This window comes from Methylobacterium nodulans ORS 2060, from assembly GCF_000022085.1.
Lineage (GTDB): Bacteria > Pseudomonadota > Alphaproteobacteria > Rhizobiales > Beijerinckiaceae > Methylobacterium > Methylobacterium nodulans.
The window spans coordinates 609144-664858 of the sequence record NC_011894.1 but is presented as its reverse complement, the minus strand read 5'-3'; the positions used below and the strand labels follow the sequence as shown (position 1 = coordinate 664858).

Genomic DNA, 55715 nt, shown 5'->3' with positions numbered 1-55715 from the left:
TGGTGATGATCTGGATCGTCATCCGGTCCCTCCCTCACTCGTAGATGTCGCGTCGATGGCCGAGGGCGACAACCTCGATCGCGTCATCGGTCTCCTCGAAGATCACCCGGTAGTCTCCGCTGCGCAGGCGCCGGCCCGACCGGCCGGAGAGCGCCTTGACGTCGCCCGCGCCCGTCTCGGCGTAGCGCCGCAGCTTGGCGCGGAGCTGATCCCGCACCGCCTCCGGCAGCTTGGCGAGGCTCTTGCGGGCCGCGGGGGTGTAGGTGATCGCCTTCATGGGGGCATTATCGCCATTTATAGCGATAATGCAAGAGATATCGCAAAACCAAGAGATATTCTTGCGCATCCGATCCGCCTGCGCCGCGGCGGAACCGCGCCCGCCGTCGCGCCCGAATTCGCACGTCGAGAGAGACCGGAGCGTAGGGGGTCATCGGCCCGCCGCGTCCCGTCTCGTCGCCTTCGTTGTCCTGCCGCCGAGTAGAGCCGTGTCCGACGATCCTGCCGAGCGTATCGCTCAGGCCTTCACCACCCCCGCCTTCGGCGAGCCGGAGGCCATCCACGCCCTGCAGGCGCCCTTCGACGAGAGCGATGACGGGGACAGCGAGATTCTGCCCGATGACGACGGCGACGACCCGCCCCAGCCGCGTCTGCTTGGCTTCGACGTCGACGAGATGAACCGCTCTTATGCGCTGGTGCTGATGGGCTCGAAGGCCGTCATCATGCAGCAGCAGGAGGGCGGCCCGATCGAGGATCGGGTCAAGCTCCTCACCCTCGACGCCTTCCGAGCATGGTTTCTCAACCGCCCGACCGAATTCCTCGACAAAGACGGCAAGATCAAGCGCACGACTTGGGCCGCGCGGTGGTTGGTCAGTCGCGAGCGCCGACAGTATCGCGGCATCGAGTTCTTCCCTGATCCGGACAACGCCGCCAACACGCCCGGCTACTTCAACCTCTGGCAGGGCTTCGCGGCCACGCCGCGCGCGAAGCCAAACGGCTACGCTATTTTTCGCGATCATCTCCTCACCAATGTCTGCGGCGGCTCGAAGCCGCTTTTCGACTGGGTGTTCGGGTGGTTTGCCCACATCATGCAGCGCCCGCGCGAGCGCATCGGCACCGCACTCGTGTTCCGCGGCAAGATCGTCGTCGGCGACGTCTTCGGCTCGCTGATCGCGAGCCACTTCTTCCTGGTCGACGACCCCCGCTACCTCGTAGGGCAATTCAACGCCCACATGGCGAGTTGCCTGCTGCTGCAGGCTGACGAAGGCTTCTGGGCCGGCGACAAGGCGGCGGAAGGCCGCCTCAAGGGCCTTGTGACGGCCGAGACGCAGATGATCGAGGCCAAGGGCGTCGATCCGATCCGGCTCAAGAACTACGTGCGCCTCCTCATCACCTCGAACGAGGATTGGGTGATCCCGGCGGGTAAGGATGAGCGGCGCTTCTGCGTCATCGACGTCGGCTCGGCCTGCGCTCAGAACGCCGAGTACTTCGGCGAGATGTACCGCGAGCTGGACGACGGGGGGCGGGAAGCGTTGCTGCATGACCTGCTGCAGGTTGACCTGTCGAAGGTGAACCTGCGTCAGATTCCGCGCACCGAGGCGCTCCTGGAGCAGAAGCTGCGCTCCCTCGACACCGTCGAGTCCTGGTGGTTCGAGCGGCTCGCGGCCGGCGCCCCCACCACGAAGCTGGAATTCTGGAAGCACGACGTCCCTGTCGATGATCTGTTCGACGACTACATCGCCAGCGCCGACAAGATCGGCGTGCGGCGCAAATCCGAGATGACCGCCTTCGGCATCAAGATGCGCCGCCTCATCCCGGACCTGAAGCGCCAGCGCCTGAGCGTCTCCGTGGGCCACATGGAGAGCCGGCGGCTGTGGTGCTACCTGCTCCCGCCCCTGAATGAGTGCCGCGAGGTCTTCGAGCGCGAGATCAACCAGGCCGTGGCCTGGGACCGCGATTCGGAGCCGTGAGAGATCGGGAAGGAAGGGGGCCAACAACCTCGTGTCCTACCTTGAGGTGGGACAGCTGGCGAGGTGGGACAGAGCTAAGCCCTTGAAAACAAAGGGTCTGTCCTACCTGTCCCACCTGTCCTACCTTTTTGCCCCACACGCGCGCACGCGCGCGATCCCCCCTTCCTCCCCGGTCTCCCGCGGATCCGATCCGGTGGCGGACGAAAAATCCGACTCACGGGAGGAGCAGGTAGGACAGGTAGGACAGGTAGGACAGGTAGGACACTGCCAATGAAATCAACGGGTTAGACATGTCCTACTTTTTTTCTGAAGAAGAAGAAGGTAGGACAGGTGGGACAGCCAGCGACGCGTCGCGCCCGAATGGCCGCCGCCACAACGAAAAACCTTTCCGTATCAACCCGTTAAGGCGTCCATGCGAGATTTCGACAGGGGAACGGTCGCACTCCCTGCCTCTCGGATCCTCTCATCGTGAAGGGTTGCGTCATGCGGAAGCGGATCGGGATCGAAGACTTCCTGCGCTGGGCCTATCGGGACGAACTCCCGAAGGTGCAGGCGGAGGGCGCTCTGGAGGGGCCGGCCGGCTACGGCGGACCTTGGGGCGGCGTGCTCCAGGTCGGCACACTCGGCACGCGGGTCGACGCGACCGAGAACCGCTATGGGGTCGTGCCTGACCGCTACGCCCGCGACGATGCCCATCCGGACGCGATCCTGGCGGCGGAGGCCGTCCAGGCGCTCGATGCCTGCACCTTCGACCTGCCGGAGGGCTGGAACCCGATCCGGGATCTCGGCGACCTCGGCGCGCTCGGAACGGCAGCGGTTGGGCAGGGGGTCGCAGCCCTGACCCACATCGATGCGGAGGGCGCCCGCAGGCTGCGCGCCGCTCACACGCCGGCCGCGCTGGTGCGCCGCTATGCGCTCCTCGGCGGCTGCCCGATCTGGGAGGGCGACAAGCCGGTGGTGCGGCTCGTGCTCGGCGCCAACGGCAAGCCGGCGTGGTTTCGGCGGGAAACGATTATGGGGGAGGCCGGGCCGTATGAGATCGAGGTCAACGGCATGGGCAAGCGGGGCTACCCGCTCCCGGACGCCTACCAGAAACCGTACCTCGATCCGTGCCCCGTCGACACCATCGTGGGGCGCGGCCAGTACGAGCTCTGGCGCTCGGCCCTCGACCTGCTGTGCGAGGATCTGCGGGACCACCTGACTGGCTACGCTCTGGAGCCCTGCGACCGGCCCATTCGCCCGTGGGAGACGGGGGATCGGCCCAAGCGCCGCGTTATCCACAGCCGATTGATGGTCGTCGCACCGCTTCGTGCACCGCCGCCGCGTCCGCGCGGGCGGGCGCCAAGGCACAATTCTCCTGTCCATCACGTGACTTATGCCTCCGCCTGAGGGGAGATTGACAGCGCGGCTGGGATTTGGTGATCCTCCGGCTACCCTCAGAAGGGACTAGACGAACCCCGGCGCACCCCGCCGGGGTTTTTCGTTGGGGAATGCGGAGATGTAGCGCCATGAGCCTCACGGTCTCGGTCGGCGCGGGCCTCTCCGGTTTCGCAACGGCCATCGGCACACTCCCGGCCAAGGCGCAGCGGGCGATGGCCGAAGGGCTCAACGAGGGTGGCGACAAGACCCGCACGCCCGTGCGGCGCGACCTGCGCGAGCAGACCAACGTCCTGCGCTACGGCACGATCGTCAGCCGCACCAAGACCCGCCGCGCCTATCCGGGTCACCTCGAATACGCGATCGACGGCACCGGCAAGGGTCTGCCGATCAAGGAGTTTCCGGTGCGCGCGGCGGCGCGCTCACCCGTGACGGCGCAGCCTTGGGGCGTCGCCCACACCTTCGCCCGCTCGTTCAAGACGAGCGCCAAGGGCCTGCTGCGCGCCCGCCTCGGCCCGGAGCGGTTTCCGATCCGCGCTCTCTACGGCCCGGCGATCCCCAAAGAGATCATCAAGGATCGGGTCGCGGCGCACTTCGAAGCGACGGCGCCGGGGCTGGTCGAGGCGGCCGTCCTCAAGCGGCTCGCCCGCCTGCTGCCGTAGGGGCTGCCCTTGGGTCCTTCCCCGGGCGGCGGGTCTCGCGGGCGCCAAGCATCCGGGATTTTTCTAGTAGGTCGGTTCTCAAACCGATGCACAAGACTGCACAGATATGAGCACAGATTGCACAGATCTGGTCTCGATCAGCGAGTTGCATCGGCGATTGACCGCGGATGGCGTCACGATCAACCGGTCGACGCTCTCGCGCTACGTCACGCGCTACGCCGACGCCCTCAATCCGGTGAGCCAGGGGCGCGACACCCTGGTCTCCTACAGCGCCTTCGTCCGGCACCGGGCCGAGAACATCAACCTACCGGCCGGCGCCACTCCGGCGCGGAGTTACGAGGAGCCCCGCCGAAACGCCGCTGCCAAGGCGCGCAAGGAGGAGGCGGATGCGGCCCTGCGGGAGATCGAGCTCGCCAAGGCCCGCAACCAACTCACCTCCACGGCCCAGGTCGCGGAGGCGGCACGCGAGGCCATGACAGCGCTCAGCGCCGCCTTCGACCTCGCCGTCGCCGATTGTGCGGAGCGGCTGGCGGCCCAGCCCAGCCACGACCCGCGCACCATCCGCCCCCATCTGCGCAAGCTGAAGGAGGCGGCACTCGATGCGTTCCGGCGCACACTCACGACGGCCCTGGAGGCTGGGGAGAGTGAGGCCGCGCGCGCCGACGCTGCCTGACACGCCCGATGACCACATCCATCCTGGCCGAGGAGCCCCGCCACGCCACCGGGCGCAGCATCCTGTTCGCGGCACTGGCCGAGGCTTGCGAGCCGGTGGAGGAACTGACCGTTTCGGAGTGGGCCGACCGCTACCGCATCGTCGCCGCGGAATCGGGCTCGCCCTTCCCGGGGCCCTGGCGCACGGACCGGATGCCGCATCTGCGCGAGCCGATGGACTGCCTGCACCCGGATCACCCGGCGGCCACCATCACGCTCAAGTGTTCGGCCCAGGTCGGCAAGTCCGAGATTATCGTCAACTGGTTCGGCTACATCGTCGACCGGGCGCCCGGGCCGATGATGACGATGCTGCCGTCGCTCGACGAGGCGGTGAAGTTCAACCGGGTCAAGCTGCAGCCGACCATCGATGCGAGCCCTCGCATTCGGCACCGGGTGCGGCCGGAGAACTCCCGCGATGAGGCGGCATCGACGACTTCCTTCAAGCGCTTCTCGGGCGGCTTCAACCAGATCGTCACGGCCTCATCGTCGAAGGGGCTGCAGATGGTGTCGATCCGCTACATGGCGCGCGACGAGATCTCGGAGTACCCGTTCGACACCGACGGGCGCGGCGATCCCGTCGAGCAGTCGCGGGCGCGCCTCAAGACCTTCTCGGGGCTCGGCCTCGCCAAGGAGTTGAACTGCTCCACACCGGGGCTTGCCGGCTTCTGCCGCATCTCGGATCTGTTCGAGGCAGGGGACCGTCGCCGCCGCTACGTGCCCTGTCCGCACTGCGGCGACTTCCAGGTGCTGACGCCCGCGAACCTGCAGGCGCCGTCCGAGGCGACCGGGTGGCGAGCGACCTTCGCGTGCCAGTCCTGCGGCCAGCTCATTGACCAGGTCGACCGGGCCGAGATGCTGGCCAGGGCGGAGTGGATCCCGACCTGGGTGCCGGCCGGCGCACGACCGGTTCCGGAGGTCATCCCGGCGGCAGAGCTTGCCCAATGGCTGTGCCCGCCCTGTACCGGTCGAGTTCGGGAGCGGCAGCCGAGCTATGCGATCTGGGCCGCCTACTCGCCGCTCGAATCCTGGACCGACATCTGGCGCCGCGGTGACAAGGCGGCAGCCTCTCCGATCCTGCTCAAGAGCCATGTCCAGCAGGACCTCGGGGAGGCCTACGAGGCGAAATCGGACGCACCCGCCTGGGAGGCGCTGTTCGCGGCCCGCGAGGCATTCGCGCCGCGCGTGGTGCCCTATCCCGCGGCCGTGCTCACGGCCTTCATCGACGTGCAGGGCAACCGCCTCGAATGGGGTGTGTGGGCCTGGGGGCCGCGGCTCGAAGGATGGCTCATCGACCGGGGCGTGATCCCGTACCCCTCCGAGGTGGATGAGGCGTGGGTCGCGGTCGACGAACTTCTGGCGCGCACCTATCCGACACAGGGCGGCGCGGAGATCCCGATCGACGTCGTGGGCATCGACACCGGCTTTCACGGCCCGGACCTGTACCTGCGCATCCGCGGGCGCTCGCATCGCCTGAAGGCCTGCAAGGGGGCCAACAAGTCGGACGCGATCCCGATCACCGCTACGGTGGTGAAGATCCGCGACAAGTTCGGACGCGACATTGGGGCGGTCGAGTTGCACCACATCGGCAATTTCGGCCTGAAAGGTCGGATCTACCAAGGCCTCGCCAACCTCGTTGCGGGCCGTGACGCGAGCGGGCGCTGGCGACCCGAGACGCTGCACCTGTGCGCCGATCTCGTGGATGAGGCGCAGTGCAAGCAGCTCACCGCCGAGATCCTGGTCGACCCGCGCGAGGAGGCCAAGGGCAAGGCCCGCCGCAGCCTGCATCAACGCTCGGGCGACCAGCGGGTGTGGATGAAGAAGGCAGGGCAGGCCAACGAGGCGCTCGACATCGTCGTCGGCGCTCGCGCGCTCGCCTTCGGCCTCGGGGTCGATTCCTACACGCCGGAGCGGTGGGCACAGCTCTGGCGGGAGCGGGCGATCCTGCTGCCGGAGCCCGACCTGTTCACGGATCAGGCAGCGACGCATGCCCAGCCGGAGGCGCCGGCCGGTCCAGCCACCGCGAGGGCCACACCGCGCCTGTTCGGACTCGCGAAGCCCTCAACTGCCGACCCGTCGTCACCACCGCCCGCGAAACGCGGCATCGCCGCTCTCGCCGCCCTCAACCGAAGGTGATCCCATGGTCACGCAGGCGATGCTCGACGAAGCCCGCGCGGCCTATCACCAGATCGTCACCGGCCAGGGCGTGCAGGAGGCGCGGCAGGACGGGAATGGCACCGTGCGCTGGCACGCCGCCAGCCTCGCGGAGCTGCGCCGCTACATCAACCAGCTGGAGACCGCGCTCGGTCTGCCGGCGACGGACTGGAGCGGCGGGACGCGCACGCCCGCCCGCCGGGTGCTGTTCTGATGCCAGGACTGCCGCAGATCCTCGGCCCGGACGGCACGCCGGCCCAGCGGGTCGTCGCCTCCGACACCGCCTATGAGGGGGCCTCTCGCCGCCACACGGACCTCGCCCGCTTCGCGCCCTTCAACTTCTCGGCCCAGAGCGCGATCTCCTACGACCGCGATCTGCTGTCGGCGCGCATCCACGACATGGCGCGCAACGATGGCTGGGCCTCGGGAGGGGTGTCGCGCCTCGTCGATGCCATCATCGGCTCGGGCTGGCGTCTTTCGTCGACCCCAAACGCGCGCACGCTTGGCCTTGAGTCGGACGAAGCCGCAACGCTCGGCGAGACCTTCGAGGCGTACTGGCAAGACTACGCCACCGATCCGGACTGCTGGTGCGATGCGGGGCGTCGCTTCACGGTCGGCGGACTGCTCGCCCTCGCGTTCCGCCACTTCGTCTGGGACGGCGAAGCGCTCGGCACCCTGCTCTGGCTGGAGCGCGGCGGTCCGACCGCGACGGCACTGCGCCTGATCGACCCCGACCGCCTGTCCTCGCCGCCGAGCCGCATGGACAGCGAGACGCTGCAGGACGGGGTCGAGCTCGGCGCCTACGGCGAGCCGATCGCCTACCACATCCGCACCCGTCACCCGGGCGACCTCAAGGCGACGACCTCGGTGCTCGCCTGGGAGCGGATCGAGCGCGAGACCCCGTGGGGGCGCCGCAAGGTGCTGCATCACTTCGAGCCAGAGCGGGCCGATCAGTACCGGGGCGTCTCGAAGTTCGCGCAGATCGTGAAGAAGCTGCGCATGCTCGGACGCTACGACGAGGCCGAGGTGCAGGCCGCAGTGCTCAATGCGCTGCTCGCGGCCTTCGTCGAGAGCCCGTTTGACCACCAGGCGCTCGCTGATGCCATGAACGGCGGGGGCGACGATCTCGACAAGTACAACGCGGCGCGTCTGAACTACTGGGATGCAGCCCCGGTCCAGCTGCCGGGGGTGAAGCTCAACTTCCTGTTTCCAGGCGAGAAGGTCACGTTCTCTCAGGCCCAGCGGCCGAATCCGGGCTTCGAGATGTTCGAGCGGGTGGCCCTGCGCAACATCGCGACCGCGCTGGGGACGACCTATGAGCAGCTGAGTTCCGACTGGAGCCAGGTGAACTATTCGAGCGCCCGGGCCGCGCTGATCGAGGTATGGCGGGGCTTCACGGCACGCCAAGGCTTCTTCGGCAGCGGTTTCCTCTTTCCCTGGTACGCCGCAGTGCTGGAGGAGGGGATCGAAACCGGGCGTCTGCGGCTGCCGTCCAAGCTCAAGAGCAAGCCGTTCCGCCACTTCAAGGCCGCCTATTGCGCCGGGCGCTGGATCGGCCCCGGTCGCGGCTGGGTCGATCCGCTGAAGGAGGCGCAGGCCGCGAGCCTTCGCATTGCCAACAGCTTCTCGACGCTCGAGCGCGAATGCGCCGACCAGGGCACCGACTGGCAGGAGGTGCTTCAGCAGCGGGCGCGCGAGCGCAAATATGCCGCGGAGCTCGGCCTGCCCGACGTGCATGCGCCGGAAGTCAAGGCCGCCGACTCCGGTGAGGGCGATCAACGCCCGCGAAAGACCGCCGACGCCCGAGACTGAGGCTCCGCCCCACCCGCCGAGACCCCGCCATGTCGAACCCTCTTCTCGCACGCTTCGCGGGCGAGCCCGCCCTCGTCGCACCGCATGCGCGCGACCGCTTCGAAGCCTGCCTCGCCGCCGTCATGGCCGCCGAGCACGGCCCGGAGATGGTGCGAGAGGGGGCGGCGGCCGAGGATGGGTTCTGGCCGGAGCCCGGGTCGTGGCGGGCGGCCTATCGGCCCTACGTGGTGACCGGCGGCGTGCTGCAGATTCCCGTCAAGGGCGTGCTGCTGCACGACTTCTCCTTTGCGGTCGGCTCGCTCGTCACGGGCTACGTCTACATCCGGCGCGCCTTCGAGCGCGGCATGGCCGACCCGGAGGTCCGGGGCATTGCTCTGATCTGCGACAGTCCCGGCGGGGAGGTGGCAGGCAACTTCGACCTCGTGGACGTGCTGTATGCCGCCCGTGGGGCGAAGCCGGTGCGCGCCTTCGCCCACGAAGGTGCATACTCGGCAGCCTACTCCATCGCGAGCGCGGCGGACCGGATTATCGTCTCGCGCACCGGCGGGGTCGGGTCGATCGGCGTCGTCACGGCCCATATCGATGCGTCGGGCGCGCTCGCCCAGGCCGGGCTCAAGGTCACCTTCATTTTCGCAGGTGAGCACAAGGTCGACGGCAACTCGGCCGAGCCGCTCCCGCCCGAGGTCAAGGATCGGATCCAGGCCCGGATCGACGGACTCTACGACATCTTCGTGGCGGCGGTCGCCCGCAACCGCAGCCTGAAGGAGACGGCGGTCCGCGCCACGAAGGCGCTGACCTACGCGGCCGACGAAGCCATCCGCACTGGGCTCGCCGATGCCGTCGGCGCGCTCGACGACGCCGTGGCCGCCTTCGCGGCCGAACTCACCCCCACCGCAGAGGACCCCAGCATGATCACTCCGGAGGCCCACGAGGCCGCCGTCGCCGCCGCGCGCGCCGACGGGGAAGCGGCCGGCCGCACGGCTGGCGAGGCGGTCGGTGCCACCGCCGCCAAAGTCCGCATCAAGGCCATCCTCGGCTCCGACGAGGCCAAGGGCCGCCAGGATCTCGCGGAACACCTCGCCTTCGACACCGACATGGCGGCCGAGGCCGCGGTGGCGGTGCTGGCAAAGGCGCCGAAGATGGCACCGGCAGCGGCGGAGGGCGCCGATTTCCTGGCCGCCATGCGTGCCCAGCCCAATCCCGACCTCGGGACGGGCCGCTCCCATGGCGCCGACCAGGGGCCGAGCCTCGCGGACCGCATGCGCGCCCGCTTCGACCTGCCCGCCGCCTGAACCTGCCTGACTGCCAGGAGTAACTGCCGATGCCTCCCGCCTCGTATCTCGCTCGTGAGCCCAAGCGGCTCTCCGACGTCCTGCGCTACCACCAGCCGACCTACAGCCTCGACCAGGGCACGCTCGCGGCCAATGCGGCGGCCCTGGAGTTTGCCACGCCACTGGCGCTCGCCGCCGATGGCTCCGGCCAGTTCGTGCCCTGGGTGCCCGGCGCGAACGACTCCACGGGCGTGGTGGTCGGGCTCTCGGCCAGCCAGACGCAGGTCAAGGCTGCAACCCAGCCCATCGCCGTCATCGCGCGCCACGCCACGGTGGTGCGCAACGCCATCGAGTTCCCGGCCGGCGCCACAGCGGCCCAGATCTCCGCCGCACTCGCCGCGCTCGCGAGCCACGGCATCATCGCTCGCCAGGGGGCCTGATCCGCCATGCCGACCATCCTCGACGTCTTCCAGAGCCCGCACTTTTCGGCGCGGGCGCTCACGGATGGGGTCAACGCCGTCCCGAACCGCTATCACCGCCTTGAGCAGCTCAACGTCTTCCCGATCCGTCCGGTCCCGACCACCTACGTCACGATCGAGTACCGTAACGGCATCCTCAACCTGCTGCCGACGCGCGAGCGCGGGACTGCGGGCAGCCAGGGTCTGCGCGGGCGCCGGGACAAGCGCACGTTCGAGATCCCGCACATCCCGCACGATGACGCGCTGATGGCGACGGATCTCCAGAACCGGATCACCTTCGGCACCAACGACGTACTGACGCCGATGATGGACGCGATGACCGAGAAGCTCGCGGACATGACGGCCAAGCACTTCATCACGCTGGAACATCTGCGGGTCGGCGCGATCAAGGGGCAGATCCTTGATGCCGATGGCTCGCTGATCTACGACCTCTTTCAGGAGTTCGGGATCACCGCGAAGGTGTTCGCTTTCACCTTCTCCGACCCGAACTTCGATGTTGGCGCAAAGGCTCGTGAGCTCAAGGGTTATCTGGAGGACAACCTCCAGGGCGAAGTGATGACGAGCGTGCGCGCCCTTTGCTCGCAGGAGTTCTTCGCGAGCTTCGTCGGCCACCCGAGCGTCCAGAAGGCCTACCAGTTCTACACCTCTGCCCAGGAGCCGCTGCGCAACGACGTGCGCAAGGGCTTCGAATTCAAGGGCATCTCCTGGGAGGAGTACCGCGGCTCGGCAACCTATCTCGAAGCCGACAACTCGCAGACCCGCACCCGGTTCATCGACCAGGGCACGGCGCAGTTCTACCCGGAAGGGACGCAACAGACCTTCGCCACCTACATCGCGCCGCCGGACTCGGTCGACGAGGCCAACATGGCGCCGAAGCCGGGCCAGCTGATCTACGCCAAGCAAGAGCGGATGAAATTCGACAAGGGCATCGAGATCCACACCGAGTCGAACCCGCTGCCGCTGTGCAAGCGCCCGGCTCTGCTCGTCAAGGGCACTTCGAACTGACGCAGGAGGAAGCGCCCGATGCTGATCCGGATGCTGGCTGACTTCACCTATCCGCTCGACTTGTCGGGGCGCGAACGCACCCTGCCGCGTGGGCGGGTTTTCGACGAGCCGGAGGCGATCGCCGCGCAGGCGCTGGCGGCCGGGTGCGCTGTCTTCCTCGGGGGGTGGCGGGTCCGTCCGCTCAGGCCATCGAAGGGGAGGGGGCGGGTGACGCGCCCGACGAAGCGGTCGGTCCAGCGCCCGCAGATGCGGCAGAGCCGTCGATTGCGCAAGCCGCGGCCGGGCAGGCGGCGTTATCGCTCGATGCCGCCGAACCGCGCCCCGCGCCGGAATCGCCAGCGCCGACGGCGGCCGGGCGGTCGCGCCAGTCAGCCCGGATCTGAGCCATGCCATCGCCCTTCGCCCTGGCGATGCAGAAGGCCCACACCGTGCGCACCGCGACCTTCGGCGAGGCCATCCGGATCACGCCGATGGCGGGCGAGGGCGAGATGGCAGCTCGCACGCCCGATCCCGCCCGGCCCGAGCGGGAGGTGCGGGGCGTGTTCACCCTGCGGCCGGGCGAGGACACGCTGCAGGGCGTCCGCCGCGGCACCGAACTCAACGGGATGACGCGGGTCGCGGTCGCCCCAGCGCAGGTGTGGTTCGAGGCGAGCGTGCTGGCGGGCCTCGGTTACGCACTCAAGCCCGACGACCGGATCACGCTGACCGAGCGGCCAGGCCAGCCTGTCTACACGATCGTCAAGCGCGGCCCGACCGATCTCGACGACGCCACTGTCCCCCTCGTGCGAGCGACCTGATGAGCCTCACCGGCTTTGCCATCCGCACCTGCCTCAAGCGGGCGCTGCGGGGTGCCACGCTCGCAGAGGACCGGGTCAAGGACAGCCTGATCACGCCGCTCGACCTCCTCGCCGCGGACACGCCCCAGCCGCTCCTCATCGTCTCGACCGACGACGATCTGCGGCAGGCCGAGGTGCGCACTCCGCGCGACCGCAGGCGGGAGCTCGACGTCGTGATCGAGATGGCGCTCGCGACCGCGGTCGCCATCGACGATGGGACGGTCCGCCTGGAGATGCCCCATACGGATGCGGGCATGGAGGCCACCCTCGACATCATGGCCTGGCAGGTGCGGGCGGCGCTGAAGGATCCGACGAATCCCTGGGCGGAGCTCTACCGGACCTTCCGGGGCGAGGTGCGCAAGATCCTCACCCGCCGCGGCGCCAGCACCGAGGACGGGGTTCGCTTCGCCGCGCGCCAGATCATCATCACGGTCGATCCGCTGCAGGAGCCCGAGCGGGGGCGTGACGCGATCCCGACGCCCTGGGATGGGCTCGTGGCGCAGATGCGGGCGGACGCGGAGCTGGAGCCCTATGGCGACCTCCTCGCGACGCTCCTCACCGGCTCGACCCTGCCGCCCTGGCAGGCGGTGCAGGCGCAGCTTGGGCAGACCCGCGCCGTGATGGACGCGGTCGGCCTGAGTGCCCTGCACGGCGCCGAGGCCGAGCCGCCGGTCTCGCAGGTCACGATCACCACGGATCGAGGGGACATCGTCGAGACCCTGGAGCCGGTGCCGTGAGCGACTTCTCCGACCTCCTGGACGCGGTCCTGGAGCTGCGCCGCGAGCACGAGGCCCTGAAGACCCGCGTCGCGAATCTGATCCGCCCCGGCAAGGTCACAGACCGCGACCACGAGAAGGGCGTGCGCATCGACCTCGGCGGGGGCACTGACGAGGAGCCGAACAAGTCGACCTGGGTCAAGTCCTCCGACCACTCGGGCGTGATGAGCTATCTGCCCCGCGAGGGCGAGCAGGGCTGGCTCCTCTCTCCCAACGGCGACCAGGAGCAGGGCGCGTTCTGGCCGCTGACCCATTCCGATCAGAAGCGGGATCCGGCACCCGACGCGGACACGACGGTCCTGTTCAACCGGGATGATGTGACGATATCGATCAAGGACGGAACTGTCCACATCAAGACAAAAAAGAAAATCACCTGGGAAGTCGATGGTAAGTCGTACACCTTCGACGGTAAGGAACACGTCTTCCAAGGCGACAAGATCAAGCACGACGGCAAGAACATCGGCAAGGATCACGTTCACGGGGGCGTCCAGACGGGCAACCTCAAGACGGACGTGCCGGACGCCTAACCCCCGCGAGGCCCCCATGACGAAAGCTCTCTACCGCGTCACCGAGGCGGCGCCCCCGCGCGTGCACGGCCGCCGGGTCGCCCCCGGCGACCTGCTGTCTCTGAGCGAGGCTGAGGCACGCTACGAGCGCGACCTCGGGCACATTGTGCCGACGACGGTCGAAGGGGAGGCGCAGCCGCTCGTTGGCCTCACCGAGGCCGAGCGGGCGGCGCTGCCGCCTCTGGAGCTGCTCGGCGACGGACCAGTCGAATATGCGGTCGGCGAGGGGCGCTGGAGCGAGGGCACAGGAGTTCCGCTAACGGGAATCGATCTGCCGGCCGATGGGGTGGAGCGGGAGGTCACCCTCGCCAGCACCGCAATTCCGGCCGAGCCCGACGCCTGAGCCATGGCCTCCTGCGGCCTGGATCGCGACACGGGCGAGCCGCTGTTCGATCTCGCCCACGTCGCCCAGGCCGTTCAGACGATCTTCACGACGCGCCTGGGCGAGCGGGTCATGCTGCGCTGGTTCGGCGGCGGGCTCGCCGAACTGCTCGGCCGGCGCATCACGCCGGCCCTCCTGCGCAGCTACCGGATGCTGCTCGCGCTCGCCATTGCGACCTGGGAGCCCCGCCTCCAGGTCGTGAAGATCGACGGCACCGGCAACTCCACGGACGCTATTGCGCTGGGCCATCTCAAGTTCACGGCGATCTGTTACTACCGCCCGCGCGGCCATCTCGGAGATTATACAGTCGAGGGCGGCCCCCGCGCCCTCAATATCTTCTCTCCGGATGGCAAGACGCTCCGCGTCCAGCTTGCGCGCGTCGCTTGATCCTGGCCTCTCGCCACTTTGGAGCCTCGCATGGTCCCCTCGAAGAGGTTTGCGGACATCGACCTGTCGCGCCTGCCGCCGCTGCCCGCGGTGCCGGGCTTCGACACGATCTATGCGGCGCGCATGGCCGACGTTGCCGCGCGGCTCAACAAGGCCGGCATCCCTTACAACGTCACCAACCTCAAGGCCGACACCGTTGCGATCATCCAGGGGGCCGGCGCCTACCGCGAGGAGCTGGTCTATACGGCTCATGACGATGCCTCCCGGGCCGTCCTGCTGGCGACGAGCTGGGGCCCGTACCTCGACCATCTCGGCGCGACGCAGACCCCGCCCGTGGCGCGCCTGCCGCTGGTCGACCGCCCGCGCCCCTACGTGTTCGGGACGGACAGCGTCAGCGATTGGGAGGAGGACGATGATTTCCGGGCCCGCATCCAGCTCGCGCCCGAGGAGTTGAGCGGCGCTGGCCCGGAGGGCGCCTACCTGTCGTTCGCGCTCGGCGTTGCGGGGATCAGGGCCGCGAGCTGCTACGGCCCGATGAGCTTTGGGGGCACGCCGGACAACCCGTTCACGCCGCTCGGCCATGTCCACGTTCCGATCGTCGGTACCGACGGCGACGGCACCGCCTCGGACGCCCTGGTCGCCGCGGTCCAGGCCGCGTTGCGGCCGGATGATCGCCGGCCGATCGCGGATTTCGTCACTGCCTCGGCGGCCACGATCATCCCCTACCGGATCGAGGCGGTGCTCTACGTCGGCGGCGGCGCGGACCGGGCGATCGTCAAAGCGGCGGCCGAGAAGCGGTTTGCGGCCCAGGCCAGGCTCTAGAGCGGGGTCCGAGCGGGTTGAAACCGTGGTGATGGCAACGCGTTGGCCGGTCCCCGGGGGGGCGGCTCAACGGAGGTGGCCCATGCCCTCAGCTTTGTCTGTCGACCTGCGCCAGCGCGTCGTCTCGGCCGTTGCAGAAGGCGCCTCCTGCCATCAGGCCGCCGCGCGCTTCGGGGTCAGCGTGGCCAGCGTCAGCCGCTGGTCCAGGCAGCAGGAGGGCCAGGGAGATGTCACGCCCAAGCCCATGGGCGGCGACCAGCGCTCGCAGCGCATCGAGGCTCATGCCGAGCTCATCCTGCAGACCTACCAAGCCCACCCGCAGAGCTTCCTGCATGAGCTCTGCGAGACGCTCCAGGAGCAAGGCGTTCCGGTCAGCCGCAGTAGCCTGTCGCGCTTCTTCGCCCGGCACCGCATCACGCGGAAAAAAGGGCGACGTACGCAGCTGAGCAGGAGCGGGAGGATGTAAAGGCGGCTCGTGAGGCGTGGTTTGCCGGCCAGCTTGAGCTGGATCCGGAGCGACTGGTGTTCCTGGATGAGACCGCCGCCACCACCAGCATGGTCCGCCGCTACGGCTGGGCCCCGCGCGGCGAGCGTTGCCGCCTCGCGGCACCCGCAGGGCACTGGAAAACCACCACTGTGATTGCCGGGCTGCGCACGAGCGGGCCTGACGCGATCGCTCTGCTGGACGGCCCTGTGACGGGCGAACGCTTCCGCGCCTACGTGACCGACACCCTGGTCCCCACCCTGAGACCCGGCGACACCGTGATCCTGGACAATCTGGGCGCTCACAAGGTGGCCGGCGTGCGCGAGGCGATCGCGGCAACCGGGGCCCGGCTGCTTTATCTTCCTCCGTACTCACCTGAGTTCAACCCGATTGAGCAGGCCTTCGCCAAGCTGAAAGCGCTGTTGCGCAGGGCGGCGGCCCGCAGTGTCAGTGAACTCTGGGCGGCGATCCACCAAGCCTTCAAATGCTTCTCGCCGGCTGAGTGCCGCAACTACTTCACAGCTGCTGGATACGAGGATGATGCTTACGCTTCAACCTGATCGGGAGCGGCTCTAGCACAGACCGGGCGCCGCGCAAAAGCGCCAGATGCTCGCAGGCGCCGCCTGCGTGCCCGGGAGCGATGGCGCGATCGTCGTGAGCGACTTCGACCTGATCAGCCCGGCGTCCGACGTCAATGGCGGCGTGATCAGCCCGGACAATCCCGGCCCCGCCTACTGTGCGCCGTACTGCACCGAGATCGTCGTGACCGTCGAGGTCGGCGATGGCTGACCCGGTCAAGCGCGTCAACCTGCTCCCGCAGGGCGCCACGGCAAGAGAGAAGGCGCACGCGGATACGGACGGGCGGCTCGATGACCGCCTCGCAGAGGCCAGGGCGATCACGGCGCGGAAGGACCCGACCACCTGCCCGGTCGACCTGCTGCCGTATCTCGCCTGGGAGCGCTCGGTCGACGTCTGGGACCCGGCGTGGCCGGAGGCAGTCAAGCGGGCGGTCATCACGGCGGCGCCGACCGTCCACGCCTACAAGGGCACTGCCTACGCCGTCAAAACCGCGCTCGCGGCCCTCCAGGTCCAGGCGGATGTCACCGAGTGGTGGCAGGCAAACCCGCAGGGGCAGCCCTATACCTTCTCGCAGCCCTATACCTTCTCGGTCGTCGCGCATGCCCGTTCTCCGATCTACGGGCACGTCCTTCTCGACGCCCGCCTGATCAAGGTCGTGTTTGCGACCGTGATGCGGACCAAGCCGCTCTCGCGCGCATTTGACCTGACGGTCGCCGCAAACATGCCCGGCGCCCTCGGCGCGGCCGGCATCGGTGTCGCCCGCTCGACGGTCCGCGTCCCGGTCTACGCGGACAACAGCGAAGCCTTTGCCTCAACCCTCGGTGCCGCGGGCGTGGCCGTCGCCCGCTCGATGGTCCGCGTCGCAATGGTGAGCCCGCCCGATGTCTGACCCTCTCGTCATCACCCTGACGCGCCCCGGCCTCGCGGCCTGCGTGCGCGCCCAAGGCGACGGCCTCCAGGCCGTGGTCGATCGCGTCGCGGTCGGGCGCGGGCTCAACACGGCCGGCACGTATGGCGGCTACACACCAAGCAAGGACGCGACGTCGCTCCAGAACGAGGTGATCCGCGTCCCGCTGATCTCGGGCTCCAAGCTCGGTGCTCCGGGCGAGGCCCGCTTCCGGGTCCTGGCCGAGGTCCCCAAGACCTCATCGCCCGCCGAGTATGCGATCCGCGAGGTCGGGTTCTTCCTCACGGACGGCACCCTGCTTGCGCTGTGGTCGGACCCGACCCCGGGCTTTGTCTTGGCGTCCAAGACGGCGCTCTCGGACGTCGCGCTCTCGTTAGACTTGGTGCTCGATCAGATCCCGACCGGCTCTCTCACGCTCACGGTGCTGGACCCGGAGATCCCCGAGTGGGCAGCGACGATCGCCGAACTGCTCGCGACCGCAGCCCGCACCTTCTCCGCCGACCTCGCTCAAGAGCAGCGCATGTGCGCCCACGGCATTTATTGAGGATCCCCACCAATGACGACAGTCGTTGAAGGTCTCGAAAACGCCACGACGGCGCTTGAGCAAGCCGTCGCGGATGTGCTTGGTCTGAAATCGCAACTGCTCGCGCCCTATAATCAGAACGTGACGCAAACGACGAACATCGTCAATCAATTCATCAACCGCTCCGCTTACGAGGTCGTCTGGATCGACGAGATCGACGGCTCGGACACCAACGACGGCAAGACAGCCGACACGCCCAAGCGCTCGCTCGACGCGGCCATCGCCGCCATGGGGATGAGCGCGACCGAGTTCCGTCTTCTCTCCGACGTCACGCTGAAGCAGAAGACCAACTTATACGCCAACGTGATTTTCAGCGGCGTGCAGAAATCAGCGGCGGCGCCGGGCTATATCCCGTTCAACAGACGCATGTCATTCCTCGGCACGGCCGAGAATTCGCCGCAGCCCGGGGTTGGAACGTTCTGTGCGGGGCTGTTTGTCTATACGGCAAATGTTCAGTTCGGCTTTATCGACTTCGCGTTGCCGGACGTTCCAGCCGGGATTGGCTATCCGTATGCCTTCTCAGCCCAGGCGCAGGCGAGCTTCGTCGTCTACAACACGACCCTCACGGTCGGGTCGCCTGCGGCCGGCTCGCTGTTCGGTAGTATCTTGGGCCGCGTCACCGCAAGCCTCTCCCTCGTGCTCGGCACGGGGGCGGCCGGGCATGTCTTCGACGGGGTCGCTGCAGGCGGAAATCCCAACTTGGCCTGGAAGTACGACACCAACATCACCTCGGCCTGATGACGTCGGCTCGACCCTGGAGATCATGACATGACGCAACCCGTCCTTTCGGGCGTGGCGATCGACCTGACGCATGCTGGCCTCTCCTACCGCGGCCACGACGTGCCGGCCCTGCGCCGCGCCGGCGTGCCCGAGCCGGTGATCCTCGCAGCCGTCAAGGACCTCCTGCAGGCCGGCATCGACGCCGACGCCGAGGCTCTGCGCGCCCGCCTCGCCTCGCCCGGCGCCGGGCAGGCGATGGAGTACCAGGAGGCCGCCGCCCAGGCTGCGGCGGCGCTCACCGCGCCCGGCAGTGCCACCGCGGACGCCTACCCGATGCTCGCGGCTACGGTCGGCATCGACATCGACCCGGAGACCGGCGCGCCGGCGGTCGACGTGCTCGGCGTCGCCCGCGCCGTCGCCGCGGCCTCCGCGCGCTGGCTCACGGCCGGCGCGGCGATCCGCAAGGCCCGGCTCACCGGCAAGGCGGCTGTCGCCGCCGCCGCGACGCCCGAAGCCGCCCAGGCCGCCCGCGTGGAGATCATCTGGCCGACATTCTGATCGCCCGGCTCCGGCCGACCCTCACCCCTCCTGCTGCGCGCCGCCTCCGGGCGGCTTTTTCATTGGAGCCTCCTGATGACCGCGCCCACCTTCGGCTACATCAACACGCGCCCCAAAGATGATCCGGTCGTTGTCGCCGGCGCGGATTTCTCCAAGGTCGGTATGTGCTCGACCTCCGAGGACGCCGACGCCACGGTGTTCCCGCCCGATGAGCCGGTGCGGTTCACCTCGACGGATCCGGCCTACCTGTCGAAGCTCGGCTCTGGATACCTCTACGACGCCGTCGTGAACATCAACGCCCAACTCGAAGGCAAGGGCGCCGACGTGACCGTCGTGCGCGTGCCGGAGGGCACAAGCACCGATCCGACCACCAAGCTCGAGCAGACCTTCGCCAACATCATCGGCACGGCCGGGGCGCAGACCGGGCTCCACGCCCTTCGGGCCGCGACCGATCACGTCAAGGCGACCTCGCGGCTCGTCGGCGTGCCCGGCTACCTCGCACAGCAGCTCGACGGCCCGACCGTGGCCAACCCGATCGTCGCGGCCCTGCCCGAGCACCTGGATGCCCTGCGCGCCGTGTGCGTCGTCGACGTTGCGCCCGGCACCAGGGAAGCGGCAATTGCGGCGCGTGAGACCATGTCCTCGATGCGCCTGATCCCGCTCGGGGTCGGGGTACGCGCTTACAAGACGATCAACAGCACCGCGACGCTGACGACCATGCCGGGCTCGCCCTGCGTCCTGGGCCTGTTTGTGCGCCAGGACAATAACAACGGCGGCAAGCCCTTCGACACGATCGCCAACCTGCCGCTCTATGGCATCGCGGACCTCTCGCGCCCGATCGCCTTCTCGCTGACCGACGGCTCGGTGGAGGGGCAGACGCTGCTCGCGGCGGACGTTTCGATAATCGTGCGCGGCGAGTCCGCGAACGTCGACAGCATCGCGGACGGCGGGTTCGTGTTCATTGGCACCGAGTCGGCCGAGATCTCGGCCGCCTGGACGCAGTTCCATCAGGTCCGCGGCCAGGACTACATCGATGTCGAATACCAGAAGATCACCCGCCAGTACCTCGGCCGGCGCCTGTATCCGCGCCTTGTCGAGAGCTGGCTGGGCTCGATCAACAACATGCTACGCAATCACGTCAACAATGATCCGCCGGACATTCTCGGCTACAACCTTGTCTTCCCGAAGGGGCTCAACTCGGACGACGAGCTGACCCTCGGCCACCTGCACATCCAGAGCTATATCCAGCAGGCCCCGGCTTTCACGGTCGCCCAGAACGACGTGCGCCAGTACCGGCCTGCCCTGGCAGCCCTGGTCGCCGCCGTCCAGGCCGGCACCGGGCCGATGACCGCCACGGTCTGAGGTCAGCCAGCCCGTGCCGAGAGGCGGCGCGGGCGCCCTCCCGTCCCACCCCCTCGTCTCGCCTACGAAAGGGCCCCCAGCCGTGGCTCAGGATATTCTCATCATCGAAGAGGTCGACGTGCGTCGCGAGGACGACGCCGAAGACACGCGCGTGTTCACGATCAACAAGATGGGCTTGCCGGCGCTCAAGCGGAAGACGAGCGAGCACACCCCCGGCGGCGGCATCGGCACCGTGAACTATGCCCTGCCGATGATCGATGCGCTCGAACCCACGTTCGCGGTCAAGGGCGTCGACCTCGACGTTCTGCGGAAGTACGGGTTTACGAGCGGCACAAACGACAAGTGGATTTTCGCAGCCAGCCTGCGCAACAAGAAGACGAACGTGCTCTTGCCGGTCCGCGCGACGATTCAGGGGATCATCTGCGAGTGGTCACCCGGCGAACATACGCCCGGCGAGCTGCTCGACTGCGATCACACGATGCAAGAGGTCAAGTATTACAAGCTCGTCGTTAACAATGAGCGGATCTTCGAGTGGGACTTCTACGGCCGCAAGTGGTTCAACGGCGACACGGACGTCTTCGCCGAGTACCGCGCCACCCTGGGCGCCTGAGACCAGCGGGCTGCGGCCTGAAAGCCGCAGCTCTCACCAATCCGGGACCGGGAACCCCATGCTCAGCTTCAGTCAGCTCGTGACCAACTTCGAGCCGGCCGGCAAGGCCGCGCCGGAAGCCCCACAGGCCGCTCCGGCGCCCGCCGGGGCCAAAACCCCGCGCCGCCGCAAATCTCCGCCGACGGCAGCCCCAAGTGCAGCCCAGGCCGCCCCTGCGCCCGAGGCGCCCCCGCCGCCCGAACCTCCGGTCTTCGTCGGTGGCAAACCGCGATCGGCGGCGTTCCCGCTCGATTTCCCGGTCCAGTTCCAGGGGCGCGTCTACGACACGGTCGTGATGCGCCGCCCGACCGCCCGCGAGGTTGCCGAATTCTACGACGCACTCGCGGAGACGGGGTTCAAGGGCTTCCCTATCTTCTACACGCCCGAAGGGGACCGCATCCCCTTCGAGGTGATCGAGAATCTGGACCCCGACGACGACGACCGGATCATGGAGCGGCTGATGGATTTTTTGCCGCGCCGGATGCTGCCGCACACGGAGACCCCCAACAGCGTGTCGACCCCCGCCAGTGGCGAGACTACCGCGCCGACATCTTGAGAGTGATCGGGGGCACCCGAGCAGAACTCGACGCGCTGCCGTGGGACGATTTCATTCGCGAGTGGCGGTGCGCGCAGCGGTTGGCGACCGGATGACGACGAGAAAACCCCAGCTACTAGCGAGGGCTATGGAGTTCGATCATGGCGCAATGCGGACCTGATGTCGGAATCTCCGACGTCAGGTCGTTCGCTAACGGCCTAAGTTCAACTTAGGGCGTCGGTTTTCAATTCGTACCCTTATGCGCCCCGCCCATCGCCGGACCGGCGTTCAGTGCCTGCTCGACGAGCCGCCGGATAGCTTCGGAGCGGGATGGCCTGTCCGGCTGCAGCTCTCGCCATGCATCAATTGTCGCGAGAAGGGACGGGGGCGCGCGAAAGCCTACGAGCGGATCGCGGCCAGTCGCCGGCCTGCCACGCCTTTTCGGTTCAACCGGAATTGACATCAGCATGCTTTAAGGTTTAACCTAAAATCAGGCCGGGCGGAAGCGGCTACTTCCGACCCGGCCCTAACCCGCAGACGAGGGATAGCTCGATGCCACAGGCTTCCGGGGACGATAGCACGCGCCCAACCGCCATGCATCCGCGCCGCCGCTTGGCGCGTCGCCGTCTGATCGAGGACACGATTGAGACCCTGATCGCCTATCTGGACGAGGCCGACGGCGACCCCGACCTGGAGGACGAGGGCGACGACGAGCCCTCCCTCGGCTCCCCGGAGCGCACGGCGGAGTTCGGGGTGACCGTCATCGACGGCGACCGCTACCACATCCTCAGCACGTCGCAGATCCACTGGGGGGATGGCGGCACGATGGACCGCGAGGTGGAGGACGAGCACGACGAGCCGGACGGCGACGAGTTCGACGACGACGGCTTGGACGAACGCTGAAGCCAGTCGCAGCTCCTCGACATCTCCAGCTGCGGCCACCCCCCTTCTGACAGTTCCGCCGCGACCTTGGCGGAGGGCGCGACATCCGAGCTTCACGGGCTCCGGTGTCGCTTCATGCGACCCCTGATGCGCTCCGGGCTTGGTCGGCCGGAGCCCGTGGAGACCAGTTCATGAACGCGTTGCAGACCTTTGATTTCGAGAGCCAAGCGGTCCGCTCCTTCGAGCGGGACGGGCAGGTCTGGTTCGTGGCGGCGGACGTGTGTCGGGCGCTCGGCTTGACGAACTCGCGAATGGCGCTTCAGGCGCTCGATGACGACGAGAAGGGTGTAAGTTCAATTTACACCCCCGGCGGCAGACAGGAGATGGCCATCATCTCGGAACCCGGCCTCTACACCATCATCCTCCGCTGCCGCGAGGCGACAAAGCCCGGCTCCCTCCCGCACCGATTCCGCAAGTGGGTCACGGGTGAGGTCCTGCCGGCGCTGCGCAAGACAGGGCGATACAGCATGCGGGCCGGGGAGGGAGAGGCGTCCACCTTCGACTATGAGCGCATCGGCGCTATGGCCCGGCTGGTGAGTGAGGCGCGCCACGTCTACGGCCGCGAAGCGGCGCGCGCCCTGTGGGAGCGCCTGCCGCTGCCGCAGGTGCCGAACCCCGCGGCGCGGATGATGTACGAAGGACGCGAGAACGATGGGCCTGGCTGCCTCGCCCATCTGATGTGCCGCGCCGCCGGGAACGGACAGAGCCTTCGGACCGTGATCGAGGCGGCGTGGCGGGATGGCCCGAAGCGCTCCTGGTTGTTCGAGCGCGGAATCAAGGTAGTGCTCGATGCGCGGGATCGGCGCGGCGACCACATCGCGATCGCCGACAGACACCCCTTCCTGCAGCAGGTCTTCGCCGAGACCTGCTGGGCCGACGATTGGTTCCTGCCGCTCCTCAGCGTCGAGGGTGCCAAGGCGAGCCGGCGGCCGATGGAGTTCGGGCACGGCGTCGAGGAGAAGTCGCTCGGGCGGGTCCGGGCGGTGCTGATTCCGAAGCTTCAGGTGCAGTTGGGGTAGGGGGCGCTCAACGCTCCCGCCCTCGCGGCCGATACATCTCGATCAGCGGTGAGTAGACCGTAAGAAGCGGCATCGATCCTGAAGGCGTATCAAGCATATCCTTTACGACGCTGGTGGGCTCGATCTCCACATCGACCACGCATGCCGCATTGCTGATGTTCGCGGTACCTTTGTAATCTCCGGTTAGCCGCTCAGCGATACTAAGTGGAGTCTTCGCCCCCAGTGCACTCCCCTCAAGTCGGATAATTTGTCCGCCGATGGGAACAATACAGATGAGGCGCCCCCTTGGCACATCAATGCAGTGAATATTTTGGACTAAAGTCTTCTGATGCAGATATGATCTTGGATTGTCTATCAATTTTCTAGGAGTTACAATTTGTACCGTTGGCGCGCCAGTGCCGATCTCGGCAAGCGCCAGCAGGACAAGCCCAGAGAGCATGTGTTTGTCCTCCTCCAGCCTGGATGGCTGCAGGAGTCTTGTCGTCTCATCTGCTGTATCGCAAGCGGGAATCTCGTCTCCGCGCCTCTTGTCCTAAAGGTATGAATATTGATGGTGAGCAAGACAGCCTCTCTCATCATCCGCCTGACCGACGACGTTAGCGGACCGGCCGGGAAGGCGGCGCAGGCGCTCAAAGGGCTCAGCACGGCCGGCGACGGACTCTCGCGCTTGAAGAACGCGGCGTCCGGGCTCGATCAACTCGGCGCCAAGATGCGGCAGGCCAAGATCGAGGTGGAGCGGGCGGGGAAGGAACTTGCGGCGGCCGAGAAGCGCGTCGCGTTCTTCCGGGCGAGCAGGGAGCGGGGCTCGCACAACTATCCGGCCTTCGAGGCCTCGGGCCTCGTCGCAGAGGCCGAGGCGCGCCTGAAGGCAGCCAAGCGCGCGCATGCGGCGGCCGAACGCCAGATGGCGGCGACGCGCGCGATCTTCGTCGATCAGAAGCGGACGGTGGCGAGCCTGACCGCCAGCTTGTCGGCAGCGAGCGGCGGGCTCAAGGACCTGCGCTCGGCCGAGACGAACGTCGCGGGCGCGGCCGCACAGACGACCGGCGCACTCTCACGCCAGACGGGCGTCCTCTCGTCCGTTGCCGGCGGCGCGCGCACGGCTGCCCGCGCCTACCGCGACCTCGCCGCCGGCATGAGCGAGGCGGGGCGCAAGGCGCTCGCCACCGTCGAGGCGAATCGGCGCCTCGTTGAGGGTATGAGCGCCCCGGCGCGCGCTGCCGCGGCTGCGGCCGAGGCCCATCGCAAGGCGGCCATGCAGGGTCGCGCCGACCGGGCCGCGTCCCGACGCGAGGCGCTGGAGACCATCGGCGCGGGCGCAGGCTTGATCGCGGCACACCGGGGGAAGGCCATCGGTCTCCAGGCCGTGCAGTCGGCCGCGTCGATGGACTATGCGACGCGCTACCAGCACGTCGCCACCGACGTGAGCGAGGAGGATCAGCGCCGCCTGCTCATCCCGCAGGCCAAGCGGATCGGCCAGGAGACCAAGTTCTCGAACGAGGACATCGTCCACGCCCAGACCGCCACCATGCAGGGCCTGCCCTTCAAGGACCCTGCGCTCAAGGCGCGAGTGGGCGAGGCACTGGTGGATCAGGCGCGGCACTACGCCGTGATCATGCAGTCCGACATGACGCGCGCGTCGGAGGGCATCCGGTCGTTCCTCCAGAACACGAACAAGGACATCTCGACGCCCGAGAAATCCCTCGCGGAGGCGCAGCGGGGCACGAATCTGATCGTCAAGATGGCGAAGCTCGGCGGCATGTCCGACGAGGATGCCCAGCAGTTCATCAAGTTCGGCTTCCCGACCGGCACTCAGGCCGGGCTCTCGGACGTCACGCTCGCCGCCCTCGGCGCGAGCGGACGCCGCGCCGGCCTGCGCGGCGATGAGCTTGGCGTCTTCGCTCGGGCGATGGCCTCAAAGCTGGTCGCGCCGACCTCGAAGGGGCTCGATGCCCTGACGGCCGCGGGCATCCACTACAACCGGTACACGACCATGCCGGGCGGTCTGAACGTCGACAATCTGGAGGCGTTCAGCAAGCGGCGGTTCGGAAAGGGGTTCACCGAAGACCAGCGCACGCGCCTCGCCGACCTGCTGGAAAACTCCGAGGTCGTCGGCGAGCGCGATGAGTTCACCAAGCAGGTCTCGGCCATCGTCGCGGAGGGGTTCGGCAAGGGCAAGAGTGGCAAGACCAAAGCGCAGGACGTGCAGAAGATCGCCAAGATGGTCGGCGACTTCCATAAACTGTCCGTGGAGAGCGTCGATACGGAAGGATTGCTGCGCGCGATCTTCAGCAATCCGAAGATGACGGCCGCTCTGCTCAACGCCTTCTTTACGGACAAGCATGGCGGCAAGGCCGGCATGATTGCGCCGAAGATGGCGCAGTTCAATCAGGACGTCGAGGAGCTGAAGAAGATCGGCGAGGATCCGCTGTTCGCAGAGAGGAAGTCGAAATACATGACGCAGGGCCTCGGCGGCTCGATCGACAACCTGAAGGGGTCGTTCGAGACGATGGTCCTCAGCATCGGACAGGCGAATGAGGGCCTGATCCGCTTCGCGGCGGACGGCCTGGCGAAGGGCACGGACCTGTTCTCGAACCTGTCGCAGACGCAGCAGCAGATCCTCTCGCTGGTGGGCGGCGGCGCGGCGGTGGCGGGCGGCGTCTGGGGTACGGCGACGCTGATGAAGAACCTGCTCGGCTTTGGCGCCAGCGCGCAGGCGCTCACCGGGTCCGCGGGTCTGCTCTCGAAATCCGCCCTTGAGCTGAGCGCGGCCGCGGCGACGCTCGGCGGCAAGGGCGTCCTGCCGGAGGTCGCCAAGACTGCCGCCCCGGTTGCGGCGGGCGCGGCTGGCGTCACGGCCGGCGCGATTGCAGGAGCCGTGGCGGCCGGCGTCGGAACCGCCGCGCTGGTCTATGCGGCCGGCGGCCGGTATCAGCCGGAAGAAGTCGTGCGGATGCGCGACGAGCTGTCCGAGCTGAACAAGCGGCTCGAGCGGCAGAACGAGAGCGTCTACCGCCAGCAGTCTCAGGGCGATGACGCGACGGCCGAGATCGCGCGCCGCGACGCCACCCTGGCCCGCATCAAGGAGCTGACCGCCGCCCTGGAAAAGGCGGCGACGGCGCAGGGGACAGAGACCAAGGGCGAGGAGGGTCCGCGCGCCGGGCTCAAGCTGAGCGAGGCGGCCCGCGAGGCGCTCGATGCGCGCAAGGCGGGCGCCGCGGTCCAAGCGCCTCCAGAGACCGTGTCGGCACCGGCCCCGTCGGTCCGCCCGCCGGAGGTCTCCGGAGTGACGGACGCAGCTACCAAGGCCGGCGGCGAGGCCCCCAAGCCCGCCGAGGGCGCGTCGCAGGCGGCTCCGGCCGCCGCGCCCGTGATGGCGCCGACTGTGCGTGCGCCAGCTCCCCCTGCGCGTCCGCCCGAACTTGGCCAAGCCCCCGCACCGCTCCCGCCCGCGCGCTCGCCGGAGATGGGCTTGCCGCCGGACCACGCCGCGGCAATCCAGGCCGCCACGTCCGCGCTCGCGACCTACCGCGCGGAGCTCGCCGGGATCGAGCGCCAGCTCGCCGGCCTGCAGGCCTCGGGCGAGGCGGCGTTCTCGCCCGACCTGTCGGGCCTGGAGGCGCGGAAGGCCGAGGTCGAGGCGACCATCCGCGGCCTGGAGGCCAAGCTCCAGGCGATCAAGCCGGCGTCGACCGATATGGCGCCGCCGGACTTCGCCGCCGCGATCAAGGCCGCCGAGAAGGCCGGGGCGGACGCGGGCGAGGGGATCACCGACGGCATCCGCGCGCAGATCCCCGCGGCCGGCCGGGCCGGCACGGAAGCCGGGCAGAACGCGGGCCAGGGTGTCGCGAAGGGGATCGAGCAGGAAGGCCCCAAGGCCGTCGACAAGGCCAAGACCCTGTGGGAGCGGATCAAGGATGTGTTCGCCGAGGGGGTGAACATCCCGATCAACTTCGAGGGCGGCAGCGGCGCGGCGGCGATCACCAAGGCGAGCTATGTCTCGCTGCCGGGCGGGGCGGGGGCGGACTTGGGCCGCCCCCGCAGCCGCCTCGGCAGCATCGCGCACCGCGGGGGAGCATCTGCGGGCGCTCCCGGACCCGCGGTCTCGCCGCAGGCGGAGTTCGGGCCGGGGGTCGACGCCGCGCGCCTGCCGGCCGGCATGCGCAACAACAACCCGGGCAACATCAAGTTCACCCGGGTCGGCGCATTCGGCACGGTGATCGGCCCCTCGCGCAACACCGATCAGGGTGACCCTCAGGCGGTGTTTGCCAACGCCGAAGACGGCATGCGGGCGCTGGTCGATCTCGCCCGGCGCAAGTGGGAGGGCGGGCGCCAGACGGTCGCCGATCTCATCGCGCGCCGTGGCGGCTGGACGCCGGGCAACCATCAGGCGGCGGCGAACATCGCCCGGGGCGCCGGGGTTGGGCTGCATGAGCGCATCGACCTGTCGGACGATGCCGTGATGCAGCGGTTCGTGCGCGCCCTCATCACGCAGGAGCACGGGCCGGCGGGCCGGCTCTATTCCGACGAGTTGATCCGCAAAGCGCTCAGGCCGCGCGAGGCGCCGGCGGCGCAAGCGGCGGCGAAGGCCCCGGAGCGCCCCGCGATCCCCGGCATGATGCCGGGGGCCGAGCGGGTCAATCCGGGTTACGGCAAGCCGCTGCACCAGGGCGGGACCGGCCTCTCGCGCTACTCCGACGAGGATCTGCGGCGGATGCGCGAGCGCCAGGATGCGTTGGATCGGATCAAGGCGACCGGCGAGGGCATCACGCCCGAGCAGGCCGAGGCCGCCCGGCGTCGGATCCAGGAGCGCTATACCCCACGCCCGGCCTCGCCGGAGGCCACCCCAGGTCTCACCCGGCCCGCGCCCGGCGTCACGCCGTCCGGCGTGCCGGCGATCACGCCCAAGGCCGATCCCAATGGCCTCGACGCGCTCGGGACCAAGGCGGACGGCGCCAAGGACAAGCTGGCGGCGCTAAGCGGCGTCAGCATCAGCCCGCAGGTCTCGACGGGCAACCTGGATGCCCTGATCGCGAAGGCGAACCAAGCCCTGGCGGCGCTCCAGCGCATCCCGGGGGCGGTCGCCTCCGCGAACGCCTCGATCGCGAGCGTCAGCCCCGCCGGGGCCGGCGGCGGCTCGACCGGCAAGGTGCGCGACGCGCTCAGTGACAACTTCGCATAACGAGAGCGGGAGGGCTCGGTGCAGTATTCCGTGGGCGTACTGACTTTCGACACCTTCCCGTTCTCGGTTACGGGGGCCGAGCGCGAGGATGGCGAGGACTACGCCAAGCACGACCTGCTCAACCGCCGCCGGGGGTATGAGCACGAGGGACCCGCCGACGACGTGCTCACGCTGTCGGGCGAGTTCCTGCCCTTTCACATCGGCGGCATGTCCGAGCTGGAACTGGCGCGAGATCTCAAGAACAGCGGCTCGCCGCAGTATGTCATGCGAGGCGACGGCTATGCCCTCGGTTGGTACGTCATCACGTCCATCAAGGACAGCCATGCCGACGCGATTGCCCCGGACGGCGTCGCCTACAAGGTCAAGTACGAGATCAAGCTGGAGCGCGTGGACGACCCGGGCGAGGACGCGGGCGCTGGCCTGATCGCCTCCCTCGTCGCATCCCTGTTCGGGTGAGCCGATGCCCCTAACCGTCATCGTGCAGGACCGGTATGCCGTGCTGGACCTGCTGCTCTGGCGCGCCTACGGCCGCGCCGGCAACACCGCAGCCATGCTCTCGGCAGCCCTCAAGCTCAACCCGGGCCTCGCTGCGCTGGGGCCGGAGATCCCGCTCTTGACCCGCGTGATCCTGCCCGACCTGCCAACAACCAAGCCCACGACCCGCAAGGTCGTCAGCCTGTTCGACTAGCCAGGATCCGTCATGTCGCTCGCAACGTCGTGGCGCGTTCTCGTCAATGGGCTCGACGCTTCCGACCGCATGAACCCGTATATCGAGAGCATCGAGACCACGGACAACGCGGGCGGCAAGTCCGACAGCGCGAGCATCGTCTTCGACGATACGGACGGGCAGGTGAAGCTCCCGACCAAGGGAGACCCGGTCGAGATCGAGTTGGAGGGGGTCTCGGTCTTCAAGGGCGTGGTCGACAGCGCCGAGAGCAGCGCCGCCCGCGGCTCGGGCATGCAGCTCACCGTGAGCTGCAAGAGCGTCGACAAGCGGGGCAAGGTCAAGGAGCGCCTGCACAAGCACAAGGACGACGCGACCCTGGAAGATTTCCTCAAGGACGCCGCGAAGGCGGCGGGCCTGAAGGACGTCAAGGTCGACAAGAGCTTCGCGTCGATCAAGCGCCCGTACTGGTCGACGGACGGCAGGACCTTTCTTCAGCTTGGGCAGGAGCTGGCGGAGGAGCTGGGCGCAACATTCAAAATCCAGGGCGACACGGCCGTGTTCGCGAAGCGCGGGCAGGGCGGCACGCCCGGCGGCGGTACGATGCCGACCGTCCGGGCTATCCGCCGCCAGAACCTCGTCAGCTGGCGGATCACGCCCAAGGAGACGCGCCCGCGCTACGCCAAGGCCAGGGTGCGTTGGTACGACCGCAAGGAAGCCAAGTGGAAGCAGGAAGACGTCGAGATCGGCAACGCGCCCGGCGCGCCCGAGGTGCTCGACCTGCCGGCGGCCCCGCGCGCGACCCAGGACCACGCCAAGGACGCCGGCAAGGGCCGCAAGACGGAATCCGAGCGCGAGGGTGGCTCGGGCGAAGTCACGCTGCTGCTCGCCGTCGAGGCCCGCGCCGAGGGCACCTGCGAGGTCATCGGCACGCGGCCCGGAGTCGACGGCAGCTACCGGATCGAGAGCGTCACCCACAAGGTCAGCCGGTCCGGCGCCGAGACCACGCTGAGCATCAAGCAGCCGCAAGGGTCGGCCGGCAGCGACGACCGCTCGGCCGAATAGTCCCCCGACACACCTGCAGGATCGGACGCATGGCGACCATGCTTTACACCGTGCTCGCCGCGTCGGGCGGCTGGGTCGCCGGCCAGGAGGTCGCGATCGGCTCCCAGATCGCGCTGACCGACGTGGAGGCGCGCTACGAGCTCGACCTCGGCACCATCGCGCCGACCGGCCAGGAGCCGCCGCAGCCGCCCCCGCCGCCGGCCTTGCTCGACGGGGACCTGATCGAGACGCGGCGCGGGTCGCTCGACCGGGCTATCGTGATCGCGGCCCTGGAGGTGTTTCTGACCCGCGTCGGCGGCGGGATCGCGCAGTACGTTGACGCGCGCGACGCCGCGCTCGTGGCCAGCCTCTCGGCCCAAGGCGCCACGCTCGCCGGGCTGCGGGCTGCCCTCGTCGGCACCGCCGACGCACAGCACGACACCCTCGGCAAGCTGCAGACGGCGCTCGCGGGCCTGTCCGCCACCCTGGCGGACAAGGCGGCGGCGAGCGAACTCGCTGCGCTCGACGCGCGCACGAACCATCTCGACAACACCTCGGACGCGACCAAGGCCCAGCCCGGCAATCCGATCGGGGACGCCATCGCGGCGGCCGCCCTCAAGGGGCGATTGCTCGCCAAGACGACAGCGCCGGCGCTCGGCGACCTCGCGGACGGGCAGTGGTCACTCATCTGCGACACCTCGACGACGCCCCCGACCTTCGTACTCGCCGCTCGGGTCGGCGGTGCGCTCTCGACTTTCGTGCTCAACCCGCCCGCTGCCTGAGATCCCCCCATGCGAAACCTCTCCCGTGCGGTCTGGCTCGCGGCCGCGGTGGCCGTCCTCGCGGCGCCTGCTGTGTCCCTCGACCTGCGCCGCTATATCAACTCTGGAGGCGAGCCACCGCTAACGGGCGCTTACGCGCTCGGGCCAGGCGAGTTGGTGATCAACTCGACCGACAAGAAGCTGTTCTTTCGCGCGACCGATAACACGCTCGGCGTCGCGACCCTGCTCAACGCCAGCGTGGCCGGTAAGAAAGCTGTCGAGCAGGGCGATGCAGGCGACCTCGTCGTCACGCCGAGCGGCAGCGGGTCGGCGCAGGCTGTCAAGGATCTGTTCTCGGCCGTGCCGGTCATCAGCGGGGGCGCCGTCTCGCTGCTCAACGGCCCGACGCTCGGGACGTGGCAGGCCGGAAAATTCACTGTCACGCCGGACCGCCTCCAGGCCAGCGCTGCGACCCGCGCCTCGAACCCTTACGCCGGCCCCTATCCGTCGTGGGTGCAGGGGATCGGGCTCGGCAACGGCCCTTACTCCGGCTTTTATGACATCAAGCCGCTGGCAACCGCGACGCTCTACGCGCCGGATGGATCGGTGGCGTTGACCAATCGGCACACCTATGGCTCGCTCAACACCTCGGGCACGCTGACCGTCTCGGCGAATGTCGATAGGCCCGGCTGCGTCGCGGGCTTCACGCACCCCGGGCAGGCGAGCGCATACGACGAGCTTGGTGCCTACGCGCTCTGTACGCAGATCGACAGCGTGCCGCTGATGGCCGCGGTCGCCGGCACGTTCACGGCGACCACCTTCGTTCCCACGACGCCGATCACGCTTAGCGATACCGTTTATCTCGGCGTGGGAATGTGGATCCGCACGAATGACACGCCGGCCCGCTACAACGGGCAGATCGAATCCTGGACGACGAACGGAAATGGACAGGTCACAAGCATCACGGTTAGCCAATGGACGCAGCGCGGCGGCTCGGCCGGAACGCCGGCCGGAACGATGGCGTTCATTAACCCGCAGGATAAACTTTGGAATAGATTAGAGACCACCTTCCTCAACGCAATCAAGGTCACCGGCACGACGGTCTCCGACTCGAAGACGGTCTCGGTCAGCAGCACCGACGGCCTCTATCCGGGCGGTCAGCTTGTGGCCGGGCCTGGTATCCAGCCGAACACTGTCATCACCGACGTCAACTACACCGGCAATACGATCACCCTGGAAAAGGCGGCGACCGCTTCGGGGACCGTGACCCTGGTCATCTCGGCTGGCACCGAGTTCGGCAAGGGCGTCGGCGTCGAAGGTGATATCTTCAATGCCGGCCCTCCCTTTATTCCCACCGAGATCTCCGGCGGCACGGGCAATGTGACCGCGAGCAGCCGCACCATCACGGGCGTCACGAACATCTCGGTATGGCGCTCGGGCATCATGGTCTATGGGGTGGGCATTCCGGCCGGCAACCTCGTGACGGCCGTCGATACGGCCAACTCGACCCTGACGCTCAAGTATCCGGCGACAGCATCGGGAACTGGCGTCGCACTCAAAGCGAAGCATCAGCTCGACGAGGGCGGCACCTTTGCCGACTGCGTCGGGGTCACGAACAACATCAATACTTGCTACCTCAATCGTGGATCGGTCTCTTACGGCTTCGTGTCGATGGGGGCGGGCGAGGCGTCGTTCTTGGTGCAGCCGGATCTCTTTGCCGGGATCCCGAAGTACGGCTACCAGGTCAACGGCACGTACAACGGCATGCCTTCGATTGCCGCCTTTGCCGTGACCAGCGACGGCACGACCCTTTGGAAGGTCGACGGCGCCGGTAATGAGACCGTTCAGAGCGTGACCGCGCAGAGCGTGACGGCGGCCGGGGCGGTCTCGGGCGCCAGCCTCGCGGCGACCGGCGCGGTGTCGGGGGCGAGCGCCAGCATTGCCGGGGCGGTCTCAGCCGGGAGCGTCAGTGCTACGGGCGCGCTCTCCGGCGCCAGCGCCGACGTGACCGGCACCTACAAGGTCGGCGGCACGACGGTCCTCGATAATGCGGCCTGGACGGCGTATGTGCCCACCGTGTCCTGCGTAACGACCGGCTCCCTGACCGTGGGCACGGTGACGGCCCGCTACAAGCGCATCGGCAAGACGGTGTCCGTGACCGTCAAGGCGCAGTTGACCGCCAATACCTGCGCGGACGGCATCAACGTCACCGTGCCGGTCCCCGTCGCGGCCGACGCGCCCTTGTACGGGCGCGACATCGGCACGGGCGTCCTGCTGGCCGGACTGGCTGCGGCCGGCGGCGGTGTGGCGTTCGTGCATCGCTACGACGGCGGCGCGCCTTCGGCCGGCGGCGTCTTATTCAGCCTGACTTACGAAACGCCCTGACCCCGACACGCCTGCCGCGGCCTGTCCGATGCCGGACGGGCTGCGCCTTCTCCGACGCCGCCTCCGGGCGGCTTTTTGCTGCCCGGAGGCTCGCATGCCCATGCTGCTCCTGACCGTCGTCCTGGTCTGCCCGGTCGAGCTGGCGATCCAGGACTGCACCCGCAATACGGCGCTCGATGTCATCCCGCGCCCGTGCAGCTCGGCGATCCCCTCGGCCTGCTTGGCCGAGGGCGAGGCGCTGGTCGCTTCCGGCGCGATGCGCGACTTCCTGCCCGCCGGGACCCGCCCGCGCTTCCTGGCCGAGCGGCGCCGGGACTGATCGCGCCGTCCCGTGGCCCCTGTCCGCCGTGATGGCCGCCGCGCTGCTGTGCGGCGGTCCGCAGCCTCACGCCTGCGCGGGGGCGCTCTCCTTTCGATTGGCCCGGCCTCACGCGCCGGGCGTCCCGGATCCCGATTCCTTTTTCCCGCACCGTGAGGGTCATCATGGACCGCTCCATCTCCCCGGGCGCCGCGATCGTGCTCGACTTCATCGGGCAGACCGAGGCGCCCAACGGCTACGGCACGATCTACGCCAACGGCCAGGCGAAGCTCGGCATCGACATCACCACGTGGACGCTCGATCAGGTCGAGGCCGAGCAGCCTGCCTGGACCAGGCGCTTCGGATCGAGCGCCTGCGGCCGCTACCAGTTCATGCGCGACACCCTCGACAAGCCCGGCACGATCCAGGACATCGAGGGCGAGATGGGGTTGACCGGCCGCGAACTGTTCTCCCCCGACCTCCAGGACCGGATGGCGATGCACCTGCTGCGTCGCCGCGGCTGGGACAGCTTCATCGCCGGCCGGCTGACAATGGCCGGCTTCGCGCTCAGCCTCGCCAAGGAATGGGCGAGCCTGCCGGTCCTCGCGACCACCAAGGGCCGGAAGCGCACGGTCATGCGCGGCCAGAGCTACTATGCGGGCGACGGGCGCAACAGGGCGCTCGTCTCGGCCGACACGGTCGAGGCGATGCTGGCCCGAGCCCTCGCGGCCGAGCGATCAAATCCAGGTCAAAACTCGCCCGGCGGTAAGTCATTGCCGGATAAGGCTCCACCGCCTCTGGTGGCCGACGCCGACGTGTCCCCGTCAAAAGTCGCCCAGCCCGCCCCCTCCGGCGGGCTTTCTTCTGGCCCCACGCTGTCGACCGCTCCTGCGCCTACCGTGGCGCCCTGGTGGCGGCGTGCGCTCGCTTGGCTCTCGGCCTGACCCTTCCCGCGCGCCGCCGGGTTCCGCGGCGCATCCTCCGGAGATCTCCGATGACCAAGTTCCTGACCCCGGGCGTCGTCGCCGGCGCCCTGACCTTCGGCGCCGCGGTCGCCATGGCCGCAGGAAAGCCCGCCCTTGCCGCAATCCTGAACGACCCGGCGACGGCGAGCACCGCGACCAACATCCTCATCGGTGCCGGCGCTCTGCTCGCCGGTTATCTGCGGGGCGGGAAGAGGGCGGCCTGACATGGCCCGCCGCCTCGCCCTCGATCGATCGCGCAGTCTGCTCCCGCAGACCTGATCCCGGAGCCCGGGCCGCTTTCGCGCGGCCCGGCGCCTCCACCCGAGACCGCATCAAGTCGGGCCGCGAGCCTGATCGTCAGGGATCTCCTTGTCCATGAGCCCAGGTGCCGATCTGTGACACCCCTCGAACTGGCCGGTCTCCTCAAGGACTATGGTCCCTGGAGCCTTCTTGCGCTCACGCTCCTGGCCATGTCGTACCTGCAGCGACGCTACGATGCCGTGACCGAGAAGTACCAGAGCAACCTGGAGGCCCTGATCGGGAAACTCGCCGTCACGGTCGAGCGGAACAACGGCACGAATGCCGCCGTTACGGCAGCCTTGGAGAGCCGGACCGGCATCTTCGAGCGCCTGCATGAGGCGGTGGAGCAGGCCAAAGCCGAAACGCGCACCCTGATCACCGACCTGAAGAATCACGGGGTCATCAACGACCAGTGGACCAGGGAGAAGCTCGACATGACGGTAGGACGCATCGAGACGATCCTGGAGCACATTGACGAACTCCGGCGGGGGATGGGCCGGTGAACCCGTTCCGCTGGTTCTGGCCACAGCGCTGTGACGACCCCCTGATCGAGCCGTCCCAGGGTGCCCGCCTGCGGCTGGCTCTGGCCGAGCAGCGGCATCGGCGCTTGGCGTGCGATCTCATCCGGGTCGCTCTGGACGAGGTCGATCGCACGGCAGCCGAGCTGGGCACTCCGGTTGCGTTGAATCCAGCATGGCTGCAGCAGGCGGTCGCCGAGCTGAGGCGTCGCTACCAGGGAGCGCACGGCAGGCAGTCCGGGGGTGCCTGACCGTAACCGGCAACATGCCTCCGGCGCCCTCCTAGTCCGCCCTGTCCCGATGCTCTGAGCCCGCCCGGCCCCGCCGCGGCGGGCTTTTCGTCGTTTCTGACGTCGCGCTTGGATCCGGCCGCACCCATAGGTTATTTTTTCGCACTCTAGGCGTGAGTGGTGGCGCTCGCATTTCCTAAACCTCTAAACCTTGAAATCTCTAAATGCCTAATCTTAGATTATCAGCATATCCTAAGGTCATAATTGTACAACTTGCATGTTCGCTCATCGGCCATTCGGCAGCGGTCGGACGTGCGGACGGAGTCTGGAACCTGCTGGGCGCAATCAACCTTTTGATATAAAAAGATAATTTGTTTCTTCCGGGTTGACTGGATCCGGCGCCGGTTTTCCAGTGTTGCTTGCATGGGTTATATCGACACCACCCTATACTGTGCTAACGTTATGTCAGCGGCTCAACGGCAGGTGGTGCAGAGCCGGCCGATACGGCACCCACTGAGGCAACTCCTGCTGCGTCAGCGGGTGCAGAGGTCCGGATCCGCACCGCACCCCCTACTTGCTCTGGCCGTGCCGTTGCCCGTCCGGGTATTCGCACTGAGGTCGCCTTTTATTATGTCGATCGATCGCCGTCTCTTGGCGCGCGCTCGTGCGCCGTTGTCCGTGCAATACCGCTACTGCTGCCGCCGCCTAATTGAAGATGCCATCGAGGCCTTGATCACCTGCCTCGACGAGGCCGACGGCGACCCCGACCTGGAGGACGAGGGCGACGACGAGCCCTCCCTGGGCTCCCCGGAGCGCACGGCGGAGTTCGGGGTGACCGTCATCGACGGCGACCGCTACCACATCCTCAGCACGTCGCAGATCCGCTGGGGGGATGGCGGCACGATGGATTGCGAGGTGGAGGACGAGCACGACGAGGACGGTGGGGATGCCGAGCCGGATGGTGATGAGCACGACGACGGCTCGTCCTGATCCGTCCGGCGCGACCGCAGCAGCGGGCATGCGGGCTGCGCCACTTCGGGCGATGCTGACGAGTGCCCCGGATGGCGCATGTGATGGAGAGCCTCGGCGACCTATGGCCGATCGGGGCCCTCTCTGCGTTTCAGACACTCACTTGGGAGAATTCCTCGACCGCTGGCGAGCGTCAGATCGGCCTGTCTCGATGTTCGTGCCGGAGCCAAAGCCAGCAGTCGAGCCAGAGCCGATTATCGCGTGAGAGCACGGCATTCCCATTGCACTCTCGTTCGGCCTAGACAGCCAAGCTTGGACCCCCGATGGTGAGGGACAATCTGGTGCTCTGAGCCATGCCTGTTCGCTCGCTTAAACTGAAGATCGTCGTTCCTCGGCACCCGTCCGAGCTGGAGAAGGCCCAAGCGCTCTGGAGCACGCATCGTCTCGTCAATGAGGCGGTCAGTTTCTACGAGCAGAAGCTGCTGCTTCTTCGGGGCGAGACCTACAGCACGAGTGACGGCTCTGTGCCTCAAGACGAGGTCCGACGCCAGCTGCTCGAACAAGCCCGTGAGGCGCAGGCCCGGAACGGTGGGTCAGGCGGATCTGACGACGAGATTGTACGATTGTGCCGGTCCTTGTATGAGGCGATCGTTCTCGCCGACGACGCGAATGCCCAACTCGCGAACGCTTTTCTCGGCCCGCTGACGGATCCGAACAGCGCCGGCTTTCTGGAAGCTTTCAACAAGGTCGACAGGCCTGCTCCGAGCTGGCTCGATCAGGTGCCGGCATCGGATCCGATCGATCCTGCCGTTCTCGCGGAAGCGAATGCATGGCTCGACACCGATGCTGGTCGAGCGTGGCTCGTCGACACGGGAGCGCCTCCGCGGTGGCGCAGTCTCGCCGCCAAACAGGATCCGATCTGGCCGCGTGAGTTCGCTCGCAAGTTGGGCGAACTGAGGAAGGAGGCCGCCAGCGGCACCTCGGCGATCATCAAGGCCCTGAAGAGGGACTTCGGTGTTCTCCCGCTCTTTCAGCCGTCGCTCGCACCGCGCATCCTCGGGTCGAGGAGCAGCCTCACACCCTGGGATCGTCTCGCCTTCCGCCTTGCCGTCGGCCATCTCCTGTCCTGGGAGAGTTGGTGCACGCGAGCCCGGGACGAGCACACCGCTCGAGTCCAGCGGCTTGAGCAGTTCAGCTCCGCGCACCTGAAGGGTGATCTCGCGACCAAGGTCAGCACGCTGCGCGAGTATGAGCGCGCCCGCAAAGAGCAGATCGCGCAGCTCGGTCTACCGATGGGCGAGCGCGACTTCCTCATCACCGTCCGCATGACGCGGGGCTGGGACGACCTGCGCGAGAAGTGGCGCCGCAGCGGAGACAAGGGACAAGAGGCACTTCATGCCATCATCGCCACGGAACAGACGCGCAAGCGCGGGCGCTTCGGCGATCCGGATCTCTTCCGCTGGCTTGCTCGCCCTGAGAACCATCACGTCTGGGCGGACGGCCATGCTGATGCGGTCGGGGTTCTTGCGCGCGTCAATGCCATGGAGCGGCTGGTCGAGAGATCCCGCGACACGGCGCTGATGACGCTGCCCGATCCGGTTGCTCACCCCCGTTCAGCGCAGTGGGAAGCCGAAGGTGGGAGCAACCTCCGCAACTACCAACTCGAGGCCGTTGGGGGTGAGCTGCAGATCACTCTTCCGCTCCTGAAGGCTGCCGACGACGGCCGTTGCATCGACACCCCCCTATAAGTTCTCGCTGGCGCCGTCCGATCAGCTGCAGGGTGTCGTGCTCACGAAGCAGGACAAGCAGCAGAAGATCACCTACTGCACCAACATGAATGAGGTGTTCGAAGCCAAGCTTGGGAGCGCTGACCTTCTATTGAACTGGGACCATCTGCGTGGTCGCATTCGTGATCGCGTCGATGCTGGCGATATCGGTTCAGCGTTCCTCAAGCTGGCGCTCGACGTCGCTCACGTCTTACCGGACGGCGTTGACGATCAGCTTGCAAGGGCTGCCTTCCACTTCCAGTCGGCGAAGGGAGCCAAGAGCAAGCACGCTGACAGTGTCCAAGCCGGCCTTCGAGTCCTTTCCATCGACCTCGGAGTTCGCTCGTTCGCGACGTGCTCAGTGTTCGAGTTGAAGGATACGGCCCCAACCACCGGCGTCGCGTTTCCACTCGCCGAGTTCCGGCTGTGGGCGGTACACGAGAGGTCCTTCACGCTCGAGCTGCCGGGTGAGAACGTCGGGGCTGCTGGCCAACAGTGGCGGGCTCAGGCTGACGCCGAACTCCGTCAGCTCCGTGGTGGGCTGAACCGGCACCGCCAACTTCTACGAGCAGCGACCGTCCAGAAGGGGGAGCGAGACGCTTATCTCACCGACCTCCGCGAGGCCTGGTCGGCGAAGGAGCTATGGCCGTTCGAGGCCAGCCTGCTCTCTGAGTTGGAGCGGTGCTCGACCGTCGCTGATCCGCTCTGGCAGGACACCTGTAAACGGGCTGCTCGCCTGTATCGCACCGAGTTCGGCGCCGTCGTCTCCGAGTGGCGCAGCCGGACGCGATCCCGCGAAGACCGCAAGTACGCCGGCAAGTCGATGTGGTCGGTCCAGCACCTGACCGACGTCCGCCGTTTCCTTCAGAGCTGGTCCCTGGCGGGTCGGGCCTCGGGTGACATCCGCCGGCTCGATCGCGAACGAGGGGGTGTCTTCGCCAAGGACCTCCTGGATCACATCGACGCCCTGAAGGACGACAGGCTCAAGACGGGTGCTGACCTGATCGTCCAGGCGGCTCGAGGCTTCCAGCGCAACGAGTTCGGGTACTGGGTGCAGAAGCACGCCCCTTGTCACGTCATCCTGTTCGAGGATCTGAGCCGGTACCGCATGCGGACCGACCGCCCTCGTCGAGAGAACTCCCAGCTCATGCAGTGGGCCCATCGTGGCGTGCCCGACATGGTCGGCATGCAGGGCGAGATCTACGGGATCCAAGATCGACGGGATCCGGACAGCGCTCGCAAGCATGCGCGTCAGCCTCTTGCCGCATTCTGCCTCGATACCCCGGCTGCATTCTCGAGCCGCTATCACGCTTCCACGATGACGCCAGGGATTCGGTGTCATCCCCTGCGCAAGAGGGAATTCGAGGATCAAGGCTTCCTTGAGCTGCTCAAGCGAGAGAACGAGGGCCTCGATCTCAACGGCTACAAGCCGGGCGATCTCGTTCCTCTCCCCGGGGGAGAGGTGTTCGTCTGCCTGAACGCCAATGGCTTGTCCCGCATCCACGCCGACATCAACGCCGCCCAGAACCTGCAGAGGCGTTTCTGGACGCAGCACGGCGACGCGTTCCGCCTCCCATGCGGGAAGTCGGCGGTCCAAGGTCAGATCCGGTGGGCTCCCCTGAGCATGGGCAAGCGCCAAGCGGGCGCTCTCGGCGGGTTTGGGTATCTCGAGCCAACGGGACATGACAGCGGTTCATGTCAGTGGCGCAAAACGACTGAGGCAGAGTGGCGCCGCCTCTCTGGCGCACAGAAGGATCGTGATGAGGCGGCTGCAGCGGAGGATGAAGAGCTGCAGGGCCTTGAGGAGGAACTGCTCGAGCGGAGTGGCGAGCGCGTCGTCTTCTTCCGCGATCCGTCCGGTGTCGTGCTGCCGACCGATCTCTGGTTCCCGTCAGCGGCCTTCTGGTCGATCGTCCGCGCAAAAACGGTGGGGCGCTTGAGATCGCACTTGGACGCTCAGGCCGAAGCAAGCTATGCTGTTGCTGCTGGCCTATAGGGCCTGCGTTCGTCGGTTCGATGTGCCTCGGGGGTGGCCTAAGAGACCAGCTCCACCGGCCGAAACGATTTATCTGGATCTGGCTCTTTGACACTGCGGCTGCGCGAACCTCAAGCGCTCATGCATCTCCTCGAACGTTCGCGCTCGAGTGAGAGTCCGGATTTCGCTTGGGTTTCGGCTCTGGCCCGTTGTGCATCGGTTGGACCTCGCGCTCATTGCAGGGAGGTTCGCACGGACAGGCGGGAAACCGCTTGTCGGCCAGGCATGTGCGTGCCCGCCGTCGCAGTGGGCGCCAGATCCTGAGCGCGTTGGCACAGGATCCGGCGGACCTTGCCCAACTCGGCCTGGACGTCGCAGTGGGCGCCAGATCCTGAGCGCGTTGGCACTTGGCCACGCCCGAGTAGACACGCGTGAAGGTCAGGTCGCAGTGGGCGCCAGATCCTGAGCGCGTTGGCACCAGAACAATCTGGCCTCCAACAGCCAGAACTATGTCGCAGTGGGCGCCAGATCCTGAGCGCGTTGGCACATGGCGGGTCTCCTACCCGGTGCCGGCGGGGCCAAGTCGCAGTGGGCGCCAGATCCTGAGCGCGTTGGCACAGTTGTGTAGCCGTGCAGATCCAGGGTCGCCGGAAGTCGCAGTGGGCGCCAGATCCTGAGCGCGTTGGCACTGGTGCATCGCGGCCGTCGATGTGGACACGGGGGGTCGCAGTGGGCGCCAGATCCTGATCGCGTTGGCACACGATCTGTTCTCGGTCCATCGGACCGCGGGAATGGTCTCAACGGGCGCCAGTTCCTGAGCTCGTTGGCACTGCATGCGCTCCTCGAGGCGGAGGATCCGATCGCGTCGCAACGGATCCCAGATCCTGATCTCGCTGGCAGGTGCCCTGGTAGATGACGACTCGCGCTCGTTGCAGGGAGGCTCGCGCAGACGAGCGGGAAACTGCTTGTCAGGCAATCGCCTGTGCTGGGTCCGCTGGATTCTGTGTTCGTTGGCACGGGGGAGCCGTGGGAATGCCTACTGCCTGGATGGGGTCGCACCAAGTGCTGGTTCCTGAAGACGTGTGCGGCCATCGCAGTAGATGTAGGGAGGTTCGCGCGAACAGGCGGGAAGCCAATTGTCGGCCAGGCATGTGCGTGCACGCGGTCGCAGTAGGCGCCAGATCCTGACGACGTTGGCACGGTTCCCCACGGCTCCGTCGAACTCAGGCCGGCGGGTCGCACTGAGTGCTCGTCAGCCATTCTCATCCGGCCATGGCAGGTCCCGCCCGCCCTCACGGGCTATCCCCGCTCTCCACAACGCCGATGCCGTCACCTTGACCCGGAACCGCCGGCCTGTTTGTTCTCTTTTCGTTCTAACGCGGAGGGCAGCGTGAGTCTCTACCGGGTCGGCGAGCAGGCAGCAGACTGGAGTGGGCTGGTGCGCATCCCGTTCATGCGCACCACCCTCTGCGCCGGCTTCCCGTCCTCGGCCGAGGACTTCACCGAGGGCGCCCTCGAGCTCCCGCGCTGGCTCGCCCCCAACCCCGCCGCGACCTTCATCTGGCGCGTCCGCGGCTGGTGCATGAAGGGCGCCGGCATCCATGACCAGGACCTCGCCGTCGTCGACCGCTCCCTCCACCCCAGCCCCGGCGCTGTCGTCGTTGCGATTGTGAACGGCGAGATGAGCCTCAAGCGCCTCGTGCTCGACGGCAACCGCCTCGCGCTCACCTTCGACAACCCGGAGATGCCCGCCTTCGGCCTGGAGGATCTGGAGGAGTGCCAGATCTGGGGCGTGCTGCTGTTCTCGGTGCGCTGGCACCACGTCCGGCCGAGCCCCCTGCGATGGCCGCGCCATCGCGCTGGTCGACGGCAACAGCTTCTACTGCTCCTGCGCGAGGGTGTTTGACCCGCGCCTCACGGGCGTGCCGGGGATCGTGCTGAGCAACAACGGTGGCTGCGCCATTGCCCGTACCAGCGAGGCCAAGGCGCTCGGGATCAAGATGGGCGCGCCCTACTTCATGATCCGCGACCTCTGCCGACGCGAGAAGGTGCGGGTGTTCTCCTCGAATTACACGCTCTATGGGGACATGAGCGCCCGCGCCAACGTTGCAGGGATCGGATTTCGCTGATTCCCTCGTGGGATGAGCCGCCGCGAGCTTGAGCGCCTGAGCAAGGAGGAGCTGATCGAGCTGGTGCTGCGGCTGCAGCGCCCAGAGAAGACCTCGCGCACCTCCTCCAAGCCGCCCTCCACCGATCGCAAGGAGCGGCGCGAGCAGGCCAGACCCGGCGGCGCCAAGCCCGGCCACGAAGGCCACAGCCGGGTGATCAGCGGGGATCCCGATGCGGTCGTCGAGCATCGTCCGGATCGCTGCTCGTGCTGTGGCGGCGCTCTGCACGGTGATCTTCCCGCCGAGGTCGTCAGCGTCGCCGAGCAGGTCGAGTTGCCCGAGGTGACGCCGATCGTCACCCAGCATCAGCGGCTCGCGGTTCTCTGCCCGTCGTGCGGGGCTCACGTCGTCGCTCCGGTGCCTTCGGCCGCGCGCGGCACTCCGTTCGGCCCGCGGCTGCACGCGGTGGCGACCTACCTCAAGACCTTCCAGGCGCTCTCGTATGAGCGGCTGCAGGCGGCGCTGTCGGATTTGTTCGGGCTCACGCTCAGCCAGGGCGGGCTGATGAACATGCTCCGCCGCGCACAGGGCTACTTCCGTCCTGGCCGCGAGGCGGCCGTGTCGGCGCTGCGCCGGGCCGCGGTCGTCGCCTCCGACGAGACGGGCGTCCGGATCGAGGGCTGCACCGCCTACCATTGGGTGTTCCGCTCAGCCGAGGCGGTGGTCCATCACGCCTCCCCGACGCGCGGCGCCGTCGTGGTGCACGAGATGATGGACGGCCATCGGCCCGTGGTGTGGATCTCTGATCGCTACACCGCCCAACAAGGCCACGCGGCCAAACATCAGACCTGCCTGGCGCATCTGGCCCGTGACGTCGCCTATGCGGTCGAGGTCAGCGACGACCCGGGGCCACTTCGCCTGCAGCTCTGGCTGCAGGCGGTGTTCGCGCTGGCCGAGCGCGTCACCGACTTGGCGGCCTCGACGCTCTCGGCCAAGCGCCGGGCGCTGGAGCGGCGGCTGTCGGAGATCCTGTCCGCCCCGAGCCGCTGCGATCTGACCCGCGATCTGCAGGCCAAGATCGGCCGCGCCCGCGATCAGCTCCTGGTCTTCCTCGATCATCCCGGCACAGTCGAGATTACCAACAACGGCTGCGAGCGCCTGCTGCGCCCGGCTGTCGTGCAGCGCAAGGTCACCAACGGCTACCGTGCGAGGTGGGCGGCCAACGGAGAGGCCGATCTCCGCACCGTCGTCGACACAGCCCGCCTCACCGGCGCCAGGCCGTTCGCCACCATCCTCCAGACCATCGGCGCCTGAATCCGCCATCACAGGCGTGGGTAATTACGTAGTTTACGCTTGATTGCAGTCACAAAGTGTCCCAATCTGCGCGGCGCTAGCTGCGCTAAGGTAAATAGCATTGTATAGTGGCCTGTGTGTATTGGAGAGCAATATGCCGTCTGGCGGACAAAACGATGATGTTTTTGATGGCAATCCAGGAGTATCCGATAATTTCGATGGAAGCGGGGGAAGTGACACTATTAGTTACATAACCTCGCCTCGCGGCGTCTCGATCAACCTGGCGGCTGGGGCAACCTTCGACGGGGTCACATTCGACTTTCTGAGCAGCATCGAGAACGCTGTCGGCTCTGACTTCAATGACACGCTTCAGGGCGACGCCGGCTCCAACCGCTTGGACGGGAGCGGGGGTAACGACACCGTCAGCTATGCGAGTTCGACCCGGGGCGTCTCGATCAACCTGGCGGCTGGGGCAACCTTCGACGGGGTCACGTTCGACTTCCTGAGCAGCATCGAGAACGCTGCCGGCTCTGACTTCAATGACACGCTTCAGGGCGACGCCGGCTCGAACCGCCTGGACGGCGGCGCAGGCGACGACACCGTCAGCTATGCCGCATCAAATCGCGCAGTCACGATCGACCTCGCCGCTCAAGCCACTTACGACGGCGTGGTTGGCGATGTTCTGGCGAGCATCGAAAATGCCATTGGCTCACAGTTCGATGATAGCATCCAAGGTGGATACGGGTCGAACCGGCTAGATGGTGGTGCAGGTAATGACACTGTATTCTACGCCGCTTCAACTCGTGCGATGACGATCAATCTCGCAACACAGATAGCGGATGACGGCATGTTCGTTGATACGCTTGTGTCAATTGAGAACGTGCAGGGCACAAATTTCAATGACGTCATAGTCGGGGACGCAGGAAACAATACGATCGACGGGGGTGCGGGCGGATCTGACACGCTTCAGGGAGGAGGCGGCAGCGATACAGTTAGCTATGGTCATGCGTCTCAGGGCGTCTCGATCAACCTGGCGGCTGGGGCAACCTTCGACGGGGTCACATTCGACCTCCTGAGCAGCATCGAGAACGCTGTCGGCTCTGACTTCAATGACACGCTTCAGGGCGACGCCGGCTCCAACCGCTTGGACGGGAGCGGGGGTAACGACACCGTCAGCTATGCGAGTTCGACCCGGGGCGTCTCGATCAACCTGGCGGCTGGGGCAGCCTTCGACGGGGTCACGTTCGACTTCCTGAGCAGCATCGAGAACGCTGTCGGCTCTGACTTCAATGACACGCTTCAGGGCGGCGTCGGCTCCAACCGCTTGGATGGCGGCGCAGGCGACGACACCGTCAACTATGCCGCATCAAATCACGCAATCACACTCGATCTCGCAAGTGAGTATGCGTACGACGGCAATTCATATGATACGCTTATATCCGTAGAGAACGTTGAAGGTACAGGCTTCAATGATTTGATCTACGGAGATTTCAAAAATAATGTCATTGATGGTGGTGCAGGTGGATCCGACACTATTTATGGGGGTGATGGTACTGATACAATCAGCTACAGTTCCGCCTCTCAAGGAGTTTCAGTCAACTTGGCAGCTGGCGCAACGTATGATGGTGTGACGTTTGACTTCCTCAATAGTATCGAAAATGTGGTGGGCTCCAAGTTTAACGATTCGCTCCAGGGTAATTCCGGGTCAAATTTATTCGACGGGGGTGCCGGTACTGACACTTTAAGCTATACCTCTTCAGCTCGGGAGCTGAATGTATACCTGGGCAGCAATTCGATAAGCGACGGAAATGCTACTGATTATTACAGTAATATCGAGAGTATAGTGGGGTCAGGTTTATATGATCGGTTCGTGGTCTCTGGCAGTGATTTTGGATCTGTTAAAAATATCGACGGTTCGGGCGGCCTAGATACGCTCGATCTCGCAGGTTCTAACATCACAACGATTTTGTATAACGGAATTAATGTCAATCTTGCATCGCATTACGTTTACGCAGATGTCTCCCAACCGAGAGTCCCGCAGCTAGGTTTCTCTATCTACAATGTCGAAAACGTAAATGGCAGCAACCTCTATGATTATATCGTTGGAGATGATGCGGATAATATAATCAACGGTGGAGGAGGAACCCCAATTTTCAGTAGACCAATTGGAAGGAGCGGAGACATTCTTACCGGAAACGGTGGAAATGACACATTCGTATTTGTGATGGGCCAGGCAAATGGTGATACAATAACAGACTTCCAAGGAAACGGACCATCCGCCGGAGATCGGCTTGAATTCCGAGGCTTTGGAACAGCGGAACAGGGCGCTACCCTAACGCAAATAAATGCAACTCAGTATAGCATAAACTCTGCAGATGGAAAAGTTCATGAAGTGATAAACTTAACTAATTCAGCAGTGATAAACTCATCAGACTACACCTTCGTATGATGATAAGTTGCGCGAGCATGAAGAATAAATGACACCGGCTTGCAGCCTCTCCGGCTGTGGGTGAAGCAAACAGAGGTGCTCGCGCCGGCTGGAGGACCGCCTGCGCGAGTATTCGGCGACCCATACCAAAGTTGATCCTGAGGTGAACTGAATTGGCGTAAAGTGCCGCTCTACAGCAAGGCCGGCGTGATCACGACCGACATCTTGCCGCCGGCGGAGAGCCCGCGGGCCCTCTTCGGCGCGCTCGACCGGGAGCGCGGCGGCCCGCTGATGGCGGCGATGGATGCGTGCAACCGGCGCTTCGGGCGCGGCACCGTGGTACCGGCGCGGGCGGGACTGGAGAGGAAACGGACGTGGGCGACCAAGTTCGAGATGCGCTCGCCGCGCTACACAACGAAGTTGGCCGAGCTGCCGGTCGCGACAGCGCACCTGTGGGAGCCGCTTTAGCCCGGTTTCAGGCGCCAACAAGAGCGAGCATCACAAGCGAGTACACGTCTCACGTCGCTCAAGAGGTCCTACTCTTCATCGGGATCAACACGGTACTGACGGCGCTCCCCATAGCCCCCGTACGATGGGCTTGGGGGTTGCCGGTCATACCCGCGATCCCGCTCACGGGACCCAGCCCCATTGTCACTGTCGCGCTCGCGGCGGTATCTAGCGCCAGTGTCGTAGTCACGACCGCGCCCTTCACTCGCGTCGCGACGTCCATAGCCATAGTCCTCGCCACCCTCTCTGCGGTAGCGCTCCTCGCCTCCCCGTCCGCGGTCCGCGATTCGTGGCGCATACCAGCACATCTTCTTCTGGTTGGGCACTGGATCGCCGAAGTTCTGGTTAGTGCAGGCGATGGCGCCGCCTTTAGGGAAAGGTCGCCCCACCGTCTTACCAGGGATGCCATAGTAGACGTTGGTTGGATGAGGCATGCGGCATACGCCGCCTTCTTGGGCACAAGGAACCAGGTTTTGCAAATCGAGCTGCGCCTGTGCGGCTACCGGGGCCAGAAGAGCGGATCCAAGAATGCTGGCCGCGAACGCGGCAACCCTATGACGCACGGCAGCTTCCCCCAACCATGTTTGCTGCCCTCTCCATAGCCGCATCGGGAAGCCCAGGTCCAATCCGAATCGCCGAAGTACGGGGGTAGCCTTGCCGCTGATATGGCTAAGCGGCTCTATGGGCGAGCATATCTGGGCTGCGACGGCGGACAGGGTGTCCGCTTACAACTGCTCGAAGGCAGTTCGTCCCAGGTCGTTGATGCGAACAGCACCGCTCCACGGATCAGCGCGTAGCGCAGGTACCAGGAGACGGCCTGGATGATCAGGGTGGCCTCGAAGTGCCGTCCCTTGAAGTCGCCCCGGGTTTGGCGCTTTAACTTGAGGGCGAGGGCGTTGAGGATCATGGGCCGGCTCTCGGGCGGAGGCGGCAAGCTGGGCGGGTCTGCCTAACGACCCGTGAATGCCGTCGCGTCCGCGTTTGCGACAGCCCCCTTTTTCTGGTGTTGCACCAAGCAACGAGGCTTCCCTGATGCTGAGGAACGAAATTTCGTGGAGGCTGTTCCCGTAAGGACATTATGGAGGGAGAAATGAAAACATTCCTTGTGACCGCCGTTTGCGCGGTGGGGATTTTTTCGATCTCACCAGCCTCAGCCCAGAACATCGAAATCGGCCCTGGCGGGCCGAGCGTCGACTTCCGCTCACGAGGGGAACGCGAGCGCGACATCGAACGCCAAGAGATGAGACGAGACCGTGCGATCGAGCGCCGCCGCGAGTACCGGCGAGAGCAGGAGCTGCGCCGCGATGAGGACGATGAGGATTAACCCGCGGGCGAGCTGGCTTCGGCGCTGACGTGAAATTGTTGGTTCGAGCGGGCCGAGTACAACCCTGGCATCCTGGAGCGGGCCGCCGGGGCGCTCGAAGCCCTGAGCACGAGCCGGGCGAGCCCTATCTCCTTGTCACGCGCTGGAAGCAGAAGGTTGACCGCCGCGGTTCGGTTGGCCTCTGCCCGGAGCATGTCGATCGTCGGTGGCAGGATCTCCCGGCCGTTCTCGTCGTAGGCGCGGCGGGGGCTGCGGCAGCTCATCAATGAGCGACGCCGTAGAAAACGACCCGCTGCAAGGCCTCCTCGAAGTCGGGCTGCTTGCCCTCGATCTGCACGAACAGGCTGCCTTCACATCGTTCGGCCGTGTACCACTCTCGGGTCAGTTCGCCCGGCTCACTCACCTGCCACCGCCGCACCCGGCCGATTAGGACTTCGTCCCGATAGACGCGCTTCACACGAGTTTCGTCGCTCAGAAAGGCGTGCCATTCGTCGTCGAGGTAGATCGGCATGGGGCGGCCCCTTGCGCTTGGATCGCCCCATCATACCTCAGCTGGCCCGCGCCAGCAGGATCGCGGTCCTCACCGCCTCCAGGCGATCTAGCGCCCGAACGCCGGAGGATGGGAGGCGGCCGGTCCAGACCCGGCCGCCGACAGGATCAAGTGCCGGTCTTCCGGCTTGGAGCCTTCTGGCCAAGGCCGCTCTTCTTCGCCAGCTCGGAGCGTTGCGAGGAGTAGTTCGCGGCCGTCATCGGGTAGTTCGCCGGCAGGCCCCACTTCTGGCGGTACTGCTCCGGGGTCAGCCCGCGCCCGGCAAGGTGCCGGGCCAGCGTCTTGTAGGGCTTGCCGTCCTCCAAGCTGATGATGGCGTCCGGCGTCACCGTCTTCTTGATCGGCACGGGCGGGACGAGCGGCTCGGGCGCGGGCTCGGCCGGCTTGGTCAGGCGCGCCAGCGAGGCGTGTACGCTAGTGAGGAGGGGCGGCAGGCTAGCTGCCGGGATCTGGTTATGCGCCAGGAAAGCCGAGACGATGTCAGCCGTGATCGCGATCGTGCTGAGTGAGCTGGCGTCATTCGCGGTGGTGATGCTGATGTCATTGGGCATGGCACCCTCCCTATGCGGTGATGCAAGTCTTGCATCCTCGCGAGTGCAACGATGCTGGAGCGGGATGGCGCCTCAGGCACGGCCCCGCACCAGCCATAACGTTGCCAGTGCAGAATACACCGGATCGTGACATCTTGCAGGAAGCGACGCTAATTTTGTCCTGCGTCTGGCGAGACTCCCATCAGGGGATGTCCCCACATAGATTAGTTCTAAATTCTCGCACGCGCGCGGGAACGACTTTGCGGGAACGCGAGGGGACGTTCGACCAGAAGCGCTACAAGGCGAGAGCAGCGGCGATCATGCGCACCTGCTACGGATATGAGCTGGGGCGAGGCTTTTGCTCGCGAGGAGCTGCAGGATGGCTGACACCGAGAGCTTCGACCTCGTGGCCGAGTTCAACGCCCTCCTCTTCGAGGCCGGCAGCATCTGGGACGTGATCGACAGGCGCCAGGGCCACGAAGTGACCCTGACCCTCCCGACTGAGCATGAGGCCCGCGTCATCTGCGAGGAGTGGAACCGGCAGGAAGGCCGGGAGCGGTTCAAGGTCGTGAAGCGGGCGGCCTGAGGGCCAATGGAACGGTCGCGGGCCGCCACGCGATGAGGGGGTGGCACCAATGGATTCCCCCTGACGCCGGCCGGGCTTCCCCACCCGAGCCGGCGTTTCTTTGTGCGCCGGTCGAGTTGCTCCGCGAAGACGACCCTGCAGCGGAACAGGCCTCACCGATCCTCGATTGACCTATCGGGCCACTTTACTCTTACCGGGTGGCCCCTAGGCCTGCCGGCCGGATCGACGCATCTCCGGCCGGCTTCTTTCCTAGCCAGCGAGGGACAGCGCGCCGGCCCCGGGCAGTGTCCTCACCCGCGGCCGGCGTCTCTTTGCCCGGCATCTGCCCGGTTCGGGCCGACAGATCACTGCAGTAGATCCGCCCGCCCACGAGACCCCGCCAGAGGCCGATCAACTGGCCTTCGACTGGCGGCCGGCTCAAGGCCCGCGCGAGACCTCCGGAACACTGTCCGGAGGGCCCGTAATCGGTTCCAGATTGACAATTATGCGAATGGGCCGCCCTCACACGCGAAGCCATGCGCCACACCCGCCATGGACGCCGACTCGCCGAGCCGTTCGGCCTTCCAGCGATCGGCCGCAAGAAAGCGACTACGGCATAGTGGGGGAAAAATGCTCCTCTCTTCCGTCTGGAGTACTCAACCATAGAATAGGTCGATAGCCCTCACCTGTATAAGTTCCGATCCTCCAGCAAATAGTCCGCGGTCGCCCCCCTTCTGGGCTGAGGATGAGGTGGTCACTCTTCACAGTATAGGAACCATCTTCCCACGCTCGGACCGTTTCCCCCGCAGCTCTCACGTATTCATATGCTCCGCTCGCGTGGAAAGTGTATCTTTCTTGTGTGATCCCATGTCGGATAAACCATTGACTGAATCTCACAAGTACCGAAGGTGATGCTGGACGAGCGGGCCCGCTCTCCTCACCACTTTGCGGGCATTGTTCTGCAACAGCAACCAACGAGATAAAGGGGGTGGCCAGCAAGGTTCCGAAGATCAGCTTTGATGGTCGCTTGCTATACATCGCGGCCTCCAGATGCTGTGTGTCGCATTCTTCGTGAGGCAGCCGAACACGACTCGTTCTTGCTTTGCCTCGATGCCTAGCCCGCCCGGTCCTGCCGTGGCGGGCTCTTCTCGTTCCATACATCGGCTTACGGGCCTCGCGAAACCTCCACGCGAGTGAGGGGCGATACAGCCTTGAAGTTGGCGGAGACAACCTGTGGACGATAGGAGTAACCTCGACAGCGTTCACGAGGTGAGTATGCGCAATATGGATTGCATAAATTGATGGAAAAAGCTTATGTAGAGGCACATTATTGGAGCGCAATGAGACGCCTGTGCCTCGTGAACTTGACGCTGAAGTTGTTGATCTCATTAGGAAGCTTCTCATCGAACTTCCGATCCTTGCAGATCGAGCTGACGATGTTGGCATAGCTGCTCGCGAGCTTGAGAGAGCATTGTTGCGTTTTACAAATGCAATTGCCGCTACAGATGGCGGGGGCCAAGCGACGCATTAGCCATGGCCAAATGCTTCCATCTAGCACTAATCCAGCAGCTTGAGACGGCCATTCCCGCTGACGTGACAGACGAGCTTCGCCGGCGCTTGCGCGCCACGGTGGCTGAGAAGCCCCTCGGCAAGCAGCACGTCGCGCAGCTGATGGGGATCCATCGGCGCACGCTGGCCCGCCTGCTGAAGTCCGAAGGCACGAGCTTCAAACTGGTCGCTGATGAAACGCGGCTTAGCATCGCGAAGCAACTGTTGGCCGACACCAACCTGAGCTTGGCGCAGATCTCGGCCACGCTGGAGTTCTCGGAGCCGGCCGCCTTCACGCGCGCCTTCCGGCGCAGGACCGGCACGACACCGAGCGCGGGGCGGAAGGAACACCGGCGTCGCCATGTGGCGCGGAACGTCCAGACGGCGCTCGGCTAGCAAAGTTTAGAGCGCTGCGCCGGCAGGCGTGGTTGCCTGACGCTAGTTGGGACAAGTCCACCTCAGCCCGCCCGGTCCTGCCGTGGCGGGCTTTTCTCGTTCCACACACGCCATTGCGCGCCGCTGATGCGGCGATCCTGGCAACGATAGGGGTAATCCGAAAGATTTGTTGTTTGCAACCTCTGCCCAAGTACAGTTCTACTCACGCGGGTAGATCAGGCGCCGATTAGGTCCTTCCCGGATCGGCGGCGGGGCAGTTCCTCCCCACCCGCTCCGCAGGGCAGGCGGGGTTTTCTCTGCCCACGCTGAGCTCACTTCGCCCGCCCGGCCTCCCCGACCGTGGCGGGCCTTTTACGCACCATAGACGCCATTACGCGTAGCGCGTCGCCTCGCGCGAGCGAGAGGCAATCCAGCAAGGCAAAAGGAAAAGCCGCTCTTGCGGAGCGGCCCGAGTCTAGGAAGGAGACTGTCCCCGCTGCGACGCCAACGCGGCGGGGCATCTGCGTTGTGCCATGCTGTGATGTGCGCCGCTTGATCCGATGAGACTCGGCCATTGCCATGGCACGCCCGGTCCAGCCGGGGCGGGGTTCCATCCGGTCGCTGGACGAGGCCCACCGCGCTACGAGCTTGGACGGTCCTGAGAAAATGGCAACCAGCGCTCCGCGGCATCAGCACTGTCCTCAGGGCGCGTGTTGAAGGCGATCATTGCCTGTGGGGCAGCCTTGTGCACCGCGTTGATGACTGCCTCAAACACTGCGATGTGGCGGGACCAGAGACGAACACCGGCTCCAATGACGATGCAGTCGTAGGTTTCCGACATCACCTGTTGTTTGACCGCAGCGGCAGCCGTCGCATCAGGGTGGATGAAGCAATGATCGACCTTCCATCCGCGCTCTCGCATCTGTTTTAGCGCGAGCGCAATGCCCGTGTGGATCTTCTCAGCGTCAAGCCCAGGCGGCAAAGCCGGGTCAGAAAAGTCGACCGTGTCCGGATCGTACCCAATCAGCAGAACTCTCATCACGCTCTCTCCTGAGCATGAATAAGCATGGCACCAGATCGATAGCACCTTTGGCCGGCGGCGCCGCGACCGAGTTCGCGGGCATCTCTGTTATGCCGCCCTCGCCAGCAGGATCGCGGTCCGCACCGCATTGTGCCGCTGCGCTTCGGGCGCGCTCTCCCGTGCGAGCACCTCGCGGACATAGGGGTGGGCCAGCACGACCGCGGCGACGTCGAGGGCAACGCTCTCTGCGATCAGCCGCATGCCGGGCGTCGGGTCGTTCAGGTAGTCAGCGACGGCCGCATCAAGCTGCTCATCCGTGACGTGCTTGAGCTTGTAGAGCTCGACGATCTGGATGCTGGAGAACCAGGGCTACGCTGACGTTCTGTACTCGTGGTGCGGCGGCGTGTGGGTGAAATCAACCCCAAACGATGAAGCGGGCATCAAGCCCGTTTCTCATCCATCAACCCCGAATGACGAATGACCGGTCATTCTAGGCTTAGCGATGCAGCCCATTCGCTAGCAAGACAGTGGCGGGCTCGAGTTGGCTTCTGGAGGCGACTGAGGTTCTTCAGTGTCGTGCCCGTAGGAGCCTGAAATTGCCCGGGACACCTCGCTTTTCCAACTACTCACCCAATCTGCGACGACAGCGTCGTGCGCTCGAACAGTTTCGCGAATGGCCGCTTCAATGGCGCTAGGTGTGGCACCCTGGGGCTTGTCGGCAGGTCGCATCGCTGATCCTCTTACCGTCACGGTGCTACCAAACTGTAAACGGTTGGTGAAGAGCATGGTTGCTACAGTCCCCGAGATAAAATTCCCGGAAATCATTATCGGTATTGTGGCGCCAATAGGCGCTGAAGTGAATGCCTGTGTTCGCGAGTTCGTTAAATATTTCAAGAAAGCAGAGTATGAGGTTGTAGAAATCAAGGTTACTGATGTTTTTAGAAAGCTAAAAAATTACATTGAGCCGACCACAAATTTAGAAGAGGCCCCGTTATTTGTGAGGTATGACATATATACTTCGTACGGAAATCAGCTTCGTTCTGAATTTTCTGATGATATTCTAGCTGCTACCTCGCTTGGTAGAATTGTCAAATCGCGCCCTAATCTTCCGCGTCAACATGGGCAGCGTGCGTTTGAGCGCGTCGTTTACATTGTTCATCAGTTCAAGAGGAAGGAGGAAATTGACCTTTTCCGTGCAGTTTACGGCAGGTTGTTCTTTCAAGTTTCAGTTTATTCGCGTCGCGGGGCTAGAGTCGACTATCTGGCGCAGAGGTTTGCAAATAGCGATAATTCTGCAAATCCAAATATGTACCGCTATCATGCTGAAAACTTAGTTCAGCGCGATGAAAACGAAAAAGATGAACATGGTCAGAAGGTCTCTAAGGTGTTTCATGATGCAGATTTCATAATCAACAGCGATATTCGTAGCCCCTCGATTGAAAATCAAATAATAAGATTTTGTGATCTTCTTTTTGGATCGAATAGCATATCGCCAACAAAAGTAGAATATGGAATGTTCATAGCGAAGGCGGCCGCATTGCGGACCTTGGATCTCTCAAGACAAGTGGGTGCGGCGATTTTTACCAATAACGGCGAGATAGTTTCGATGGGCTCTAACGAGGTCCCCAAAGGACAAGGAGGGACTTATTGGGGCGATGATGGTCTTGACGATCGTGAGTATGTTCGCGAACACGACTCGAACGATAGAAGAAAGTTAGAAATACTTTCGGAAATAACAGGAATATTGAACTTAAAAATTGAAGATGTTATGAAGATAAAGGGAATTAGAGACTCTCAATTTATGGATGCTTTGGAGTATGGCAGAATTGTTCATGCGGAAATACTTGCAATCTCAGATGCCGCTAGACTTGGGAGATCTACTCACGACACGGTACTTTACTGTACTACGTTTCCTTGCCATATGTGCGCAAAACACATTGTGGCATCAGGGGTCAAAAAAGTAGTCTTTCTAGAGCCTTATCCTAAAAGCTTGGTGGCCGATCTTCATAGCGACTCAATTTCCATCGAAAATAGCGATCGCGGCCGGTATGAAGATTTTCAGGCAGTTGATTTCGAGCACTTCCATGGAATTACGCCGCGCAGGTATCGTGAGCTTTTTGAGCGTGGCAAGAGAAAGGATGATAATGGCAAATTCAGACAGTGGAACAAGGGAAATCTACCATCACCTCAACCAAATTTGGGCGTGAACGTACCCTTCTATCAGCAGATTGAAAAGCTAATTTTTGAAGATTATCTTGGAGGGCAACTCAAGAACAAGGGTATAGATCCTTCTGTTCTGGATCCTGAGACATCGGGAGGGGAATCTGCTAGCACTTCTTCTACGGATGCGCCACAGGATGTCTCTGGTAAGTTTTTGCAGCTTTGAGATATAGCCCAGCTACTGTTGAGCTAGTTGCCCACAGTGCGATCATCCCGCAGAAAGCCATCTACGACAGCATCTCCGGCGCACTCTCCGGTCCATTGCTTTCCGCAGCGGGGGGCCGAGCGCTGCTCCACAACCGGAGCCACCAACGAAGGCACCTCTTGCCCATATTCCTTCAGCAGTTTTCGCTGCCTCGGCCAGCGCGCAGATATGCGTGTCGGGCACAGGCTTGCGAGCGATGTGATCGTTCTGGATACGTCTCGCCCCACTCGTCAGGCCGGAAGCCAGGGCACGGCGGCTGGCCGGGCGAGAGGGAGGCGAGTCCGCGGGACCATTCGAGGACGGTCGGGGAGGGCGAATCAACGGTGCTCATGCACCGGGGTACGGTGCGTGCCCAAGTGTCGGCAAGGGCGCTCCACGGCTACCTCACAGGCCTGCTCTGCGGTTGCCAAACCCCGCCTCCGCACGACGGGTGTTCGCCCGT

The 55715-nt window shown here is 65.8% G+C and carries 56 protein-coding genes, 2 pseudogenes and 1 CRISPR repeat array (1 of these 59 only partly in view); of the genes and pseudogenes, 50 read left to right on the top strand and 8 right to left on the bottom strand.

Going from position 1 to position 55715, the window contains the following annotated elements; all coding sequences use genetic code 11:
* Positions 1-22 carry the start of a helix-turn-helix domain-containing protein gene (locus MNOD_RS02930; RefSeq protein ID WP_015927350.1) on the bottom strand. The gene continues 395 nt to the left of window position 1, outside the view, so only the first 22 of its 417 coding nucleotides appear in the window; its start codon is at positions 20-22; its stop codon lies beyond the left edge, outside the window.
* A gap of 12 nt (positions 23-34) precedes the next feature.
* Positions 35-277, bottom strand: coding sequence for a type II toxin-antitoxin system RelE family toxin (locus MNOD_RS02925; RefSeq protein WP_043747924.1), 243 nt, complete (start codon positions 275-277; stop codon positions 35-37).
* A 208-nt stretch (positions 278-485) separates the two neighbouring features.
* Here MNOD_RS02925 and MNOD_RS02920 point away from each other — a divergent pair, with 208 nt between their 5' ends.
* The 27 genes from MNOD_RS02920 to MNOD_RS42605 all read left to right on the top strand — a co-directional run bounded on the left by MNOD_RS02920 (position 486) and on the right by MNOD_RS42605 (position 23542).
* Positions 486-1967, top strand: coding sequence for a primase-helicase family protein (locus MNOD_RS02920; protein WP_015927348.1), 1482 nt, complete (start codon positions 486-488; stop codon positions 1965-1967).
* A gap of 483 nt (positions 1968-2450) precedes the next feature.
* Complete coding sequence (locus MNOD_RS02915; protein WP_015927347.1) at positions 2451-3356, top strand: hypothetical protein; 906 nt, start codon at positions 2451-2453, stop codon at positions 3354-3356.
* A 119-nt stretch (positions 3357-3475) separates the two neighbouring features.
* Positions 3476-4006, top strand: a complete 531-nt coding sequence (locus MNOD_RS02910) for a hypothetical protein (protein WP_015927346.1) — start codon at positions 3476-3478, stop codon at positions 4004-4006.
* A gap of 106 nt (positions 4007-4112) precedes the next feature.
* Positions 4113-4679: a hypothetical protein gene (locus tag MNOD_RS02905; protein ID WP_015927345.1), complete on the top strand. Its 567-nt coding sequence runs from the start codon at positions 4113-4115 to the stop codon at positions 4677-4679.
* An 8-nt stretch (positions 4680-4687) separates the two neighbouring features.
* Complete coding sequence (locus MNOD_RS02900; RefSeq protein ID WP_015927344.1) at positions 4688-6850, top strand: phage terminase large subunit family protein; 2163 nt, start codon at positions 4688-4690, stop codon at positions 6848-6850.
* A gap of 4 nt (positions 6851-6854) precedes the next feature.
* The gene (gene gpW, locus MNOD_RS47880; RefSeq protein WP_015927343.1) at positions 6855-7082 is read left to right on the top strand and encodes a gpW family head-tail joining protein; all 228 of its coding nucleotides are present in this window, start codon (positions 6855-6857) and stop codon (positions 7080-7082) included.
* Positions 7082-8680, top strand: a complete 1599-nt coding sequence (locus MNOD_RS02890; RefSeq protein WP_015927342.1) for a phage portal protein — start codon at positions 7082-7084, stop codon at positions 8678-8680. The genes gpW and MNOD_RS02890 overlap by 1 nt, the downstream gene beginning before the upstream one ends.
* A gap of 29 nt (positions 8681-8709) precedes the next feature.
* Positions 8710-9972, top strand: a complete 1263-nt coding sequence (locus MNOD_RS02885; protein WP_015927341.1) for a S49 family peptidase — start codon at positions 8710-8712, stop codon at positions 9970-9972.
* A gap of 29 nt (positions 9973-10001) precedes the next feature.
* On the top strand, positions 10002-10391 hold the full coding sequence (locus tag MNOD_RS02880; RefSeq protein ID WP_015927340.1) for a head decoration protein: 390 nt from the start codon (positions 10002-10004) through the stop codon (positions 10389-10391).
* 6 nt (positions 10392-10397) lie between these two features.
* Complete coding sequence (locus tag MNOD_RS02875; RefSeq protein ID WP_015927339.1) at positions 10398-11435, top strand: major capsid protein; 1038 nt, start codon at positions 10398-10400, stop codon at positions 11433-11435.
* A 386-nt stretch (positions 11436-11821) separates the two neighbouring features.
* Positions 11822-12232 (top strand): hypothetical protein, encoded by a 411-nt coding sequence (locus MNOD_RS02870; RefSeq protein ID WP_015927338.1) that lies wholly within the window; start codon positions 11822-11824, stop codon positions 12230-12232.
* The gene (locus MNOD_RS02865) at positions 12232-13008 is read left to right on the top strand and encodes a hypothetical protein (RefSeq protein ID WP_015927337.1); all 777 of its coding nucleotides are present in this window, start codon (positions 12232-12234) and stop codon (positions 13006-13008) included. The genes MNOD_RS02870 and MNOD_RS02865 overlap by 1 nt, the downstream gene beginning before the upstream one ends.
* The gene (locus tag MNOD_RS02860; protein WP_015927336.1) at positions 13005-13574 is read left to right on the top strand and encodes a phage baseplate assembly protein V; all 570 of its coding nucleotides are present in this window, start codon (positions 13005-13007) and stop codon (positions 13572-13574) included. Before MNOD_RS02865 ends, MNOD_RS02860 begins: the two co-directional genes overlap by 4 nt.
* A 16-nt stretch (positions 13575-13590) precedes the next feature.
* Positions 13591-13956, top strand: coding sequence for a hypothetical protein (locus MNOD_RS41210; RefSeq protein WP_015927335.1), 366 nt, complete (start codon positions 13591-13593; stop codon positions 13954-13956).
* Positions 13957-13959: 3 nt separating this feature from the next.
* Positions 13960-14382, top strand: a complete 423-nt coding sequence (locus MNOD_RS02850) for a GPW/gp25 family protein (protein WP_015927334.1) — start codon at positions 13960-13962, stop codon at positions 14380-14382.
* A 30-nt stretch (positions 14383-14412) separates the two neighbouring features.
* Entirely contained in the window at positions 14413-15204 is a 792-nt protein-coding gene (locus MNOD_RS02845) for a baseplate J/gp47 family protein (protein ID WP_015927333.1), read from the top strand.
* An 82-nt stretch (positions 15205-15286) separates the two neighbouring features.
* A protein-coding gene (locus MNOD_RS42615; RefSeq protein ID WP_076611772.1) for an IS630-like element ISMno11 family transposase occupies positions 15287-16248 on the top strand; the annotation gives its coding sequence in 2 pieces (ribosomal slippage) (positions 15287-15626 and positions 15626-16248; 963 coding nt in all).
* Positions 16249-16294: 46 nt separating this feature from the next.
* Positions 16295-16477: a hypothetical protein gene (locus MNOD_RS02830; RefSeq protein WP_015927331.1), complete on the top strand. Its 183-nt coding sequence runs from the start codon at positions 16295-16297 to the stop codon at positions 16475-16477.
* Positions 16470-17156 (top strand): phage tail protein I, encoded by a 687-nt coding sequence (locus tag MNOD_RS02825; protein ID WP_015927330.1) that lies wholly within the window; start codon positions 16470-16472, stop codon positions 17154-17156. The genes MNOD_RS02830 and MNOD_RS02825 overlap by 8 nt, the downstream gene beginning before the upstream one ends.
* On the top strand, positions 17149-17718 hold the full coding sequence (locus MNOD_RS02820) for a phage tail-collar fiber domain-containing protein (RefSeq protein ID WP_015927329.1): 570 nt from the start codon (positions 17149-17151) through the stop codon (positions 17716-17718). The genes MNOD_RS02825 and MNOD_RS02820 overlap by 8 nt, the downstream gene beginning before the upstream one ends.
* A gap of 12 nt (positions 17719-17730) precedes the next feature.
* A complete protein-coding gene (locus tag MNOD_RS02815; RefSeq protein ID WP_015927328.1) occupies positions 17731-18495 on the top strand; it encodes a hypothetical protein in 765 nt (254 codons plus the stop codon).
* A gap of 30 nt (positions 18496-18525) precedes the next feature.
* Positions 18526-19035: a hypothetical protein gene (locus MNOD_RS02810; RefSeq protein ID WP_015927327.1), complete on the top strand. Its 510-nt coding sequence runs from the start codon at positions 18526-18528 to the stop codon at positions 19033-19035.
* A 75-nt stretch (positions 19036-19110) separates the two neighbouring features.
* Entirely contained in the window at positions 19111-20397 is a 1287-nt protein-coding gene (locus tag MNOD_RS02805; protein WP_015927326.1) for a phage tail sheath family protein, read from the top strand.
* 82 nt (positions 20398-20479) lie between these two features.
* Entirely contained in the window at positions 20480-21007 is a 528-nt protein-coding gene (locus MNOD_RS02800) for a phage major tail tube protein (protein ID WP_015927325.1), read from the top strand.
* 58 nt (positions 21008-21065) lie between these two features.
* Positions 21066-21602: a phage tail assembly protein gene (locus MNOD_RS02795; protein WP_015927324.1), complete on the top strand. Its 537-nt coding sequence runs from the start codon at positions 21066-21068 to the stop codon at positions 21600-21602.
* A gap of 531 nt (positions 21603-22133) precedes the next feature.
* Positions 22134-22484 (top strand): hypothetical protein, encoded by a 351-nt coding sequence (locus MNOD_RS02790; RefSeq protein ID WP_015927323.1) that lies wholly within the window; start codon positions 22134-22136, stop codon positions 22482-22484.
* A 170-nt stretch (positions 22485-22654) separates the two neighbouring features.
* Positions 22655-23542, top strand: coding sequence for a BRO-N domain-containing protein (locus MNOD_RS42605; RefSeq protein ID WP_015927322.1), 888 nt, complete (start codon positions 22655-22657; stop codon positions 23540-23542).
* A 7-nt stretch (positions 23543-23549) separates the two neighbouring features.
* Here MNOD_RS42605 and MNOD_RS45995 read toward each other — a convergent pair whose 3' ends face one another.
* Positions 23550-23981 (bottom strand): hypothetical protein, encoded by a 432-nt coding sequence (locus MNOD_RS45995; RefSeq protein WP_015927321.1) that lies wholly within the window; start codon positions 23979-23981, stop codon positions 23550-23552.
* Positions 23982-24092: 111 nt separating this feature from the next.
* Between MNOD_RS45995 and MNOD_RS48715 the strand changes: the two genes are divergently transcribed.
* The 19 genes and pseudogenes from MNOD_RS48715 (at position 24093) to MNOD_RS02695 (ending at position 46896) form a co-directional block, all read left to right on the top strand.
* Positions 24093-28724 (top strand): phage tail tape measure protein, encoded by a 4632-nt coding sequence (locus MNOD_RS48715; protein ID WP_015927320.1) that lies wholly within the window; start codon positions 24093-24095, stop codon positions 28722-28724.
* Positions 28725-28742: 18 nt separating this feature from the next.
* Positions 28743-29180 carry a phage tail protein gene (locus MNOD_RS02775; protein WP_015927319.1) on the top strand — a complete coding sequence of 146 codons (438 nt, stop codon included), beginning with the start codon at positions 28743-28745 and terminating at the stop codon, positions 29178-29180.
* A 4-nt stretch (positions 29181-29184) separates the two neighbouring features.
* The gene (locus MNOD_RS02770) at positions 29185-29412 is read left to right on the top strand and encodes a tail protein X (RefSeq protein WP_015927318.1); all 228 of its coding nucleotides are present in this window, start codon (positions 29185-29187) and stop codon (positions 29410-29412) included.
* Between the two features lie 12 nt (positions 29413-29424).
* A complete protein-coding gene (locus tag MNOD_RS02765; RefSeq protein ID WP_015927317.1) occupies positions 29425-30453 on the top strand; it encodes a phage late control D family protein in 1029 nt (342 codons plus the stop codon).
* 29 nt (positions 30454-30482) lie between these two features.
* The gene (locus MNOD_RS41205) at positions 30483-31214 is read left to right on the top strand and encodes a hypothetical protein (protein ID WP_015927316.1); all 732 of its coding nucleotides are present in this window, start codon (positions 30483-30485) and stop codon (positions 31212-31214) included.
* 9 nt (positions 31215-31223) lie between these two features.
* Positions 31224-33578, top strand: a complete 2355-nt coding sequence (locus tag MNOD_RS02755) for a hypothetical protein (RefSeq protein ID WP_015927315.1) — start codon at positions 31224-31226, stop codon at positions 33576-33578.
* Positions 33579-33672: 94 nt separating this feature from the next.
* Positions 33673-33897, top strand: coding sequence for a hypothetical protein (locus tag MNOD_RS02750; protein WP_015927314.1), 225 nt, complete (start codon positions 33673-33675; stop codon positions 33895-33897).
* Positions 33898-34061: 164 nt separating this feature from the next.
* Positions 34062-34820, top strand: a complete 759-nt coding sequence (locus tag MNOD_RS02745) for a lysozyme family protein (protein ID WP_015927313.1) — start codon at positions 34062-34064, stop codon at positions 34818-34820.
* Positions 34821-34870: 50 nt separating this feature from the next.
* Positions 34871-35065 (top strand): hypothetical protein, encoded by a 195-nt coding sequence (locus tag MNOD_RS02740; protein ID WP_015927312.1) that lies wholly within the window; start codon positions 34871-34873, stop codon positions 35063-35065.
* A 171-nt stretch (positions 35066-35236) separates the two neighbouring features.
* On the top strand, positions 35237-35644 hold the full coding sequence (locus MNOD_RS02735; protein ID WP_015927311.1) for a hypothetical protein: 408 nt from the start codon (positions 35237-35239) through the stop codon (positions 35642-35644).
* Positions 35641-35910, top strand: coding sequence for a hypothetical protein (locus MNOD_RS02730; RefSeq protein WP_015927310.1), 270 nt, complete (start codon positions 35641-35643; stop codon positions 35908-35910). The genes MNOD_RS02735 and MNOD_RS02730 overlap by 4 nt, the downstream gene beginning before the upstream one ends.
* Before the next feature lie 708 nt (positions 35911-36618).
* Positions 36619-36879 carry a hypothetical protein gene (locus MNOD_RS02725; RefSeq protein ID WP_244424649.1) on the top strand — a complete coding sequence of 87 codons (261 nt, stop codon included), beginning with the start codon at positions 36619-36621 and terminating at the stop codon, positions 36877-36879.
* A gap of 332 nt (positions 36880-37211) precedes the next feature.
* Positions 37212-38606 carry a type V CRISPR-associated protein Cas12b gene (gene cas12b / locus MNOD_RS49860; protein ID WP_015927308.1) on the top strand — a complete coding sequence of 465 codons (1395 nt, stop codon included), beginning with the start codon at positions 37212-37214 and terminating at the stop codon, positions 38604-38606.
* A gap of 37 nt (positions 38607-38643) precedes the next feature.
* The gene (cas12b, locus tag MNOD_RS49855) at positions 38644-40620 is read left to right on the top strand and encodes a type V CRISPR-associated protein Cas12b (protein ID WP_015927307.1); all 1977 of its coding nucleotides are present in this window, start codon (positions 38644-38646) and stop codon (positions 40618-40620) included.
* 279 nt (positions 40621-40899) lie between these two features.
* Positions 40900-41429: direct repeats of the CRISPR family, unit length 36 nt; unit sequence GTCGCAGTGGGCGCCAGATCCTGAGCGCGTTGGCAC.
* Between the two features lie 560 nt (positions 41430-41989).
* On the top strand, positions 41990-42505 hold the full coding sequence (locus MNOD_RS02710) for a LexA family protein (protein WP_015927306.1): 516 nt from the start codon (positions 41990-41992) through the stop codon (positions 42503-42505).
* Positions 42453-42704, top strand: a pseudogene (locus MNOD_RS42600) (Y-family DNA polymerase); the annotation flags it as partial. The gene MNOD_RS02710 and the pseudogene MNOD_RS42600, both read left to right, overlap by 53 nt.
* Positions 42705-42740: 36 nt before the next feature.
* Positions 42741-44021 (top strand): IS66-like element ISMno4 family transposase, encoded by a 1281-nt coding sequence (locus tag MNOD_RS02700; RefSeq protein ID WP_015927305.1) that lies wholly within the window; start codon positions 42741-42743, stop codon positions 44019-44021.
* A 133-nt stretch (positions 44022-44154) separates the two neighbouring features.
* Positions 44155-46449, top strand: a complete 2295-nt coding sequence (locus MNOD_RS45985) for a beta strand repeat-containing protein (protein WP_015927304.1) — start codon at positions 44155-44157, stop codon at positions 46447-46449.
* Positions 46450-46611: 162 nt separating this feature from the next.
* Complete coding sequence (locus tag MNOD_RS02695) at positions 46612-46896, top strand: DUF4113 domain-containing protein (RefSeq protein ID WP_015927303.1); 285 nt, start codon at positions 46612-46614, stop codon at positions 46894-46896.
* Positions 46897-47722: 826 nt separating this feature from the next.
* Here MNOD_RS02695 and MNOD_RS45980 read toward each other — a convergent pair.
* Positions 47723-47842 (bottom strand): annotated as a pseudogene (locus MNOD_RS45980) (IS6 family transposase); the annotation flags it as partial.
* Between the two features lie 183 nt (positions 47843-48025).
* On the opposite strand from MNOD_RS45980, the gene MNOD_RS02680 reads away from it, so the two are divergent.
* Positions 48026-48259, top strand: a complete 234-nt coding sequence (locus tag MNOD_RS02680; RefSeq protein ID WP_015927300.1) for a hypothetical protein — start codon at positions 48026-48028, stop codon at positions 48257-48259.
* Positions 48260-48521: 262 nt separating this feature from the next.
* Here MNOD_RS02680 and MNOD_RS02670 read toward each other — a convergent pair whose 3' ends face one another.
* Entirely contained in the window at positions 48522-48770 is a 249-nt protein-coding gene (locus tag MNOD_RS02670) for a hypothetical protein (protein WP_015927298.1), read from the bottom strand.
* A 146-nt stretch (positions 48771-48916) separates the two neighbouring features.
* Complete coding sequence (locus tag MNOD_RS02665; protein WP_015927297.1) at positions 48917-49360, bottom strand: Ros/MucR family transcriptional regulator; 444 nt, start codon at positions 49358-49360, stop codon at positions 48917-48919.
* 358 nt (positions 49361-49718) lie between these two features.
* On the opposite strand from MNOD_RS02665, the gene MNOD_RS02660 reads away from it, so the two are divergent.
* Positions 49719-49925: a hypothetical protein gene (locus tag MNOD_RS02660; RefSeq protein WP_015927296.1), complete on the top strand. Its 207-nt coding sequence runs from the start codon at positions 49719-49721 to the stop codon at positions 49923-49925.
* Positions 49926-51437: 1512 nt separating this feature from the next.
* A complete protein-coding gene (locus tag MNOD_RS02650; RefSeq protein WP_015927293.1) occupies positions 51438-51848 on the top strand; it encodes a helix-turn-helix transcriptional regulator in 411 nt (136 codons plus the stop codon).
* 619 nt (positions 51849-52467) lie between these two features.
* Here the strand turns inward: MNOD_RS02650 and MNOD_RS02645 are convergent.
* A complete protein-coding gene (locus MNOD_RS02645) occupies positions 52468-52866 on the bottom strand; it encodes a hypothetical protein (RefSeq protein WP_015927292.1) in 399 nt (132 codons plus the stop codon).
* A 90-nt stretch (positions 52867-52956) separates the two neighbouring features.
* Positions 52957-53202, bottom strand: a complete 246-nt coding sequence (locus MNOD_RS42590; RefSeq protein WP_043747900.1) for a hypothetical protein — start codon at positions 53200-53202, stop codon at positions 52957-52959.
* Positions 53203-53521: 319 nt separating this feature from the next.
* On the opposite strand from MNOD_RS42590, the gene MNOD_RS02635 reads away from it, so the two are divergent.
* A complete protein-coding gene (locus MNOD_RS02635; protein WP_015927290.1) occupies positions 53522-55234 on the top strand; it encodes an anti-phage dCTP deaminase in 1713 nt (570 codons plus the stop codon).
* Positions 55235-55715 lie beyond the last annotated feature (481 nt).

What these genes read in the sequence shown, in the direction of transcription:
- MNOD_RS02925 (WP_043747924.1), bottom strand. Translation starts at nt 277, where the DNA reads ATGAAGGCGATCACCTACACCCCCGCGGCCCGCAAGAGCCTCGCCAAG.
- MNOD_RS02915 (WP_015927347.1), top strand. Translation starts at nt 2,451, where the DNA reads ATGCGGAAGCGGATCGGGATCGAAGACTTCCTGCGCTGGGCCTATCGG.
- MNOD_RS02910 (WP_015927346.1), top strand. Translation starts at nt 3,476, where the DNA reads ATGAGCCTCACGGTCTCGGTCGGCGCGGGCCTCTCCGGTTTCGCAACG.
- MNOD_RS02905 (WP_015927345.1), top strand. Translation starts at nt 4,113, where the DNA reads ATGAGCACAGATTGCACAGATCTGGTCTCGATCAGCGAGTTGCATCGG.
- MNOD_RS02900 (WP_015927344.1), top strand. Translation starts at nt 4,688, where the DNA reads ATGACCACATCCATCCTGGCCGAGGAGCCCCGCCACGCCACCGGGCGC.
- gpW (WP_015927343.1), top strand. Translation starts at nt 6,855, where the DNA reads ATGGTCACGCAGGCGATGCTCGACGAAGCCCGCGCGGCCTATCACCAG.
- MNOD_RS02890 (WP_015927342.1), top strand. Translation starts at nt 7,082, where the DNA reads ATGCCAGGACTGCCGCAGATCCTCGGCCCGGACGGCACGCCGGCCCAG.
- MNOD_RS02885 (WP_015927341.1), top strand. Translation starts at nt 8,710, where the DNA reads ATGTCGAACCCTCTTCTCGCACGCTTCGCGGGCGAGCCCGCCCTCGTC.
- MNOD_RS02880 (WP_015927340.1), top strand. Translation starts at nt 10,002, where the DNA reads ATGCCTCCCGCCTCGTATCTCGCTCGTGAGCCCAAGCGGCTCTCCGAC.
- MNOD_RS02875 (WP_015927339.1), top strand. Translation starts at nt 10,398, where the DNA reads ATGCCGACCATCCTCGACGTCTTCCAGAGCCCGCACTTTTCGGCGCGG.
- MNOD_RS02870 (WP_015927338.1), top strand. Translation starts at nt 11,822, where the DNA reads ATGCCATCGCCCTTCGCCCTGGCGATGCAGAAGGCCCACACCGTGCGC.
- MNOD_RS02865 (WP_015927337.1), top strand. Translation starts at nt 12,232, where the DNA reads ATGAGCCTCACCGGCTTTGCCATCCGCACCTGCCTCAAGCGGGCGCTG.
- MNOD_RS41210 (WP_015927335.1), top strand. Translation starts at nt 13,591, where the DNA reads ATGACGAAAGCTCTCTACCGCGTCACCGAGGCGGCGCCCCCGCGCGTG.
- MNOD_RS02850 (WP_015927334.1), top strand. Translation starts at nt 13,960, where the DNA reads ATGGCCTCCTGCGGCCTGGATCGCGACACGGGCGAGCCGCTGTTCGAT.
- MNOD_RS02845 (WP_015927333.1), top strand. Translation starts at nt 14,413, where the DNA reads ATGGTCCCCTCGAAGAGGTTTGCGGACATCGACCTGTCGCGCCTGCCG.
- MNOD_RS02830 (WP_015927331.1), top strand. Translation starts at nt 16,295, where the DNA reads ATGCTCGCAGGCGCCGCCTGCGTGCCCGGGAGCGATGGCGCGATCGTC.
- MNOD_RS02825 (WP_015927330.1), top strand. Translation starts at nt 16,470, where the DNA reads ATGGCTGACCCGGTCAAGCGCGTCAACCTGCTCCCGCAGGGCGCCACG.
- MNOD_RS02820 (WP_015927329.1), top strand. Translation starts at nt 17,149, where the DNA reads ATGTCTGACCCTCTCGTCATCACCCTGACGCGCCCCGGCCTCGCGGCC.
- MNOD_RS02815 (WP_015927328.1), top strand. Translation starts at nt 17,731, where the DNA reads ATGACGACAGTCGTTGAAGGTCTCGAAAACGCCACGACGGCGCTTGAG.
- MNOD_RS02810 (WP_015927327.1), top strand. Translation starts at nt 18,526, where the DNA reads ATGACGCAACCCGTCCTTTCGGGCGTGGCGATCGACCTGACGCATGCT.
- MNOD_RS02805 (WP_015927326.1), top strand. Translation starts at nt 19,111, where the DNA reads ATGACCGCGCCCACCTTCGGCTACATCAACACGCGCCCCAAAGATGAT.
- MNOD_RS02795 (WP_015927324.1), top strand. Translation starts at nt 21,066, where the DNA reads ATGCTCAGCTTCAGTCAGCTCGTGACCAACTTCGAGCCGGCCGGCAAG.
- MNOD_RS02790 (WP_015927323.1), top strand. Translation starts at nt 22,134, where the DNA reads ATGCCACAGGCTTCCGGGGACGATAGCACGCGCCCAACCGCCATGCAT.
- MNOD_RS42605 (WP_015927322.1), top strand. Translation starts at nt 22,655, where the DNA reads ATGAACGCGTTGCAGACCTTTGATTTCGAGAGCCAAGCGGTCCGCTCC.
- MNOD_RS45995 (WP_015927321.1), bottom strand. Translation starts at nt 23,981, where the DNA reads ATGCTCTCTGGGCTTGTCCTGCTGGCGCTTGCCGAGATCGGCACTGGC.
- MNOD_RS48715 (WP_015927320.1), top strand. Translation starts at nt 24,093, where the DNA reads ATGGTGAGCAAGACAGCCTCTCTCATCATCCGCCTGACCGACGACGTT.
- MNOD_RS02770 (WP_015927318.1), top strand. Translation starts at nt 29,185, where the DNA reads ATGCCCCTAACCGTCATCGTGCAGGACCGGTATGCCGTGCTGGACCTG.
- MNOD_RS02765 (WP_015927317.1), top strand. Translation starts at nt 29,425, where the DNA reads ATGTCGCTCGCAACGTCGTGGCGCGTTCTCGTCAATGGGCTCGACGCT.
- MNOD_RS41205 (WP_015927316.1), top strand. Translation starts at nt 30,483, where the DNA reads ATGGCGACCATGCTTTACACCGTGCTCGCCGCGTCGGGCGGCTGGGTC.
- MNOD_RS02755 (WP_015927315.1), top strand. Translation starts at nt 31,224, where the DNA reads ATGCGAAACCTCTCCCGTGCGGTCTGGCTCGCGGCCGCGGTGGCCGTC.
- MNOD_RS02750 (WP_015927314.1), top strand. Translation starts at nt 33,673, where the DNA reads ATGCCCATGCTGCTCCTGACCGTCGTCCTGGTCTGCCCGGTCGAGCTG.
- MNOD_RS02745 (WP_015927313.1), top strand. Translation starts at nt 34,062, where the DNA reads ATGGACCGCTCCATCTCCCCGGGCGCCGCGATCGTGCTCGACTTCATC.
- MNOD_RS02740 (WP_015927312.1), top strand. Translation starts at nt 34,871, where the DNA reads ATGACCAAGTTCCTGACCCCGGGCGTCGTCGCCGGCGCCCTGACCTTC.
- cas12b (WP_015927308.1), top strand. Translation starts at nt 37,212, where the DNA reads ATGCCTGTTCGCTCGCTTAAACTGAAGATCGTCGTTCCTCGGCACCCG.
- MNOD_RS02700 (WP_015927305.1), top strand. Translation starts at nt 42,741, where the DNA reads ATGAGCCGCCGCGAGCTTGAGCGCCTGAGCAAGGAGGAGCTGATCGAG.
- MNOD_RS45985 (WP_015927304.1), top strand. Translation starts at nt 44,155, where the DNA reads ATGCCGTCTGGCGGACAAAACGATGATGTTTTTGATGGCAATCCAGGA.
- MNOD_RS02680 (WP_015927300.1), top strand. Translation starts at nt 48,026, where the DNA reads ATGAAAACATTCCTTGTGACCGCCGTTTGCGCGGTGGGGATTTTTTCG.
- MNOD_RS02670 (WP_015927298.1), bottom strand. Translation starts at nt 48,770, where the DNA reads ATGCCGATCTACCTCGACGACGAATGGCACGCCTTTCTGAGCGACGAA.
- MNOD_RS02665 (WP_015927297.1), bottom strand. Translation starts at nt 49,360, where the DNA reads ATGCCCAATGACATCAGCATCACCACCGCGAATGACGCCAGCTCACTC.
- MNOD_RS02660 (WP_015927296.1), top strand. Translation starts at nt 49,719, where the DNA reads ATGGCTGACACCGAGAGCTTCGACCTCGTGGCCGAGTTCAACGCCCTC.
- MNOD_RS02650 (WP_015927293.1), top strand. Translation starts at nt 51,438, where the DNA reads ATGGCCAAATGCTTCCATCTAGCACTAATCCAGCAGCTTGAGACGGCC.
- MNOD_RS02645 (WP_015927292.1), bottom strand. Translation starts at nt 52,866, where the DNA reads ATGAGAGTTCTGCTGATTGGGTACGATCCGGACACGGTCGACTTTTCT.
- MNOD_RS02635 (WP_015927290.1), top strand. Translation starts at nt 53,522, where the DNA reads ATGGCCGCTTCAATGGCGCTAGGTGTGGCACCCTGGGGCTTGTCGGCA.